Origin of the sequence: Streptomyces sp. NPDC050121 (assembly GCF_044460385.1) — a bacterium.
Lineage (GTDB): Bacteria > Actinomycetota > Actinomycetes > Streptomycetales > Streptomycetaceae > Streptomyces > Streptomyces soliscabiei.
The window spans coordinates 1-57671 of sequence record NZ_JBITJV010000019.1; the positions used below are offsets into that span (position 1 = coordinate 1).

At 71.8% G+C, this 57671-nt stretch carries 49 protein-coding genes (1 of these 49 running past the window's edge); 14 read left to right on the forward strand and 35 right to left on the reverse strand.

Translation table 11 applies throughout. The features are described 5' to 3' along the window. The 4 genes from ACIBTS_RS26685 to ACIBTS_RS26700 all read right to left on the reverse strand — a co-directional run. A partial coding sequence (locus ACIBTS_RS26685; RefSeq protein ID WP_399322678.1) for a hypothetical protein occupies positions 1-1396 on the reverse strand: 1396 nt, incomplete at its 3' end. A gap of 156 nt (positions 1397-1552) precedes the next feature. Further along, entirely contained in the window at positions 1553-2602 is a 1050-nt protein-coding gene (locus ACIBTS_RS26690) for a Zn-dependent alcohol dehydrogenase (protein ID WP_399322680.1), read from the reverse strand. Further along, on the reverse strand, positions 2602-3756 hold the full coding sequence (locus tag ACIBTS_RS26695) for an acyl-CoA dehydrogenase family protein (RefSeq protein ID WP_399322682.1): 1155 nt from the start codon (positions 3754-3756) through the stop codon (positions 2602-2604). Before ACIBTS_RS26695 ends, ACIBTS_RS26690 begins: the two co-directional genes overlap by 1 nt. Positions 3757-3846: 90 nt before the next feature. Further along, on the reverse strand, positions 3847-4758 hold the full coding sequence (locus ACIBTS_RS26700; protein WP_399322684.1) for an SDR family NAD(P)-dependent oxidoreductase: 912 nt from the start codon (positions 4756-4758) through the stop codon (positions 3847-3849). 102 nt (positions 4759-4860) lie between these two features. On the opposite strand from ACIBTS_RS26700, the gene ACIBTS_RS26705 reads away from it, so the two are divergent. Further along, positions 4861-5787 carry a cyclase family protein gene (locus ACIBTS_RS26705; RefSeq protein WP_399322686.1) on the forward strand — a complete coding sequence of 309 codons (927 nt, stop codon included), beginning with the start codon at positions 4861-4863 and terminating at the stop codon, positions 5785-5787. A 507-nt stretch (positions 5788-6294) separates the two neighbouring features. On the opposite strand, the gene ACIBTS_RS26710 is transcribed toward ACIBTS_RS26705, so the two are convergent. From ACIBTS_RS26710 to ACIBTS_RS26725, 4 genes are all read right to left on the reverse strand, one after another. Continuing rightward, complete coding sequence (locus ACIBTS_RS26710; RefSeq protein WP_399322883.1) at positions 6295-6843, reverse strand: ATP-binding protein; 549 nt, start codon at positions 6841-6843, stop codon at positions 6295-6297. Between the two features lie 561 nt (positions 6844-7404). Further along, positions 7405-8436 carry an acyl-CoA dehydrogenase family protein gene (locus ACIBTS_RS26715; protein WP_399322688.1) on the reverse strand — a complete coding sequence of 344 codons (1032 nt, stop codon included), beginning with the start codon at positions 8434-8436 and terminating at the stop codon, positions 7405-7407. 10 nt (positions 8437-8446) lie between these two features. Further along, positions 8447-9580 (reverse strand): acyl-CoA dehydrogenase family protein, encoded by a 1134-nt coding sequence (locus tag ACIBTS_RS26720; RefSeq protein ID WP_399322689.1) that lies wholly within the window; start codon positions 9578-9580, stop codon positions 8447-8449. Further along, positions 9580-10773 carry an amidohydrolase family protein gene (locus ACIBTS_RS26725; protein ID WP_319676788.1) on the reverse strand — a complete coding sequence of 398 codons (1194 nt, stop codon included), beginning with the start codon at positions 10771-10773 and terminating at the stop codon, positions 9580-9582. Before ACIBTS_RS26725 ends, ACIBTS_RS26720 begins: the two co-directional genes overlap by 1 nt. Positions 10774-10968: 195 nt before the next feature. Between ACIBTS_RS26725 and ACIBTS_RS26730 the strand changes: the two genes are divergently transcribed. Then, positions 10969-12474 (forward strand): class I adenylate-forming enzyme family protein, encoded by a 1506-nt coding sequence (locus ACIBTS_RS26730; RefSeq protein WP_399322691.1) that lies wholly within the window; start codon positions 10969-10971, stop codon positions 12472-12474. A 3-nt stretch (positions 12475-12477) separates the two neighbouring features. Here the strand turns inward: ACIBTS_RS26730 and ACIBTS_RS26735 are convergent, their stop codons facing one another. Both ACIBTS_RS26735 and ACIBTS_RS26740 read right to left on the reverse strand, forming a co-directional pair. Further along, positions 12478-12990 (reverse strand): EF-hand domain-containing protein, encoded by a 513-nt coding sequence (locus ACIBTS_RS26735; protein ID WP_079661579.1) that lies wholly within the window; start codon positions 12988-12990, stop codon positions 12478-12480. Between the two features lie 217 nt (positions 12991-13207). Beyond that, the gene (locus ACIBTS_RS26740; protein ID WP_079661578.1) at positions 13208-13588 is read right to left on the reverse strand and encodes an STAS domain-containing protein; all 381 of its coding nucleotides are present in this window, start codon (positions 13586-13588) and stop codon (positions 13208-13210) included. A gap of 319 nt (positions 13589-13907) precedes the next feature. Between ACIBTS_RS26740 and ACIBTS_RS26745 the strand changes: the two genes are divergently transcribed. Together ACIBTS_RS26745 and ACIBTS_RS26750 are read left to right on the forward strand one after the other, a co-directional pair. Next, entirely contained in the window at positions 13908-14498 is a 591-nt protein-coding gene (locus tag ACIBTS_RS26745; protein ID WP_319676790.1) for a sigma-70 family RNA polymerase sigma factor, read from the forward strand. A 143-nt stretch (positions 14499-14641) separates the two neighbouring features. Then, on the forward strand, positions 14642-15937 hold the full coding sequence (locus ACIBTS_RS26750) for a maleylpyruvate isomerase N-terminal domain-containing protein (RefSeq protein ID WP_399322884.1): 1296 nt from the start codon (positions 14642-14644) through the stop codon (positions 15935-15937). Between the two features lie 9 nt (positions 15938-15946). Here the strand turns inward: ACIBTS_RS26750 and purU are convergent, their stop codons facing one another. Next, complete coding sequence (purU, locus tag ACIBTS_RS26755; RefSeq protein ID WP_399322694.1) at positions 15947-16831, reverse strand: formyltetrahydrofolate deformylase; 885 nt, start codon at positions 16829-16831, stop codon at positions 15947-15949. A 105-nt stretch (positions 16832-16936) separates the two neighbouring features. Next, positions 16937-17437, reverse strand: coding sequence for a hypothetical protein (locus tag ACIBTS_RS26760; RefSeq protein WP_399322695.1), 501 nt, complete (start codon positions 17435-17437; stop codon positions 16937-16939). A gap of 118 nt (positions 17438-17555) precedes the next feature. Here ACIBTS_RS26760 and ACIBTS_RS26765 point away from each other — a divergent pair, with 118 nt between their 5' ends. Next, positions 17556-18887 (forward strand): ABC transporter substrate-binding protein, encoded by a 1332-nt coding sequence (locus tag ACIBTS_RS26765; RefSeq protein WP_399322697.1) that lies wholly within the window; start codon positions 17556-17558, stop codon positions 18885-18887. Positions 18888-18946: 59 nt separating this feature from the next. Here ACIBTS_RS26765 and ACIBTS_RS26770 read toward each other — a convergent pair whose 3' ends face one another. Together ACIBTS_RS26770 and ACIBTS_RS26775 are read right to left on the reverse strand one after the other, a co-directional pair. After that, a complete protein-coding gene (locus tag ACIBTS_RS26770) occupies positions 18947-20917 on the reverse strand; it encodes a hypothetical protein (protein WP_399322699.1) in 1971 nt (656 codons plus the stop codon). Positions 20918-21130: 213 nt separating this feature from the next. Continuing rightward, complete coding sequence (locus ACIBTS_RS26775) at positions 21131-22516, reverse strand: transcriptional regulator (protein WP_319675079.1); 1386 nt, start codon at positions 22514-22516, stop codon at positions 21131-21133. A gap of 265 nt (positions 22517-22781) precedes the next feature. On the opposite strand from ACIBTS_RS26775, the gene ACIBTS_RS26780 reads away from it, so the two are divergent. From ACIBTS_RS26780 to ACIBTS_RS26790, 3 genes are read left to right on the forward strand one after another with little or no spacing between them, the layout of a single operon-like run. Continuing rightward, on the forward strand, positions 22782-23444 hold the full coding sequence (locus ACIBTS_RS26780; protein ID WP_099936616.1) for a bifunctional DNA primase/polymerase: 663 nt from the start codon (positions 22782-22784) through the stop codon (positions 23442-23444). Between the two features lie 55 nt (positions 23445-23499). Next, a complete protein-coding gene (locus ACIBTS_RS26785) occupies positions 23500-24270 on the forward strand; it encodes an ABC transporter ATP-binding protein (protein WP_399322701.1) in 771 nt (256 codons plus the stop codon). Then, positions 24267-25856, forward strand: a complete 1590-nt coding sequence (locus tag ACIBTS_RS26790) for a transporter (protein WP_399322703.1) — start codon at positions 24267-24269, stop codon at positions 25854-25856. The genes ACIBTS_RS26785 and ACIBTS_RS26790 overlap by 4 nt, the downstream gene beginning before the upstream one ends. Positions 25857-25971: 115 nt before the next feature. On the opposite strand, the gene ACIBTS_RS26795 is transcribed toward ACIBTS_RS26790, so the two are convergent. Beyond that, a complete protein-coding gene (locus ACIBTS_RS26795) occupies positions 25972-26886 on the reverse strand; it encodes an alpha/beta hydrolase (RefSeq protein ID WP_319677071.1) in 915 nt (304 codons plus the stop codon). A gap of 449 nt (positions 26887-27335) precedes the next feature. Then, positions 27336-28028 carry a metal-dependent transcriptional regulator gene (locus ACIBTS_RS26800; protein ID WP_079661558.1) on the reverse strand — a complete coding sequence of 231 codons (693 nt, stop codon included), beginning with the start codon at positions 28026-28028 and terminating at the stop codon, positions 27336-27338. A 329-nt stretch (positions 28029-28357) separates the two neighbouring features. Here ACIBTS_RS26800 and ACIBTS_RS26805 point away from each other — a divergent pair, with 329 nt between their 5' ends. Continuing rightward, positions 28358-29113 (forward strand): SIS domain-containing protein, encoded by a 756-nt coding sequence (locus ACIBTS_RS26805; protein WP_399322706.1) that lies wholly within the window; start codon positions 28358-28360, stop codon positions 29111-29113. Between the two features lie 23 nt (positions 29114-29136). Here the strand turns inward: ACIBTS_RS26805 and ACIBTS_RS26810 are convergent, their stop codons facing one another. Beyond that, positions 29137-30606, reverse strand: coding sequence for a PAS domain-containing protein (locus ACIBTS_RS26810; protein ID WP_319677073.1), 1470 nt, complete (start codon positions 30604-30606; stop codon positions 29137-29139). Between the two features lie 103 nt (positions 30607-30709). Next, complete coding sequence (locus ACIBTS_RS26815; RefSeq protein ID WP_399322708.1) at positions 30710-31168, reverse strand: GNAT family N-acetyltransferase; 459 nt, start codon at positions 31166-31168, stop codon at positions 30710-30712. Positions 31169-31753: 585 nt separating this feature from the next. On the opposite strand from ACIBTS_RS26815, the gene ACIBTS_RS26820 reads away from it, so the two are divergent. Continuing rightward, positions 31754-32836: an isopenicillin N synthase family dioxygenase gene (locus ACIBTS_RS26820; protein ID WP_399322710.1), complete on the forward strand. Its 1083-nt coding sequence runs from the start codon at positions 31754-31756 to the stop codon at positions 32834-32836. A 103-nt stretch (positions 32837-32939) separates the two neighbouring features. Here ACIBTS_RS26820 and ACIBTS_RS26825 read toward each other — a convergent pair whose 3' ends face one another. Next, positions 32940-34040, reverse strand: coding sequence for a citrate synthase 2 (locus tag ACIBTS_RS26825; RefSeq protein ID WP_079661553.1), 1101 nt, complete (start codon positions 34038-34040; stop codon positions 32940-32942). A 283-nt stretch (positions 34041-34323) separates the two neighbouring features. Between ACIBTS_RS26825 and pdxH the strand changes: the two genes are divergently transcribed. Then, positions 34324-34953 (forward strand): pyridoxamine 5'-phosphate oxidase, encoded by a 630-nt coding sequence (gene pdxH / locus ACIBTS_RS26830; RefSeq protein WP_319674875.1) that lies wholly within the window; start codon positions 34324-34326, stop codon positions 34951-34953. Between the two features lie 21 nt (positions 34954-34974). Here the strand turns inward: pdxH and ACIBTS_RS26835 are convergent, their stop codons facing one another. From ACIBTS_RS26835 to ACIBTS_RS26890, 12 genes are all read right to left on the reverse strand, one after another. After that, positions 34975-35541, reverse strand: coding sequence for a hypothetical protein (locus tag ACIBTS_RS26835; protein WP_399322712.1), 567 nt, complete (start codon positions 35539-35541; stop codon positions 34975-34977). A gap of 56 nt (positions 35542-35597) precedes the next feature. Next, positions 35598-36245 carry a TetR/AcrR family transcriptional regulator gene (locus ACIBTS_RS26840; RefSeq protein WP_079661550.1) on the reverse strand — a complete coding sequence of 216 codons (648 nt, stop codon included), beginning with the start codon at positions 36243-36245 and terminating at the stop codon, positions 35598-35600. Continuing rightward, positions 36233-36991 carry an enoyl-CoA hydratase family protein gene (locus tag ACIBTS_RS26845; protein WP_399322714.1) on the reverse strand — a complete coding sequence of 253 codons (759 nt, stop codon included), beginning with the start codon at positions 36989-36991 and terminating at the stop codon, positions 36233-36235. The genes ACIBTS_RS26840 and ACIBTS_RS26845 overlap by 13 nt, the downstream gene beginning before the upstream one ends. Further along, complete coding sequence (locus tag ACIBTS_RS26850; protein ID WP_399322717.1) at positions 36988-38556, reverse strand: 4-coumarate--CoA ligase family protein; 1569 nt, start codon at positions 38554-38556, stop codon at positions 36988-36990. Before ACIBTS_RS26850 ends, ACIBTS_RS26845 begins: the two co-directional genes overlap by 4 nt. 33 nt (positions 38557-38589) lie before the next feature. Next, the gene (locus ACIBTS_RS26855) at positions 38590-39723 is read right to left on the reverse strand and encodes an acyl-CoA dehydrogenase family protein (protein ID WP_399322719.1); all 1134 of its coding nucleotides are present in this window, start codon (positions 39721-39723) and stop codon (positions 38590-38592) included. Between the two features lie 45 nt (positions 39724-39768). Next, positions 39769-41634: an acetyl/propionyl/methylcrotonyl-CoA carboxylase subunit alpha gene (locus tag ACIBTS_RS26860; protein WP_399322721.1), complete on the reverse strand. Its 1866-nt coding sequence runs from the start codon at positions 41632-41634 to the stop codon at positions 39769-39771. A gap of 13 nt (positions 41635-41647) precedes the next feature. Further along, the gene (locus ACIBTS_RS26865) at positions 41648-43246 is read right to left on the reverse strand and encodes an acyl-CoA carboxylase subunit beta (protein WP_399322723.1); all 1599 of its coding nucleotides are present in this window, start codon (positions 43244-43246) and stop codon (positions 41648-41650) included. Further along, complete coding sequence (locus ACIBTS_RS26870; RefSeq protein WP_399322724.1) at positions 43243-44958, reverse strand: acyclic terpene utilization AtuA family protein; 1716 nt, start codon at positions 44956-44958, stop codon at positions 43243-43245. The genes ACIBTS_RS26865 and ACIBTS_RS26870 overlap by 4 nt, the downstream gene beginning before the upstream one ends. Continuing rightward, a complete protein-coding gene (locus ACIBTS_RS26875; RefSeq protein ID WP_399322726.1) occupies positions 44955-45749 on the reverse strand; it encodes a TIGR03084 family metal-binding protein in 795 nt (264 codons plus the stop codon). The genes ACIBTS_RS26870 and ACIBTS_RS26875 overlap by 4 nt, the downstream gene beginning before the upstream one ends. A gap of 108 nt (positions 45750-45857) precedes the next feature. Continuing rightward, positions 45858-46868 (reverse strand): EamA family transporter, encoded by a 1011-nt coding sequence (locus ACIBTS_RS26880; RefSeq protein WP_399322728.1) that lies wholly within the window; start codon positions 46866-46868, stop codon positions 45858-45860. 188 nt (positions 46869-47056) lie between these two features. Further along, complete coding sequence (locus ACIBTS_RS26885) at positions 47057-48181, reverse strand: lipid II:glycine glycyltransferase FemX (protein ID WP_399322730.1); 1125 nt, start codon at positions 48179-48181, stop codon at positions 47057-47059. 162 nt (positions 48182-48343) lie between these two features. Beyond that, positions 48344-48571 (reverse strand): GntR family transcriptional regulator, encoded by a 228-nt coding sequence (locus ACIBTS_RS26890; protein ID WP_399322885.1) that lies wholly within the window; start codon positions 48569-48571, stop codon positions 48344-48346. A gap of 255 nt (positions 48572-48826) precedes the next feature. On the opposite strand from ACIBTS_RS26890, the gene ACIBTS_RS26895 reads away from it, so the two are divergent. Continuing rightward, positions 48827-49084, forward strand: a complete 258-nt coding sequence (locus tag ACIBTS_RS26895) for a hypothetical protein (protein ID WP_399322731.1) — start codon at positions 48827-48829, stop codon at positions 49082-49084. 76 nt (positions 49085-49160) lie between these two features. Here the strand turns inward: ACIBTS_RS26895 and ACIBTS_RS26900 are convergent, their stop codons facing one another. Further along, complete coding sequence (locus tag ACIBTS_RS26900) at positions 49161-52079, reverse strand: FAD-binding and (Fe-S)-binding domain-containing protein (RefSeq protein ID WP_399322733.1); 2919 nt, start codon at positions 52077-52079, stop codon at positions 49161-49163. An 81-nt stretch (positions 52080-52160) separates the two neighbouring features. On the opposite strand from ACIBTS_RS26900, the gene serC reads away from it, so the two are divergent. Continuing rightward, positions 52161-53279 carry a phosphoserine transaminase gene (gene serC / locus ACIBTS_RS26905; protein ID WP_399322735.1) on the forward strand — a complete coding sequence of 373 codons (1119 nt, stop codon included), beginning with the start codon at positions 52161-52163 and terminating at the stop codon, positions 53277-53279. Between the two features lie 71 nt (positions 53280-53350). Here serC and ACIBTS_RS26910 read toward each other — a convergent pair whose 3' ends face one another. Next, a complete protein-coding gene (locus tag ACIBTS_RS26910; protein ID WP_399322737.1) occupies positions 53351-54964 on the reverse strand; it encodes a cellulase family glycosylhydrolase in 1614 nt (537 codons plus the stop codon). A gap of 132 nt (positions 54965-55096) precedes the next feature. Beyond that, entirely contained in the window at positions 55097-56155 is a 1059-nt protein-coding gene (locus ACIBTS_RS26915; RefSeq protein WP_399322739.1) for a WD40 repeat domain-containing protein, read from the reverse strand. Positions 56156-56415: 260 nt separating this feature from the next. Between ACIBTS_RS26915 and ACIBTS_RS26920 the strand changes: the two genes are divergently transcribed. Continuing rightward, a complete protein-coding gene (locus ACIBTS_RS26920) occupies positions 56416-57096 on the forward strand; it encodes a GDSL-type esterase/lipase family protein (protein ID WP_399322740.1) in 681 nt (226 codons plus the stop codon). A 34-nt stretch (positions 57097-57130) separates the two neighbouring features. Here ACIBTS_RS26920 and ACIBTS_RS26925 read toward each other — a convergent pair whose 3' ends face one another. Beyond that, a protein-coding gene (locus ACIBTS_RS26925; RefSeq protein WP_399322742.1) for an RNA-guided endonuclease InsQ/TnpB family protein crosses the window boundary here: on the reverse strand, positions 57131-57671 show its 3' portion. The gene runs 692 nt beyond the window's last position; only the last 541 of its 1233 coding nucleotides appear in the window; its start codon lies off the right edge, out of view; the stop codon is at positions 57131-57133.

The following is a 57671-nucleotide window of genomic DNA, read 5'->3' on the forward strand; positions in this document are numbered from 1 at the left end:
GGGCGGCCCGGGAGCCAACGGCCCGGGACTCGGCGGCCCAAGACTCGGCACAACCGGGCGCAACTGGAGCAACGGAACCAGCGGAACCAGCGGAACCAGCGGAAACGGAAGCGGCAGAAGCGGCCGAGCCCTCGAAACCACCCGAGCCGTCAGAACCGGCGGGAGCGGCGGGAGCGGCGGAACCGGCGGAACCATCCGGGGCGGCGAAGGCCATGGCGCGATCGGCACCCTGCGCTGAGCGGTCGGCGTGCCGTATCTCGCCCCACCAGCCGAGCGCGGTCAGCGCCAGGGTCAGCACCACCCCGGCCAGGATCGCGGTCGACGGCGCCACCACCTGGAGCAGGGCGCCGGCGAGAGACCCCGTCGCCGCGTAACCCGCCCCCGCCGCCGCGTACATGACCGAGTAGCCCGCGGCCAGGGCACCCGCCGGCAGGGCCTCGCGCAGAGAGAGGTTGCGGGTGAGCATCGCGCCCGTCTGGAGCGTGCCGCCCACGGCCAGCGCCGCCGCGATCCCGACCGCGCCCGGTATCAGCGCGGCGAGGGTCACACAGACCGACGTCCCCACCATCAGCACCACGCTGCGGGTTCGCAACAGCCCCGGCCAGGTCCGCAACCCGTAGACGAACCCGCCGAGCCCCCCACCCACCGCCATCCCGGTCAGCAACGGCCCCGACCAGCCCACCCCGACGCCCCGCTGTTCGAGCAGCGCCGGCAGGACGAGCTCGGCCAGCCCGAGCAGGGCCAGACTCGCCGCGCCCGTGACATACACCGGCCAGGCCCCTGCCAGCACCCGCAGTCGCGCCCCGCCACCGCCGGTGTGATCCGCACCCCAGGCGGCCGGCAGAAGCCACAGGCCCGCGACCGACGACGCCATCAGGGCGGCGGCCAGCAGCAGCGGGACGCGCGGCGCGACGCCGAGGGCCAGCCCGGCGACCGCGGCCGGCGAGGCGGCCCACACGCCGGCCGTCAGCATCGACTCGACCGACAGCGCCTGCGCCGCCGACCGCTCCGGGACCAGCGTGGTGAGCAGCGTGCGCAGCCCGCCGGTGGCGGCGGCCGGAGCAGCCCCGGCCACGAGCGCGAACCCACCGAGAACGGCGGGCTGCGCGCCCGGTATGGCCCCCAGTCCCGCGAACCCGACGGCCCCGCACGCGAGCCCGACGGCCAGATGAACCCGGGCCCGCTCATGCCGCAGCCGCATCCCGAGAACCGGAGCGCCGACGATCTCACCGATGACATACGCCGCCGCGAGCATCGCGCCCAGCGAGTAGCCGCCGGGCCGCTCGCGCACCAGGAAAACCAGGGCCAACGGGGCCATGGCAACCGGCATACGAGCGCCGACAGCGGTGCAGGCCCAGACCAGCACCTGCTTGGACGCGACATCGCGGTAGCTCATGAAACGACCGTAGGCGCTGCCACTGACACCGCCCACGCGTTTTCCAGAGCCTGTGGACAACCCCGCCCGACCGACCGACCGCGTGTCACCCCCACCCGTCAGCCCACCCGTCACCCCACCCGTCAGCCCGCCCCGTCAGCCCGACGACCACGTCCGCTAGAACGTCAGTACCCCTCGCGCCACCCGCCCCGCCTCCGCGTCCGCCGTCGCCTTCTCGAAGTCCTCGACGGGATAGGTCTGCGTGACGAGTTCGTCGAGCAGCAGTCGGCCCTCGCGGTACAGCTCGGCGTACAGGGCCACGTCCCGCTGGGGCCGTGAGGCACCGTAGCGGCAGCCCAGGATCGACTTGTCCAGGAACAGCGAGGAGACGAGGAAGGACGCCTCGGCGGTCGCGGGCGGCACCCCGAGCAGCACCGCCTGCCCGCGCCGGTCGAGCAGGTCGATCGCCGCCCGGATCAACTCGACCCGCCCCACGCACTCGAAGACATGGTCCGCACCCGTCGGCAGCACGTCCCGCACGCCCGCCGCGGACGTCAGGAAGTCGGTCGCCCCGAACTGCCGCGCGACCGTCTCCTTCGCCGGATTGGAGTCCACCGCGACGATCCGCAGCGCCCCCGCGATCCGCGCCCCCTGCAGCACGTTGAGCCCGATCCCGCCCGTCCCGATGACGACGACGCTCTCCCCGTACCCCACCCGCGCGCGGTTGAGCACGGCCCCGACGCCGGTCAGCACCCCGCATCCGATGAGCGCGGCGGACGTCAGCGGGATGTCCTTCGGGATGCGCACCGCCTGCACGGCCTTGACGACGGTCCGCTCGGCGAACGCGGAGTTGGCCGCGAACTGGTACACCGGACTGCCCGCGCGCGTGAACGGCTTCTGCGGGCGTCCGATGGCCTGCCGGCACATGGTCGGCCGGCCGCGGTCGCACTCCGCGCAGGCACCGCAGTTGGCGAGCGTGGACAGCGCGACATGGTCCCCGGGGACGACATGTGTGACGCCCGCGCCGACCGCCTCCACCACGCCCGCGCCCTCATGCCCGAGGACGACAGGAGCCGGGAAGGGAATCGTCCCGTCGACGACCGACAGGTCGCTGTGGCACAGCCCCGCCGCCGAGATCGCGACCAGCACCTCGCCCGGCCCCGGATCCCGCACCTCCAGATCGTCGACGACCTCGGCCCGCTTCCCGTCGAACACCACGCCTCGCATCAGACGACCCCCTTGCGCTCTCTGGGCAGGCCGAGCACCCGCTCGGCGATGATCGTGCGCTGGATCTGGTCCGAGCCGCCGTAGATCGTGTCGGCCCGGGAGAACAGGAACAGGTACTGCTCGTCGTCGAGTTCGTACGGCGAGGACGGCGACCAGTCCACCGGTCCGACGCCCGCCGCCGCCCCCCGTACCTGCACCGCCACCTCCCCCAGTCGCTGATGCCAGCCCGCCCACAGCAGCTTGGCCACGCTCGGCGCGCCCGGCCCGCCGGAGCCCCCCAGGGTCCGCAACGCGTTCCACCGCATGGTGCGCAGCTCGGCCCACAGCCGCACCAGCCGATCGCCTACGACGGGATCGTCGGCGGCGCCCGTCTCGACGGCCGTACGCACCACCCGCCCCAACTCCTCGGCGAAGCCGATCTGCTGGGCGAGGGTCGACACCCCGCGCTCGAAGCCGAGGAGACCCATCGCGACCCGCCAGCCGTCACCCCGCGCACCCACGACGTGCTCCACGCGCGCGTGCGCCCCCTCGAAGAAGACCTCGTTGAACTCGCTGGTCCCGGTCAGCTGCCGAATGGGCCGCACCTCGATCCGCCCCGGCTGGTCCATGGGCACGAGAAGGAAACTCAGCCCGCGATGACGCGTGGACTCCGGATCGGTCCGCGCCAGCACGAAGCACCAGTCGGCCTCATGGGCGAGCGAGGTCCAGATCTTCTGCCCGGTGACGCGGTACGACCGCCCGTCGGGGGCGAGTTCGGCTCTCGTCCGGACTCCGGCAAGGTCCGACCCGGCACCCGGCTCGCTGTACCCCTGGCACCACAGCTCGGCGCCGGCGGCGATCGGCGGCAGGAAGCGCGCCTTCTGCTCCGCCGTGCCGTGCGCGAGGAGGGTCGGCGCGAGCAGGTTCTCCCCGATGTGCCCGGAGCGGGGCGGGGCCCCCGACCGCGCGTACTCCTCGGCCCAGGCGACCTGCTGCGTAAGACTGGCGACCCGGTTTCCGTATCCGTTTTCCGTCCACCCGATCCCGATCCAGCCGGCGGCCCCGAGGGTACGTTCCCACGAGCGCCGGTCGGCGGCATGCGGGGCGTGTGCAGCCAGCCAGTCCCGAACCTCGGCGCGGAACTCCTGATCCAGGGGACTGAACCCGAAATCCACGGTCACCTCCTTGAGTAACGGCGAGACACCCACCTGCACCTGCACCCGCACCCGCACCCGCACCCGCCTGACCACAGATCCTCGGAGCGCTCAGGCGTTGGGTCGGCTTCCGTCACCAGCAGCGCTCCGCATCTCGTCCAACCGCGCAAGCATCGGCATCGGATCCACTCCCACCGTCCCCGGCAAGAACTCCGCGATCGTCTCGGCCGTCCAACCGCCGGAGGCATACGCCGCACGGAGTTCCCGCGGCTGCGCCCACACCGCGATCTTCGGTCCGGCCACCGTGTAGACCTGCCCCGTCACGCCCGCGTCCCGAGCCCGGTCCGACAGCAGGTACACCACGAACGCGGCCACGTCCTCCGGCTCCCCGATCTCCGTCAACTCCATGGGCACCCCCGCGGACATCCGCGTCCGCGCGACCGGAGCGACCGCGTTCGCGGTCACCCCGTACCGGTGCAGGCCCAGCGCGGCGCTCCGCACGAGCGAGATGATCCCGCCCTTGGCCGCGCTGTAGTTGGCCTGGGACACCGAGCCCTGGTGGTTGCCGCTGGTGAACCCGATCAACGTGCCCGCGCGCTGCCCCCGCATCACCGCCGACGCCGCCCGGAACACGGTGAACGTGCCCTTCAGATGGGTGGCGACGACCGGGTCCCACTCCTCCTCGGACATGTTGAACAGCATCCGCTCACGCAGGATCCCGGCCACGCACACGACCCCGTCGAGTCGCCCGTACGATGCCAGCGCGGTGTCGACGACCCGCTGTCCGCCCGCCATCGTCGAGATGTCGTCGGCGACGGCGACCGCCTCGCCGCCCGCCGCCTCGATCTCCTTGACGACTGACTCGGCGACCTCGCTCGTGGGCGCGGCACCGTCCACGCCCACGCCGTAGTCGTTGACGACGACCCGCGCGCCCTGCGCTGCCGCCGCGAGCGCCACCGCTCGTCCGATGCCACGCCCTGCCCCCGTGACGGCGACGACCTTGCCGGCCAAGAAGTTCCCCACGCCCGGCCCCCTCCCAGAGTTTCTGACGGACCGTTAGATTTGGGTTGCGAGGTACAGGTTGACCCGTCAGTCGGTCGGGGACAAGCCCCGGGGAGGCATGGAATGACACTGCCGGTCGAGTTCCACGACATCGCGAAGCGCGTCAACAACTGGGGGCGCTGGGGGGCCGACGACGAGATCGGCACGCTGAACCTCGTCACCGACGACGTCGTCCGCGCGGCCGTCGCCGAGGTCCGCACCGGCCGCCGCGTCCCGCTCGCGCTGCCCCTGCGGGAGGACGGCGTGCAGAGCGGGCTGATCCCTGGCCGGGTCAACCCCCTGCACGCCATGGTGCAGATCAACCAGGAGATCTTCGGCCCGGGCACGGTGGCGTGCTCCGACGACGCCGTGACGATGGGCCTACAGGCGGGCACCCATTGGGACGCGCCGGCGCACGTCTCGCACTCGGGGAAGCTCTACAACGGCCGTCCGGCCGCCACCGTCACCGCACACGGCGGGGCCGAGTTCAGCGGCATCGACAAGGCGCGGCACGTCGTCTCGCGCGGGGTGCTGCTCGACGTGGCACGCGCGCGTGGCGTCGACCGGCTGGCGGGCGGGCACGCGGTCACCCCGGAGGACTTGGAGGCGGCCGAGGAACTGAGCGGTACGCGCGTGCGTGCGGGCGACGTCGTGCTCGTGCGGACCGGGCAGGTCCAGGTCTATCTGGCCGGGGACAAGCAGGGGTACGGGTTCCCCTCGCCGGGGTTGTCGGTCCGCACCCCGGAGTGGTTCCACGCGCGCGATGTGGCCGCCGTCGCCAACGACACCCTGACCTTCGAGATCTTCCCGCCCGAGATCGACGATCTGTGGCTGCCCGTGCACGCGCTCCACCTCGTGGAGATGGGCATGCTGCAGGGCCAGAACTGGAATCTCGAAGAGTTGTCCACAGCCTGTGGAGAAACGGGCCGGTACGCGTTCCTGCTGTCGGCGATGCCCGAACCGTTCGTCGGCGGGACGGGAACTCCGGTGGCCCCGGTAGCCGTTCTCTGACCACCACGAACACCCGAACACCCGAACCCCGCCCCTCACCAACCCCCGAACCTCACAGCCCCCGAAATCCACGTACAACGTCGGCTGGCGGCGCGCGGCTGCCCGCCCCGAGCACGGCACCGCGCACCGCCATCCGACTCGGCGTACCCCCCACCCTCGGCTTCCCTCGAGCGGGGGCTCCATCGACTCCCCTCGGCCCTGAGGGAACCGACGCCGAATCGCGACCCGCACTCGGCGAGGGCCTCCGTCACCGAAGCCCTCGTCGTCCCCTCACGGCGAATCGCTGACCACAAGCGTGATCAAACGGACACGTCACGTCAACACCCGAACGGAGATTTATTACTTACACCCCATTTGCGATGGCCGCGCACGGAAGCACAGCCAGGCGCACCGACCCCTGACCGGCCAAGGCCGACAGCGCTTTCTGCGCCCATGCTCCACAACCTGCCGAGCCTCCCGCGCCGTGCGCCCGTCAGGAGGGAGGACCCCGAGGAACACCCGGATCGCTCAGACCACCTCGAAGGCGAACCCTTCGCAGGCCGACTCCCGGCCGGCCGCGCTCCCGCACTCCGTCGCGTTCCCGTGGCCCACCGCGGCCGCGTGGCCCACCGCGGCCCCGTGGCCCACCGCGGCCGCGTCGGACCCGGCGCAGCGGTCCAGTTCGCACCAGATCCGCTTGCCCGCACCCTCGACGCTCCACCCCCAGCGGTCCGCGAGGCCGTCCACGAGGGCCAGGCCACGGCCGCCGGTCGCGTCGTCGCCGGCACACCGGGGCACGGGGGCCCGGTCGCTGGTGTCGGCCACCTCCAGGCGGACGATGGACGGTTCGCCCGGGTCGTCGGCCGCCTCACCCTCCGACACCGACGGCAGGGACAGCCGCAGCACGGCCGGACAGCCGGTGTGCACCACGGCGTTGGTGACCAGTTCGGAGACGAGCAGGATCAGCGTCTCGGCGAGCGGCTCCTCGTCCCCTATCCCGGACCCGGCAAGACGCGAACGGGCCCACCTCCGGGCGCGCCCCACCTCAGCGGGGTCGGGCCGGATCTCCAGCTGCACCTTAAGCACCTGCACCGCTCACACCATCCGAACCGGCGGACACATGGCCGTGCGCCACGCAAGCCACGCGAGCCGCGTGTGCACCATGACGACGGGGGCCACGATCGTAGCCATTTTCTGCATGGCCAGAACAACAGCCAGAGGCAGGGTGACGGAACGTGAATCCCTTACGAGACAGCTTGGTTGACGTACAGTCACCTCAACAAGCGCTTCGGGCATATTCCAGCGCGAAGGAGTACCCGTGCGGCATACTGTGCGACGCTCGTCGCGGGGAGTCGAACAGGCGGGGGTCAATTGCCCGTCCGCCCAGCAAATGGCGGCGCGCACCGCCGAATCCGGCACCGCCCCAGGGGCACCGCCGACATGGCTCATGCTCGGAACCACTCGCATCCCACAGAAGGTACCGGAGCGACGCGCCGACTCCGGGCCGTGACGGGTCACGCATCGGACACAACCCGATATCAACGCTCCGTGATTCCGGTATGCCACAATCCGCGACATCCGTACGATCGTCTGCCCGCCATCCTGGCCGTCACCGCAGGCAGCGGGCGTCGGGCACCGTCAATGGCCCACCTCTGACAGCAAGTCACCCGCGAGCAGTTCCTCACTATCCGTAGTCGCACCCGTACGTCGGGTGCGCGTCCAAGCCCTCTTGAGCAGCAGATGTACGTCCGATTCCCAGGTGAAACCCATGCCGCCGTGCACCTGGAGGCAGTCGCGCGCACCGCGCACGGCGGCCTCGTCGGCGAGGAGCCGGGCCGCCGCGATATCGGCCGGGGCGGCGGTGACGGCGGCCGCGTAGAGCGCCGCGCGGGCCATCTCGACCCGCACCAGCAGCTCCGCGCACAGATGCTTGACCGCCTGGAAGGCCCCGATGGGCTGTCCGAACTGCTCGCGCGCCCGGGCGTGTTGCACGGCCAGCTCGCACGCGCGCGTGGCCGTGCCGACCTGCTCTGCGGCGGTGAGGAGGACGGCGACGGGGTCCACGGCGACCGATGCGCCCGCGCCGCCCGCCTTGACCCGGTGCAGCGGCGTCAGCGGGTCCACCGAACGCACCCGCACGGCCCCCTCGAAGCCCTTCAAGCTCTCGAAGCCCTTGAGGCCCGGGAGGCCCGGGAGGCCCTCGAGATCCTTGAAGTCGCCGGCGTCCCCGGCACCCCCGCCACCCCCGCCACCCCGGCCACCCCGGCCACCCCGGCCACCCCGGCCACCCACGAGGACGACATCCGCCTCCGTCAGCCACTCCACCATTCCGCCGCCGTCCGCCGCCGCGACGACTGTCTCCCCCTCGGCCGCGCCGGGCACGTGTCCTGCCGCGAGGTGGGTGGCGATCAGCGGGCCGGGGAGCAGGGCTCGGCCCGCCTCCTCGAACGCCAACACCGCTTCGGGGAGCCCCAGCCCGACCCCGCCGTCCGCCTCGGGCAGCCGCAGTGCGAAGAACCCGGCCGCCCCCAGCTCCCGCCACAGCGCCCGGTCCAGCCGCCCCGGCCGGTCCACGGCGGCCCGCAGCGCCGTACGGTCGAAGCGGCGCGCCAGCAGCCCCCGTACGCCGTCCCGCAGCGCTCGCTGATCTTCCGTCAGTTGGAAACGCATGGGAGAGAGTTCACCGCCCCTTCGGTAGCCCCAGGATCCGTTCGGCCACGATGTTGCGCTGGATCTGCGAGGTGCCGGCCGCGATGGTGTACGACAGCGAGGAGAGCCGCTCGACGACCCAGGGGTGGTCGAGGTCGAGACAGGCGTCGCCCAGGACGTCGGCCGCGGTGTCGTAGAGGTCCTGGCGCGCCTGCGAGTACCTCAGTTTGAAAACCGAACCGCCGACGCCCGGCAGGCCCCCCGTGGCCTGCGCCTCGCTCACGTTCCACTGCGTCAGCCGCCACAGCGCCCTGAACTCGGCGTTGAGGCGGCCCAGCCGCCGCCGTAGCGCGGGATCGTCCCAGCGGCCATTGCTCCGTGCCTCGCGGGCGAGTTCGCCCAGCACCCGGCGGCAGGCGACGACCTCGCCGACGAAGGCGGTGCCGCGCTCGAAGGACAGCGTCACCATCGTCACCCGCCAGCCGTCGTTCTCCTCGCCCACCCTGTTGGCCCCCGGCACCCGCACCTCGTCGAGGAACACCTCGGCGAACTCGGCGGACCCGGCGAGGGTGCGCAGTGGCCGCACGGTGATGCCGGGCGCGTCCATGGGCATCGCCAGCCAGGTGATGCCCTTGTGCTTCGGCGCGCCCGGGTCGGTGCGGACCAACAGCTCGCACCAGTCGGCGACTTCCGCGTGCGAGGTCCAGATCTTGGAGCCGCTCACCACGTAGTCGTCGCCGTCGCGCCACGCGCGCGTGCGCAGCGCCGCGAGGTCGGAGCCGGCGTCGGGCTCGCTGAAGCCCTGGCACCACACCTCCTCGCCGCGCAGGATCGGCGGCAGCCAGCGCGCGCGCTGCCCGGCCGTCCCCTCGGCGGCGATGGTCGGCCCGGCGTGCAGGAGTCCGACGAACCCCGCCCCCACATAGGGTGCGCCCGCCTTCTCCGTCTCCTCCAGGAAGATCAGCCGGACGGTCGGGGAGGCGTCCCAGTGGACGTCGGCGTATCCCGCCTCGTACAGCCTGCGCTGCCAGCCGAGGTCGTAGGCGCGGCGGCCGGGCCAGTCGTCCGGGGACGGCTTCGGCGGGAGCGTCGGCAGCACCTTGCCGAGCCAGTCCCGCAGCCGGGCCCGGAACTCGGCGTCCTCGGGGCTGTCCGAGAGGTCCATCAGCTGTCGAGGTCCAGGTCCAGCATGCGGATCGCGTTGCCCCGCATCAGCTTGTAGACCGTCTCGTCGTCGAGGCCCTTGACGTGGTCGAGGGCGACCTCCTTGGTGTGCGGGAAGGTCGAGTCGACGTGCGGGTAGTCGGTCTCGAAGGTCGCGTTGTCGCGCCCCACGACGTCCAGCGAGGCGACGCCGTGCTTGTCGCGGAAGAAGCAGCAGAAGATCTGCCGGTAGTAGTACGTGGACGGCGGCTCGGGGATGAGGTCGCGGACCCCGCCCCACGCGCGGTGCTCCTCCCACACGTCGTCGGCGCGCTCCAGGGCGTACGGGATCCAGCCCATCTGGCCCTCGGAGTAGGCCAGTTTGAGGCGCGGGAAGCGGACCAGGACCCCGCTGAAGAGGTAGTCCATCATCGAGGCCATGGCGTTGTTGAAGGACAGGGACGCCTGGACGGCCGGGGGCGCGTCCGGTGAGGCGGCCGGCATCTGCGACGACGAACCGATGTGCATGTTGACGACCGTGCCCGTCTCCTCGCACACCGCGAAGAACGGGTCCCAGTACCCGGAGTGGATGGACGGCAGCCCCAGATGGCTGGGGATCTCCGAGAACGTCACCGCGCGCACCCCGCGGGCCGCGTTGCGCCGGATCTCCGCGACCGCCAGCCCGACGTCCCACAGCGGGATCAGACACAGCGGGATCAGCCGGCCGCCGCTGCCCCCGCACCACTCCTCGACCATCCAGTCGTTGTAGGCGCGCACACAAGCCAGCGCGACCTCCTTGTCGTGCGCCTCGGCGAACGTCTGCCCGCAGAAGCGCGGGAAGGACGGGAAGCAGAGGGAGGCCTCGACATGGTTGAGGTCCATGTCGGCCAGGCGTGCCTTCGGATCCCAGCAGCCGCGCCGCATCTCCTCGCGGGTGATCCCCTCCAGCGTCATCTCGTCCCGGTCGAATCCGACGGCGGCGATGTTGCGCTTGTACGGGAACTTCAGGTCCTCGTAGATCCACCAGTCGGTGGGCTGACCGTCCGGGTCCATCGTGATCTGGTACTTCCCGGCGACGTAGGCGAGCTCGCCGATCCCGGCGGTGAGGGGCTGCGGCCCCCGGTCCCGGTATCTGCGCGGCAGCCAGGTCGCGAAGAGGTGCGCGGGCTCGATCACGTGGTCGTCGACGCTGATGATGCGGGGCAGTTCGGTCATGGGACCCCCACTCATGAATCCACTCATGAATCCACTCACATCCGATCACATCCGGTGGACGTATCGGCGGTCGTATCTGATGGACCGTCAGATTCGGTGTACCAAGAAGGCTAGTGCGACCCCCCTGGACCAGCAAGGCGCCGGGCTCTACGCTCTGCCCACGATCTGACAGACCGTCAGCTTTAGGGGGCCGCCGTGACCGACACCGCCCGCGCGCTGAGCACGTCCCGCACCCTCTGGGAGCTCCTCGCCCGCCGCGCCGACCTCACCCCCGACCGCCGGGTCCTCCTCCAGGAGGACCGCGCGCTCACCTTCGGCGAGCTACGCGCGCGTGCCGAGCGGACGGCGGCCGGACTGCACGACCTGGGCGTGCGCCCCGGCACGGTCGTCGCCTGGCAGCTGCCCACCCGCCTCGAAACGGCCGTCCTGTCCTTCGCCCTGGCCCGCCTCGGGGCCGTGCAGTCACCCGTCATCCCCTTCTACCGCGACCGCGAGGTCGGCTTCGCGCTGCGCGAGTCGAAGGCGGAGTTCTTCGCGGTGCCGGGCGTGTGGCGGGGCTTCGACCACACCGAGATGGCGCGAAGGCTCGGCGCGAAGGGCGTCTTCGAGGCGTACGACGACCTCCCCGAGGGGGACCCGGCGGTCCTCCCCGCCCCGCCCGCCGACGGCGTCTCGGTGCGCTGGATCTACTGGACCTCGGGCACCACCTCCGACCCCAAGGGCGTGCTGCACACCGACCGCTCGCTGATCGCGGGCGGATCGTGTCTCGCGCACGCGCTGCACCTGTCGGCGGACGACGTCGGCTCCATGGCGTTCCCGTACGCCCACATCGCCGGCCCCGACTACACCGTCATGCTGCTGCTGTACGGCTTCCCGGCGGTGATGTTCGAGCACTTCGCGCTGCCGGACGCGCTGGAGGGCTACCGACGCCACGGGGTGACGGTCGCGGGCGGGTCGACGGCGTTCTACTCGATGTTCCTCGCCGAGCAGCGCAAGCAGCCGGGGGTTCCGGTGATTCCCACCCTGCGGCTGCTGGCGGGCGGCGGCGCGCCCAAACCGCCGGAGGTGTACCACTGCGTCGTGCGCGAGATGGGCGTGCAGCTCACGCACGGGTACGGGATGACCGAGGTACCGATGATCACCATGGGCGCGCCGGACGACACCGCGGAGAACCTCGCGACGACGGAGGGACGGCCACCCGAGGGCATGGAGATCCGGATCGCGCAGGGCGGGGAGGTGCGGCTGCGCGGAGAGGCCGTGTGCCGGGGCTATCTGGACCCCGCCCAGACCGCCGAGGCCTTCGACGCGGACGGGTTCCTGCGCACCGGCGACCTGGGGCACCTGACCGACAGCGGTCACCTGGTCCTCACCGGGCGGCTGAAGGACGTCATCATCCGCAAGGGGGAGAACGTGTCGGCCAAGGAGATCGAGGACCTGCTCGCCGCCCATCCGGCCGTCGGGGACGTGGCGGTGATCGGCCTGCCGGACGCGGAGCGCGGGGAACTGGTGTGCGCGGTGGTGGAGCGGTCGGCGGACGCCGGGGAGCCGCTGACTCTGGAAGCGGTCGCTTCCCATCTGCGTGCGGCCGGACTGTCCGTGCACAAGCTGCCGGAGCGGCTGGAGGTGGTGGACGCCCTTCCGCGCAACGACACGCTCAGGAAGGTGCTCAAGTACAAGCTGCGCGAGCGCTTCTCCGGGTGAGTGTCACTCGGGAACGGTGAAGTAGCGGGCGAAGGCGGGCACGATCTCCGCCTCGCCGACCTTGCCGTCCGCGTCGGCGTCGAGAACCGCGGCGGCCCCGCGGGCGACCTCGTCGGGGGCTCCGAGGGCCTTGAGGACCCGTACGGTGTCCGCGACCGTGGCCCGGCCGTCGCTGTCGGCGTCGGCGATGTCCAGGGCCGCGTGCAGGAAGGGGCGGGCGATCTCGGCGAACCGCTCCGGGTTGTCGCGCAGGCGCTTGACCGCGCCGTTCACGAACTCCTCCCGGGTGATGCGCTGGTCGCCGTCCCGGTCGGCGATGCCGGCCATGCCCTGCCAGAAGGCCTCGGCGCCGGCGTACAGGGCCTGTCCCTTGTCGGAGCGGGCCGCGACGTCGAACTCGGCGAGCAGCGCCTTGGCCGCCGCACCGAAGTCCGCCCGGTCGATGTAGCCGTTGCCGTCCTGGTCGAAGGTGGCGAACCGGGCGGCGATCCTGCGTTCGTACTCACTGCTGACCATGTCTTGTCGGCCGCCTTACGTCATCACGTGGGGATACTTCCGGCAGGAGCGTACGACGCCGGCGACGCCCCGACAGCGGGAAGCCGACGTCTGTACCAAGACCGGGGGAGTTCCGGTACGCGGGTGTGGCAGAGCGGACCCCGGACTCTCGCCGGTCCCCGGTGAGCGGGGTCCGGCTGCGCATGGAACGGTCGCGGCTACGCCGAGTGGGTTCCCGCTACGCCGAGAGCGGTTCCGTCCCGTCGTCCACGGCGTCGGCGAGGTCCCCGTAGACGTCGAAGAGGCGGCGGACGCCCAGCGCGCCCAGGACCCGGTTGACGTGCGAGTCCTCGGCCGCGCCCCGCGCGGGGAGGATCAGGCGCAGCCGTCCCCGGCAGGAGCGGATGAGACGGCGCGACGCGATGAGCACGCCGACGCCGCTGGAGTCGCAGAAGTACACCTCGGAGAGGTCCAGGACGAGATGGTGACGGCCCTCGGCCACCTCGTCGTGCACCCGCTGCCGCAGCACCGGCGACGTCACCAGATCCAGCTCGCCCGACACATGGAGCACGGCCCACCCGCCCTGCTCGCCGCCGGTCACTTTGAAGGCCACCACCACGCCCTTCGCTCGCTGTAGCTCGCTGTAAACGGAAGCTGTCCCTACGCTTCCTTGCAGCGCGGCTGCCCAGCGGCCGTGCCCCGAAACACCGAAGAAAAAACAGAAACCAAAGGAAAGAGGCTTGTTTCCGTCATATCCAGTCCGGTTCGATCCGTAATTGTCGGGTAGACGCGGCCCATACCAGGCGCTCGCCGACAGGGGGCGCACATTGAAACAAAGGGGCGTGCATAACCGGACGTGCCGACTACATTCGAGGTGACGGTGGACGCAGGCTGGACACAGGCACGGCCGACGACACGGGCATGGGTGAGGGGGCCGCATGGCGAAGAGGGACGCACCGCCCCGCTGGGACCGCAAGATGCAGCAGCGACTCGCACGCGGTGAGGCAGCCGCCCTCGGCGAGCTCTACGACCGTTTCGCTTCGCTCGTGCACGGTCTCGCCCACCGCGTGCTCGAAGACGAACGCGCGGCCGACGGCATCACTCGCGAGGTCTTCGCCCACGTCTGGGAACACCCCGACGCCTACGACCCCAAGCAGGGCCCCCTGCGCACCTGGGTCGCCGCACTGACCCACCGCCTCGCCGTACAGCGACTGCACGCCACCGAGACCGCCGCACTGGCCAAGACCGGCCACGGCTCCGCCGAAGCGACCGAGGAACTGGAGCGCAAGGTGCGGCACGCCTCGGTCGCCGCCCGCGCCGACTACATCGTCCAGGCCATGCCCGCCCCACTGCGCGCCGCCCTGGAACTGGCCTACTTCCAGCGCCGCGACTACCGCCAGACCGCGGCCGACCTCGGCGTCACCGAGGACGAGGCCCGCCGCCGGCTCCGCCTCGGCCTCCAACTCCTCTCCACCGCCCACGACGCCCCGTCCCCCGGCGCACCCCCCGGCTACGGGGGTGCGGCGTGAGCGGCACGAACGGTTTCGAGCCGTGCGACGGCGAGAACGAGGAGGACAGGAGGAACGGCGAGAACGGGGAGGGCGGAGCGAACAGGGAGGACGCGAAGCCCCGCGAGGAGACGGGGACGACAGAGGGAACGGACGAGGAGAGCGTGGACACGAACGCCAAGGGCGGCACCCCCGCGCCCGCACCCACGCCCCGCATCCCGCTCCCCCGCGCCTCCGTGGAGGACAGCGGCCTGCCGTTGCCCGTGCTGGAGGACCCGGCCTCCCCGGCACCGCCACCGCTCACCCTCGAACACCCGGTGCTCAAGTCCCTGCTCGGCGCCTGGGCGCTGGCCGCCTGCTCGGCCGAGGAGACGGCGGCCGTGGAGGACCACCTCGGCGGCTGCGGTGCCTGCGCCGACGAAGCACGGCGACTGCGTGAGGCGGTCGGCCTGCTCCAGCGCCCCGAGAGCCTCGACCTCGACCCCGGCCTGCGCACCCGCGTCCTCGACGGCTGCCTTGACCGACGCCCGCCCCGCATCCCGGTGCCGGCCTGGGCCGCGTCGTACGACGCCGAGACCGCGCGGCTCGACGCCCTGCTCCAGGACTTCGGGGACGCCGAGTGGCACGCGCCCGTACGGCTGCGCTGGTTCCGCGGCGACGGCGAGACATACCGCCGGACGACCGTCGCCGGCGTCATCGCCCACCTGCTCGCCGTCGACGGACTGGTCGCGGTGGCCCTGGGCCTGGACGACCCGCTGGACGCCGTCGAAAAACCCGAGGAGCGGGAAGAGCGGGAAGAGCGGGAGCGGCTCGCGGACGGACCGCCGGTCACGCCCGCCCGCCGCACCGAGGCGCTCTGGGCGGGCTCGCACTACCCGCCCACGCGTTCCGTGCGCGCCCCCTGGCGCGAACAGGCCCACGCCCTCGTCCGCACGGTCTCCTTCACCGGTGCCGACCCCGGCACCCTGCCCGTCTCGTACGGCGGCTTCGAACTGCCCCTGCGGGACGCGATGCTGGACCGCGCCTTCGAGTGCTGGGTGCACGCCGAGGACATCGCGGAAGCCGTCGACTACCCCTACGCACCGCCCGCCCCGCGCCACCTCCACGGCATGATCGACCTGGCCGCGCGGATGCTCCCGGAGACGCTTGCGGCCCGCCGCCGGGCCGGCCTCGCCGCCCCCTCGCACACCCGCCACCTGGTGCCCGCCGGCCGCCCCGGCCGCAGCCTCCGTCTGGAGATCGAGGGCTCGGGCGGCGGCCAGTGGCTGATCCCCCTGGACTCCCCCGGCGCGGTCGCCTCAGCCGACCACGAGGTGGCCCACGTGGCCCTGGACGACGTCGAGTTCTGCCGCCTGGCCGCAGGCCACGTATCCCCGGAGGAGGCGGCGGCCGGCCAGTTGGGCGACCGCGCCGCGATCAGGGACGTACTGTTCGCGGCGGCGGCGCTGAGCAGGATGTAGCTGTAGCACCTAGGCGAACACGACCGTCCGGCGGCCGTTCAGCAGGATTCGTCGTTCCGCGTGCCACTTGACCGCGCGGGCCAGTGCCTGGCACTCGACGTCGCGGCCGATGGCGACCAGCTGGTCGGGGGTGACGCCGTGGCCGACGCGTTCGACCTCCTGCTCGATGATCGGGCCCTCGTCGAGGTCGGCGGTGACGTAGTGCGCCGTCGCACCGATCAGCTTCACGCCCCGCGCGTGCGCCTGGTGGTACGGCTTCGCGCCCTTGAAGCTCGGCAGGAAGGAGTGGTGGATGTTGATGATCCGGCCGCTGAGCTGCTTGCACAGGTCGTCCGACAACACCTGCATGTAGCGGGCCAGGACGACCAGCTCGACGTCCTGCTCCCGGACCAGCTCCAGCAGCTCCGCCTCGGCCTGCGCCTTGTTCTCCTTCGTCACCGGGATATGGCGGAAGGGAATGTCGTACGAGCCCACGAGCTCGGCGAAGTCGGTGTGGTTGGACACCACGGCCGCGATCTCCACCGGCAGCGCGCCGATGCTGGCGCGGAACAGCAGGTCGTTCAGGCAGTGGCCGAACTTGCTGACCATGAGGACGATGCGCATCCTGTCGTCGGCCCGGTTGATCTGCCAGTCCATGTGGAAGGAGTCGCCGATCGCCGCGAAGCTCGCACGCAGCTTGTCCACGGTCACCGGCGGCTCGGCCGAGAAGTGGACGCGCAGGAAGAACAGGCCCGTGTCGCGGTCGCCGAACTGCTGACTGTCCTCGATGTTGCAGCCGGTCATGAAGAGGTAGCTCGACACGGCGTGCACGATGCCCTGCTTGTCGGGGCAGGAAAGTGTGAGGACGTACTGATCGGCGGGGGTTGCCTCGGCTCGGGTGGACTGCTCAGTCATGCGGGACAGGGTCTCATGCCCCTACCGGCCGAACAGAACCCTGTCCGCCACGCGGACCGGGCCCACCCGGACCGGACCGACCCGGACCCGGCATACGGACCCGGTCTACGCCGACCTGGTCATGATGTGCAGCACCTCGAGGGTCCGGGGCGGGGCGTCGGGTTCGTCGCCGTCGGCCGTCGCCATCCGGACATGCGCGTCACGCGCCGCCCGTACGGCGTCCGGCCAGCCCTGGTGCTCGACGTACGCGGAGACGGGGGCGTCCGGCCCTACCTGGTGCATGATCCGCAGCACGCGCAGCACGGCGGTGTCGACGAGCGCCGCCTCCTGCGAGTCGCGGAAGATCGTGCCGACGTACTTCTCGGCGGACCAGTTGTCGAGCCAGGTGTCCTCGACGAGGCGGTACACGGCGTCGGTGACGTCCCCGTACCCTTCGACGCCGGACAGCCAGACGTTCTGCTGGAACACCGGGTCGGAGAGCATGTGCAGCGCGGAGCGCACATTGCTGCGCCAGCGCCACCACGGCATGTCGTTGAGTGGCATGCCGCCCATGGTGGAGGAGCGACGGCCGCGACGGGAAGAGTTCTCCGAACCTTGCACGGTCATCGATCGTACGTTTCCCCGTCACAGGAGCCTCACGACCCCCTGCAATTCACCTCGACGTCACCACTCGTTGACCGTGAGTCACTCGCAGGTTGGCTATGTGACGGAATCGTGCGTGTCCATGACCGGCAAGCGACGCCCTTCCCTGCGAAGTACCTTCCTCCCCAGGTCCTTCCGCTTCACCAGGTCCCTCAGAGCGACCGCCCTCTCGGCGGGCGCCGTGGCCGTCTGCGCGTCACTCGCCGTCGGTTGCGGGGTCGTCCCCGGTACCACGGGGGGTTCCGGGGACGACCCGATCGTCGTCATGACCTGGGCGCCCGAGGGCACGTCGGCGACCAACAAGGCGGGCATGCCCGCCTTCGCCCGCGCCTACGCCCGCTGGATCAACGCGAACGGCGGCCTCAACGGCCGCAAGCTCAAGGTGCTGACCTGCAACGACCACAACGACACCGTGTCCGCCGCGAAGTGCGCCCGCCGGGCGGTCAAGGAGAACGCGGTCGCCGTCGTCGGCTCCTACAGCCAGCACTCCGACGCCTTCTTCCCCTACCTGGAGGGCGACGGCATCCCCTACATAGGCGGCTACGGCGTCACGAACGCGGAGTTCACCAGCCCGCTCTCCTACCCCGTCAACGGCGGCCAGCCCTCCCTCCTGGCCGGCCTCGGCAAGGAGCTGGCCGCGACCTGCGGTCCCGTCTCCCTGATCCGCCCCGACACCATCGCCGGCGACGCGCTGCCCACGATGCTCAACGCCGGGCTGACCGCGGGCGGCCACGACAAGGCCAAGGACCAGCGCGCGCCGGAGGACTCCACCGAGTACTCGGCACAGTCCGAGACCGCCCTGGAACACGTGACCGACGGCAAGAGCGCGAAGAACGAGAAGGGGTGCGTGGTGCCCGCCCTCGGGGACCGCACCAGCACCTTCATGGACTCCTTCCGGCGCGCCCGCACGGACTACACCGCCGTCAACACCGCCACCGTCCTCGGCAGCGTCGACCAGACGGTCATCGACGCGGCCGGCGGCGGCTCCGGGCCCTACGAGGGGTCCTACGTCACCGGCTGGTACCCCGTGGCGAGCGACCCCGCCTGGAACCCGATGAAGAAGGTCATCAGCGAGGAGGCGTTCTCCGACACCCGCATCGACGCCGGCGACACCGGAGTGCAGACCACCTGGATCGCCTACAACGTGTTCCGGCAGGCCGTGGAGTCGCTGGGCGACGGCGAGGTGACCTCCACCTCCGTGCGGGGCGCCCTGGACGACGGGCTGAAGATCACCACCGGCGGGCTCACGCCGACGCTCCGCTGGCAGTTCACCGACCGGCTCGCCTCCATCGGCTTCCCCCGCCTGGTCAACGCCGACGTGACCCTCCAGACCGTGCGGAAGGGCCGGCTGGTGGCCGCCAAGAAGGGCTTCACCGACATGACGAAGACCCTGGAGAAGGCGGACGTCGACTGACGAACCGCCCCCTCCCGCCGACTGGAGCTGGATGGGCCGGCTGGAGCTGGATGGGCCGGCTAGAGCTGGGTGGGCTGGCGCCGGGTCAGGCCGTACGTCTTCGCGATCTCGTTCCACAACGTCGCGGCCTGCGACTTCTGGGCGCTGGCGGTGCCGCTGTCGCGGTTGCCAGCCTGTGTCTCGGAGGTGGTGCGGGCCGAGCCCTTCTTGCAGCTCTTCTTCTTGCTGCCGGCGACCTGGTCGGCCCAGGCCGCGTAGTGGTCGTCGGCGGACGCGGACGCCTGCCACGCCTTGGTGAGGGCGGTGGTCAGCGCGTCGTGGTTCGGCAGCTGGTCGACCTTCAGCCCGGCCAGACTCGTCACCAGGTCGGTGCGCTGTTTCGCCGCGGCCCGCAGATCCGTGGCGGCCTGTGCGAGGTTGCCGCAGGCCTTCACCTCGGCCACCGCGCTGATCACGCTGGCCCGGCTGCTGCCGCTGTCCGCCAGCAGCTTGTCCAGCGCGACGGCCTGCTGCTCGGCCGCACCGGTCGCCTTTGACGTGGACCCGCCGGTCGCGGGAGCGGACGCGGCGACGGTCTTGTTGTCGTCGCCCTTGCCGCCGCCCCCGCCGGAGAGCAGCGCGCCCGCGCCGACCCCGACGACCGCGAGGGCCACCCCGATCGCCGCGAACAACGGCACCCGCGAGCCGCTACGGCCACCCCGGCCGCCGTCGTCGTCACGCGCCCCGCGCCGCCCGCCCGCCGCCGGCTCACCGGGCGGGGTGTAGGCGGGCTGCGGGGAGCGGGCGGCGGGCCCGGCGCCGTAGCCCTGCGGGCCGCCGTAGCCGCCATGGCCGCCGTATCCGGGGGGCTCCGGCTCGGAGAAGCGCGGAAGCTGCTGCGTGGACCCGGCCGGGCTCTCGCTGCCCGGGCCGCTGCGGAAGAGGTTCTCGAACTCGGCGGGCGGCTGCCGGTCCCCGCCGGCCTGTGCGGGGACGGGCGGGAGGTACTGGGTGGCCTCGGCGTCGGAGTGTGTGCCGGGCTGCGCGCCCGGCTGGGTGCCGTGGGTGGGCATCGGGCCGGGGCCCGGAGCGGGCCCGTTCTGCGGGGTGCGACCCAGGAAGTGGGTCGACTCGGCCTGGGTCTCGGGCGGCAGTGCGCCCGGCACGACCGGCGGCAGGTACTGCGTCGCGCCCTCGTCGACGGGTGCGGCGGCGGGGACGGGCGGCAGGTACTGGGTGGCGCCCTCGTCGACCGTGGAGGCCGGAGTCGGGGCCGCCGGTATCGGCGGTATGTACTGCGTCGCACCGTCGTCGAAAGCCGCGGTGGACGCCGAGGCGGCAGAGGCGGCGCGGGGAGCGGCCGGTGGCAGCGGAGTGCTCGGCGTGCCCTGGCCGTACGTCGGATGCGCCGGGGCCGGTGAGCCCTCCGTCGGGAGCGGGCCCGCGCCCGGCTGCGTGCCGCCGCTCCACGGGGCCGCCTGCGGGGCGTTCCAGTGGTCCAGCTGCTGGTGCTGCTGGTGTGCCTGGCCCCTCTGGTCCGACTGGCCCGTCTGGTCCGACTGGCCCGTCTGGTCCGACTGGCCCGTCTGGCCCGTCTGGCCCGTCTGGTCCGACTGGCCCGTCTGGTCCGCGGGGAGCGGCCAGCCCGGGGACGGGGGCTGCGGGGCGGGCGTCTGCGGGTCGGGACCCCAGGGCTGCCCCCAGGTCTGGCCGCCGGCCGGCGCCTGCTGCTGCCCGTACTCCGGTCGGCCGTACTGCTGCTGCCCGTACTCGGACTGCCCGTACTGCTGCTGGCCGCCGTACTGCTGCCGGCCGTGCTCCTGGTTGTGCTGCTGACCGTGCTGCCGGTCGTGCTGCGGGTCGTGCTGAGCGCCGTACTGGCCAAAATGGTCGTCCGACGGCGGTGCGGGCGGCTGTTCCGGACGGGGCGCCCGCCGTGGGGCGCTCGTCGTCATTCCCGGCAGCAGGGGTTCCCCACCGTCGGAGGGCAGCACGATGCCTTCGCGCGCGGGCTGCGCCGAGGGCTCCTCGCCCTGTCCACTCTGCGTCACCGGGACTCCTACGAATGGGGGACCTTCGGAATCGTCGGTTCACGCTACCGGGTCCCCGGAACCCCGTGCCACGCAGCTCAGAACGTGATCTCCCTCCCGGCGAGGCCGCCAGTGACTTCGGTAACAGATCCGGAGCGCCGTGCGCTGTATTCGTCGCCTGCTGTGCGGGACCTCACTGTCTCCCGCACGTTCACGCAGCGGCGCCCCGTCCGTTCACGCCGCGGTCTGCAACTCCAGCCGCGCCCCGAACTCCCTCACCACCGATTCGTCCCGGAACGGCTCCAGTCGCTGCTGGAGGTCCTCCAGGTACTCCGCGCCCCGGTTCGAGCGGAGCGTCTCCAGCAACTCGACCGCTTTCAGACCGGTGTTGCAGGCCTGTTCGATCTCGCGCTGCTGCACCTGCGCGGTGGCCAGCAGGACGTATCCGATCGCGCGCCGGCGCGCACGGCTCTCCGGATGCCCGGCCAGGGACTGCTGCGCGCAGCGCGCCGCCGACTCGGCCTGGCCCAGGTCGCGGTGGCAGTGCGCCAACTCGTCGGCCAGATAGGCGTCGTCGAAGTGTGCGATCCACACCGGGTCGTCCCCGGCGGACGGATCGGCCGCCTCCAGCGCCGACACCGCCCGCCCGGACGCCGCCTGCGCCCCGCGCGCGTCACCCATCAGGGCGTGCCCGCGCGCCTCCGCCGCGAGGAACATCGCCTCCGCGCGCGGCGTCACACGTCCACGCGCCCCCTCCTGTGCCGCGCGCGCCAACTGGGCGATCTCACGCGGGTTTCCGAGCTGGGCCGCGAGATGGCTCATGGAAGCGGCGAGGATGTATCCGCCGTATCCTCGGTCGCCCGCGGCCTGGGCGAGCCGCAGGGCCTGGATGTAGTAGCGCTGGGCGAGGCCCGGTTGGCCGGTGTCGACGGCCATGTACCCGGCGAGCTCCGTCAACCGGGCCACGGCCGCGAAGAGTTCCCGCCCGACCGCCTCCCGGTAGGAGCCGGCCAGCAGCCCCGAGACCACGCTGTTGAGGTAGTGCACGACGACGGGACGGACATGCCCGCTGCCGTACTGGTGGTCCAGGTCGACCAGCGCCTGCGTCATCGCCTTGACGGCCGCGACGTCGGACAGCCCCACCCGGGGTCCCGCCGAGCGCGCCACCTGCGCGTCGGGCGAGGAGATCAGCCAGTCACGGCTCGGCTCGACCAACGCCGAGGCGGCCACGGACGAACCGGAGAGGAAGTCCCGCCGGCCCACGTCGCTGCGCCACAGCTCGCAGACCTGCTCGATGGCCCCCAGTACCGTCGGCGAGAACTGGAGACCCACACCCGAGGCGAGGTTCTTGCCGTTGGCCATGCCGATCTCGTCGATCGTGACCGCACGGCCGAGTTTGCGGCCCAGCGCCTCCGCGATGATCGCCGGGGCGCGTCCGCGCGGCTGCTGTCCGCGCAGCCAACGGGCCACGGACGTCTTGTCGTAGCGCAGGTCGAGACCGTGCTCCGCACCACACATGTTGACGCGGCGGGCGAGCCCGGCGTTCGAGCACCCCGCCTCCTGGATGAGCGCCTGCAGCCGTTCGTTCGGCTGCCGCGCGACTAGCGGCCTTGCGGCCATTGGCACTACCCCCTGTGGAGTTCCGTACCGAAAAGTTCCGGCCGAGAAGATCAATGCCCCACGGACATGGTGAAAATGCGAGGCATGCGAGGATTGCCGAGTATTTCCGGGTTACCGACGGAAGCCCGCCCCTACCGTGACTACCCGCTCCCGCGCCCGTTCCTGCCGCGCGCCCCCGCACATGCACCCATGCGCCCCGGACGGGGAATCGATGCTCCTCCCCCGCGCAAACGGGCGGGCGTAACCCCCGGTGACCGCTAGAGTTGTGCTCATCGTGGAAGAGACCATCGCGGGCGCCGAAGCCACTCAAATCCCGAAGCAGCGCGGGGAATCGCTGCTCGAGACCGCTGTTCGCTATGCCGAGGAACGTCATTGGGACGTCTTTCCCGGCACCTGGCTGGAACCCGTCGACGGGGTGCAGCGCTGCTCCTGCGGGGAAGCGGCGTGCGACGCGCCGGGTGCGCACCCTGCGCGCCCCGACTGGGAGACGCAGGCCACCGGCAGTGCGACGGTGGCGCGCCGGATGTGGCAGAAGCAGCCGACCGCCTCGATCCTGCTGCCCACGGGGCGTACGTTCGACGCGATCTCCGTTCCGGAGACGGCGGGGTTCCTCGCGTTGGCGCGCATGGAGCGGATGGAGTTGACGCTCGGTCCTGTCACATTGACGCCCGACCGGCGGATGCAGTTCTTCGTGCTGCCGGGGGCGTCGGCGAAGGTGCCGGACCTGGTGCGCAAGCTGGGCTGGTCGCTGGGGGCCCTGGATCTGGTGACGTTGGGCGAGGGGACGTTCGTCGCCGCGCCGCCCACCCGGTTCGGGTCGCGGGGGGCCGTGCAGTGGGCCTGCCGGCCGACGGCCGCCAATCGGTGGTTGCCGGACGCGGAGGAACTGATCTCGCCGTTGGCCTACGCGTGCGGCAGGGATCGCTGACGTCGGATCATCAACGACGTCAACAGCGTCAACGCCGCGCCGTAGGGTTCCCTGTATGACGTCCGTACGCGTGCGTGGGCTCTGGAAGCGGTTCGGTCAGCAGGTCGCTGTCGCCGGGATCGATCTCGATCTGCCCGCAGGGAAGTTCATCGGGCTGGTCGGGCCCAACGGGGCCGGGAAGACGACCACGTTGTCGATGGTGACCGGGTTGCTGCGGCCCGATCAGGGGTCCGTCGAGGTCGTCGGGCACGACGTGTGGCGGGATCCCGTGGCGGTGAAGGCACGGATCGGGGTGCTGCCCGAGGGACTACGGCTGTTCGAGCGGCTGTCGGGGCGTGAACTGCTCGGATACAGCGGGCGGTTGCGGGGACTGCCCGGCGCCGAGGTCGACAAGCGGGCCACGCAGCTGCTCGACGTCCTCGACCTGGCCGGCGCCCAGCACAAGCTCGTGGTCGACTACTCGACCGGCATGCGGAAGAAGATCGGGCTCGCGGCCGCGCTGCTCCACAATCCCGAAGTCCTCTTCCTCGACGAGCCGTTCGAGGGCGTCGATCCGGTGTCCGCGCAGATCATCCGAGGGGTGCTGGAGCGCTACACGGCGTCCGGGGCGACGGTCGTCTTCTCGTCCCATGTGATGGAGCTCGTCGAGTCGCTGTGCGACTGGGTGGCGGTGATGGCGGCGGGACGGATCCGGGCGCACGGGACGCTGGCGGAGGTGCGGGGGTCGGCCCCCTCCTTGCAGCGGGCGTTCCTCGAACTCGTCGGGGCGCACAGGATGGACACGGGCTCCGACCTCGACTGGCTGGGCGGCGGGGCCGCCCGATGAGCGGCGTGACCGCCACCCTCGTCCGGCTGAAGCTGTCGCTGCTGCGTAACGGGTTGCGGCAGTCGGGTGGGCGGCGGGCCGCCTACGTCGCCTCCGCCGTCGTCACTCTGCTGTTCGCCGCGTTGCAGCTGATCGGGTTGATCGCGTTGCGCGGGCACGACCACGCCGTCTCGCTGGTGGTGCTGCTGGGGGCGGTGCTGGGGCTGGGGTGGGCGGTGATGCCGCTGTTCTTCCCCAGCGGCGACGAGACCCTGGACCCGACCCGGCTGGTGATGCTGCCGCTGCGACCCCGGCCGCTGGTGCGGGCGCTGCTGGCGGCCTCGCTGGTGGGCATCGGGCCACTGTTCACGCTGCTGATGCTGGTGGGGTCGGTGGTGGCCGTGGCGCACGGGGCGGCGGCCTGGACGGTGGCCGTCCTCGCCGTCGTGCTCGGGCTGCTGGTGTGCGTGGCGCTCGCGCGGGCCGTGGCCGCCGCCAACATCCGGCTGCTGTCCAGCCGCAAGGGCCGCGATCTGGCGGTGCTGAGCGGGCTGGTGATCGCGGTGGGGGCGCAGGTCGTCAACTTCGGGGCGCAGCGGCTCGGGACGTCCGGGCTGGGGCAGCTCGATCCGGTGGCGGACGTGCTGCGGTGGCTGCCGCCCGCCTCCGCGGTCGGCGCGGTGGACTCGGTGAGCGAGGGGGCGTACGGGGTCGCCGTCGCGCAGATCGCCGTCAGCGCGGCCGCGTTGGCACTGCTGGTGGGGGTGTGGGCGCGGACTCTGACGCGGCTGATGACCTCGCCCGACGGCTCCACTCTCCAGGCCGCCGAGCCGACCGCGCGGAAACGACGAAGCGCGGCGGGGCCGGCGCGGCTGCTGCCCGGCGGGCGCACCGGACCGGTGATGGAACGCAGCCTGCGCTACATCTGGCGCGACCCGAAGACGAAGGCGGCCTGGGTGACCTCGCTGGCCATCGGGCTGATCGTGCCCGTCTTCAACGCGGTGCAGGGCACCGGCTCGATCTACTTCGCCTGCTTCGCCGCCGGGATGCTCGGCATTCAGATGTACAACCAGTTCGGGCAGGACACGTCCGCGTTCTGGATGGTCGCGCTGACCATTTCCTCGTCCCGGGACGCCTACGAGGAGCTGCGGGCGCGGGCGCTGGCCCTGCTGGTGATCACCCTGCCGTACGCGACGCTGGTGACCGTGCTGACGACGGCGCTGCTGGGCGACTGGCCGAAGCTGCCCGAGGCGCTGGGGCTGTCGTTCGCGCTGCTCGGCGCGATGCTGGCGACGGGCGCCTGGACCTCGGCGCGCTTTCCCTACTCGATCCCGCAGGAGGGGCACAAGAACGTCGCTCCCGGCCAGGCCGGACTCGCCTGGATCGCGATCTTCGGCGGCATGGTCGCGGCGGCCCTGCTGTGTGCGCCCGTCATCGCGCTGACGATCTGGCTGAACGTCAGCGCGGGCGCAGACGCCTGGACCTGGCTGCTGCTGCCGACAGGCGCGGTGTACGGCGTGGGCGTCACTGTGCTGGGACTACGGCTGGCGGCGCCGAGGACGGCGAAACGGCTGCCGGAGATCCTGACGGCGGTCAGCAAGGGGTGAGGGAGCAGCGGCAGCGGCACACATGACCCTGGGTAGGGGGAGGAGACGGGGTTCTCAGAGAGTGGGTCGGGCTCTCAGGGAGTGGGTCGGGCTCTCAGGGAGTGGGTCGGGGTTCTCAGGGAGTGTGGGGGGTGAGTACGGCGTCGAGGAACGGCTCGATCGCCGAGCGCCAGGCCTCCGGCTGGTCGTAGTACACGAGGTGCCCCGCGTCGGAGACCTCCGCGTACTCGCCGCGGGGCAGCACCCGCACCATCTCCTGGGCCTCGGCCCGCCCGAGCTCACCGTCGAGGCCCCGCACGACCAGCGCCGGGCACTGCACCTGGGTGAGCTCCTCCCAGTGCGCGTCGTAGACCCAGGTCTCGCGGGACTTCAGCATCTGGTCGGGCTCGAAGACGGGCCGCCAGCCGTCGGGCGACTCGTGCATGACCTCGGCGTAGAACTCGCCCCGGGAGGGGTTCGGGCGCTCCACCCAGGGGTCGTCCTCGCCGAACCACTTGCGGACGTCGGCGAGGGTGGCGAAGGGGACCGGCCAGGACTTGAACCAGTCGCCCCACTCGCGCTGCGAGGCCGCGCCGAGCGCGGAGGCCCGCATGTCGCAGACGATCAGGCCGCGCACCAGGTCGGGACGCTTGGCGGCGAGCTGCCAGGCCGTCAGCGCGCCCATGGCGTGGCCGATGAGGACGGCCGGGGCGAGGCCCAGCTGCTCCAGGGCGGCCTCCGCGTCCTCGACGTAGGCCTCGCGGGTGAAGGCGGCCTCCGGCGGCTTCTCGCTCTGGCCGTGGCCGCGCTGGTCGAGGGCGACCGCGCGGTGTCGCTCGGAGAGCCAGCGGGCGGTGGACGCCCAGTGCGAGGCCCGGCCCATCAGGCCGTGCAGTAACAGGACGCCCGAGGAACCGTCCTCCCCCGCTTCCGCTTCCGCGGCGCTCGGGGCTCCTGCGGACTGTGCCGGGATCACCTTGGGCGGGTCCCCGAACTCCCAGGCCGCCAGGCGTACGCCGCCCGCCCCGGTCACGTCGATGCGTCGCGCCACAGTTCCTGGCACCCCCCTGGCCCTCGTACCGTTGTGCTGTCGTCAGACTTCGGATCACACGCAGGCTATCGAATGCCCTTTCGAGATGGGCACTCTCCGCAAGCAACACCCCTCGTTCGAGTGACCTGTTTCAAGGAATGATCGGCGCCGCCGAGGGGAGACCTTCAGCGGGAGGCGGACCGGTCGGGGAAACCGGCCCGAGGGGAACGACCTTGAGAGCTCGGGGCTCCAGGTCGAAAAAGGGGAGGACAGGCCCCGGTGCCACACGGCACCGGGGCCCTCCGCTCGTCTGCGGCAGACCATCCCCGCCCCCCTCAGGTCATATGCCTCACGCGACAGCGTGGCACGGGAAGCGCGTGCGCGCTGCCATTCGACACAGGGAATCTGCGATTCGACGAGATCGACAGGACGCCACAACTGCCCCACACGCCCCATGAGTTGAACAATGCTCAGCGCTTCGCCACGAACACGTGGGACGCCACGTCCGACTGCAGCTCGGCCGCCTCGCCGCCGCTGCCGACCAGCACACCGCCCGCCGACTCCGTCACACTCACCACCGAGCCGGGCTGCACGCCCGCGCGGCGCAGCGTGTACATCAGCTGCGCGTCCGTCTGGATCGGCTCGCCGATACGGCGCACCACGACCGTCTTGCCGTCGGCGCCCGGATCGAGGTCCGCCAGCGACACCATGCCCTCGTCCAGGAACGGGTCCGCGCCGTCCTTCTCGCCCAGCTCCTCCAGACCCGGGATCGGGTTGCCGTACGGCGACTCGGTCGGGTGCCGCAGCAGCTCCAGCACACGCCGCTCCACGGCCTCGCTCATCACGTGCTCCCAGCGACACGCCTCCGCGTGCACCTGCTCCCACTCCAGGCCGATCACGTCGACGAGGAGACACTCGGCCAGCCGGTGCTTGCGCATCACGCGCGTGGCCAGCCGGCGACCCTCGTCGGTGAGCTCCAGGTGCCGGTCGCTGGCCACGGAGACCAGGCCGTCGCGCTCCATCCGCGCGACCGTCTGGCTGACCGTCGGACCACTCTGGTCGAGCCGCTCCGCGATCCGGGCGCGCATGGGGACCACACCTTCCTCCTCGAGCTCGAGGATGGTGCGGAGATACATCTCCGTGGTGTCGATCAGTCCGGACATTCGTAGCCCCTCGATTAGCTCTGCCGAAGGCTGGACGGCTCTCCGGCGCGTGCGCTGGCCCTGTAGTCAATTCTGCCGGATACCACTGACAAGCGTGCCGCGCCGCTGAAACGAGGCGGTTACATCAGGGTGCGGACACGGGGCGCGGCATGTGCGCGGCGACGGAGCGAGGACGGTCGCCCACTCCGCTTCCCCGCCGTACCCGGCCGCCTCTGCGTCCTCGTCCCCATCTCCGTCCCCGTCGTATTGACAGGGTGCTGGTCCAGACCGCACGGTGATCCGCGACCCGGGAACGGACCCGGACCCGACACGGCAAAGGGGCCCCTCGGATGAGCGACCGCAAGCTCGCCGCCCAGTTCTTCGACGCCGCGATCACGCTGCTGCAGCGGGCCCGCGACGAGGAGGCCGAGGCCGTCGAGGCCGCCGGAACGCTCCTCGCCGACACCGTGGCCGACGGCGGCCGCCTCTTCGCCTTCGGCGCCGGCCACTCCTCCCTCGCCGCCCAGGACATCGTCTACCGCGCGGGCGGCCTCGCCCTGATGAACCTGCTCGCGGTGCCGGGCGTCGTCGGCGTCGACGTCACACCCGCCACCCTCGGCTCCGCCCTGGAGTGCGTCGACGGCCTCGCGAGCGCCGTCCTGGACACCTCGCCCCTGCGCGCGGGCGACGCCCTCGTCATCGTCTCGCTCTCCGGCCGCAACGCCCTGCCCGTGGAGATGGCCCAGAACGCCCGCACCCTGGGCGTGAAGGTCATCGGCGTGACGTCGGTGGCGTACGCCTCACAGACGACGTCCCGGCACACCTCCGGAACGTTCCTCAAGGACCACTGCGACATCGTCCTGGACTCGAAGATCGCCGTCGGCGACGCCGAGCTCACCCTCGACGCCGTCCCCGCGCCGTTCGCCCCCGCCTCCACGGTCGTCACCGCCGCGCTCCTCCAGGCCGTCATGGCCACCGCGGCCGGCGCCCTCGCCGACCGCGGCATCGAGCCCCCGCTCCTGCGCTCCGGCAACGTCGACGGCGGCCACGACTGGAACGGACGGATCATGGAGGAGTACCGGGACCGGATCTTCTACCGCCGCTGAACGCGCCGTGGCACGCGCGCGTGTCAGCCGCGGTCGGCCGGGGCGGCCAGGTCGGCCAGGTCCAGGGCCGTCGCTATGCGGACGGCGACATCCTCGGCGTAGTTCGCGTCGGAGCGTTCGAAGGCGGTGCGGCCGGCGCCGCGCAGGAACGTCACGACGCCCATGGTGCGGCCGCGGCTGCGCAGCACCGCGCACAGCGCGTACACCGTGTCCTCGGGCCACTGACGCGCCCGCGCCCACTCCCGGGCCTCGTCCGCCGGGACGGAGCCGACGCCCGCCCGCACGGAACCGGCCCGTGCGACGCACTGCAGCGCCGGATGCCCGTCGCCGTAGCGGACGGGCAGGCCCGCGTGTCCGGTGAGCGCGCTGGGGCCCGGACCGCCCGACGGCGTGGCCGCGACCCGCATCAGCCGCGCCGGCCCCGCCCCCTCCACATCGGCCGACGCCTCGCCCATCACCCGGTCGACCAGGGCGTGGTCGGCGAACCCGGCGAGCGCGAAGTCGAGGTGGACGGTGGCGGCCTCGGCCGGGTCCTCGCACTCGGCCGCCGCGCGGGCCGCCCGGTGCAGCTGGTTGGAGCGGAAGCGCAGCATGGCGGCCTCCTGCTCGCCCTGCTTGGCCTCCGTGACGTCCTGGAAGAGCCAGCCGACCCCGAGCGGCACCGGCTCCTCGGCGAGCGGCGAGGCCAGCCGCAGGAAGCCACTGCGCCAGCAGCGCCGCTTCTCTCCGTCCGGGGTGCGCACTCCGACCCACAGCTCGGCGGGCGCGGGCGGGGCGCCCTCGGCGAGGACGTGCGTCAGCGCGTTCTCCAGCTCCTCGGCGCCCCGGGTGAGCAGTTCCCCCAGCGGACGGCCCAGCACGGCCGTACGGCCCGTGCCGAGCGCGCGGGCGGCGTGCGCGTTGACGACGGCGGGGCGCAGGTCGGCGTCGACCAGGACCACCCCCCAGGAGGCGTCGTCGAAGAGGGCCTCGCTGAGCGCGATGGAACGTTCCAGGTCGATCTGCGCATGCACCTCGCTGAAGGCGCAGTACAGTCCGGCGGGCTTGCCGTCCGGGCCGCGCACGGCGGCGGACTGCGTCCGTACGAGCACCCGGCCGCCGTCCTTCGTCAGCAGCGCGAACTCGTGCACCTGACGGCCCGGCGCGTGCATGGCGGCCATCAGCCGCCCCTCGATGTCCTCGGCGTCCGCCTCGCGCACGGCCCAGCCGGCGAAGCCGTGCCGTCCGACGGCCTCGGCCGCGCTCCAGCCGAGGATGCGCTCGGCCTCACGGTTCCAGTGGGTGACCACTCCGTCACCGTCGAAGGCGCACAGGGCCGCGTCCATGCCGTCGAGCAGCGCGGCGAGCAGGTCCGCGCCGTCCGGTCCGACCGGTCCGGTCCCGGGGTGCGCGCCCTCCGGGGTCTCCGGGCCGTCCTCGCCCGACCGCTCGGGCTGCTCGGGCTCGTCCGGCCCCAGCTCGTCGGTGGTCCCACTACGCCGGGAAGCACTCACCTGGACCCCCTGCAGGTTCGCTCTCTTGCCCTCATTCAACTCGAACGTGACGCAGCCCACATATGATTCCCGCAAGATTGCCGAGGAATCGTTGCACCGGGCTCTAGTCAGGGTGGGGCATGAGCCGCAGGTCGACCCATTCCGCCGTCTCGCCGTCGAGCACATACCGCTCGACCTCGACGAACCCACGCGTCCGCGCGAACCGCAGCCCGCCCTCGTTGACGGCCAGCACGCACGTCTCGACCACCCGGGCGCCCAGCACGCGCGCGTGGGCGAGCGCGTGCTCGTACAGCGCAGTCCCGTACCCGCGGCCCCGATACTCGGGCAGCACGCGCGCGATGACGGTCGCCACCGCCTCCTCGCCCTCGGGCGGCCGCACGGTCGAGCACCCGACGAGGACGTCACCGACGTAGGCGTTCTCCAGGCGGTACCGCCCCGCGCGCTCACGCACCTCGCCCAGGGACATCGCAGCCGGCGGCACGATCGTGTTGTGGACGTGCCGCCACTGCTCCAGTGCGGCCTCCCCGGCGGCGAACTCGATATGCAGACGAAGATCACTCACGCAAGCAGGGAATCGCCTCCCGGTCCCCCGGGTCAACATCTCAGAAAAAACACTTGAGCGACCGGCGAGGGGTTCTTAGGGTGTGGCGTACCGAATGAAGGGAGGTGGTCCGAAGCATGTATGCACACCGGACGTCGGAGGTGGCTGCGGGCTAATGGCCCGTCGCCCACTGAGTGCGGTGCCGGACCAGCGCGTGTGAGTCGCGTGCAACCGGCCAATTCAACGCAGTCACCCGACCCGCGAGTCGCCGGTACGTCCGGCCGGCCCTCCTGAGGGAGGACCCGACTCGCGGGTCGTCTGCTTTTCCGGACCTCCGTCCGCAAGGTTTGCGGGGCGTGAGGCGGGACACGTGCGAATTTTTTGGCAAGCAGTACTCTGGCCGCATGCTTTCGCTTGTTCGACGCCGCCATGTGGACTACGTCCGCGTCACGAGCATGGGCTGTCGACGCTCCATCTGAGCCCGTCCAGCCCCTTCGCGGTTCACCGCCGCCCGCGTTTTCGCGCTTTCCCTTTCTCTGACCGCCCGGCACCCGCGCGCCGCCCCACCCACGGCGGCCACGGGCCCCGCACACCCACGGACGCATCATGACGAACGTGACACCCCTCGCGACGAACCCATCGAATCAGCACCCGCCGAATCAGCACCCGTCGTATCAGCAACTGCCGTATCAGCAACTGCCGATCATCGATCTCTCCGCCGCCGACCGCGGGCCCCAGGCGCGGGCGCTGCTGCATGCGCAGTTGCACAGTGCCGCGCACGACGTGGGGTTCTTCCAGCTGGTCGGGCATGGGGTGAGCCCCGAGGAGACGGAGGAGCTGCTCTCCGCCATGCGGCGGTTCTTCGCGCTGCCCGAGGAGCAGCGGCTCGCGATCGACAATGTGAACTCGCCGCACTTCCGTGGGTACACGCGGACCGGTGACGAGCGGACCGGCGGTCGGCAGGACTGGCGGGATCAGCTCGACATCGGGGCGGAGCGGCCCGCGCGGATACCGGGGCCGGGTGAGCCCGCGTACTGGTGGCTTCAGGGGCCCAATCAGTGGCCCGACGGGTTGCCCGAGCTGCGGAGCGCCGCGCTCGCCTGGGTCGAGCGGCTCAGCGGTGTCGCGGAGCGGCTGCTGCACGAGCTGCTCGCCGCGATCGGCGCGCCGGTCGACTTCTACGACGCGGTGTTCGGGGAACGGGCGCATCCGCATCTGAAGCTCGTGCGGTATCCGGGGAGTGCGGGGGACGGGGGCGGTCAGGGGGTGGGGGCTCACAAGGACTACGGCTTCCTGACGCTGCTGCTTCAGGACCGGGTGGGCGGGCTCCAGGTGCAGCGGGAGGACGGGCTGTTCCATGATGTGCCGCCGCTGGAGGGGGCCTTCGTGGTGAATCTCGGGGAGCTGCTGGAGGTGGCGACCAACGGGTATCTGCTCGCCACCAACCATCGGGTCGTGTCGCCGCCGAGTGCGGTGGAGCGGTTCTCGGTGCCGTTCTTCTACAACCCGCGGCTGGACGCCCGGGTCGAGCCACTGCCCTTCCCGCACGCCGCCGCCGCGCGCGGTGTGACCGACGATCCGGCCAACCCGCTGTTCGCGGAGTACGGCTTCAACGAACTGAAGGGCAAGTTGCGGGCGCACCCGCTGGTGGCCGAGCGGCATCACGCGGAGCTGCTCAGCCCCGCGTGATCACCGGCTGCGTGATCACCGGCTGCGTGATCACCGGCACGGCACGTGGCACGGCCCGCGGTATGGCCCGCGGTATGGCCCGCGGTATGGCCCGCGGTACGGCTCAGCTCGCGATGTCGTCGTAGCCCTCGATCTCCTGGGGGTTGCGGGTGCCGGGGCCGATGTAGCGGGCCGACGGGCGGACCAGGCGGCCGGTGCGCTTCTGTTCCAGGATGTGCGCGGACCAGCCGGCGGTGCGGGCGCAGGTGAACATCGAGGTGAACATGTGTGCCGGGACTTCGGCGAAGTCCAGGACGATGGCCGCCCAGAACTCGACGTTCGTCGCCAGGACGCGGTCCGGGCGGCGGGCGTGGAGTTCGGCGAGGGCGGCCTTCTCGAGGGCTTCGGCGATCTCGAAGCGGGGTGCGCCCAGTTCGCGGGCGGTGCGGCGCAGTACGCGCGCGCGTGGGTCCTCGGCGCGGTAGACGCGGTGGCCGAAGCCCATGAGGCGCTCGCCCTTGTCGAGGGCCTGCTTGACGTAGGCCTCCGCGTCGCCGGTGCGTTCGATCTCCTCGATCATGCCGAGGACGCGGGAGGGGGCTCCGCCGTGCAGCGGGCCCGACATGGCTCCCACGGCGCCGGAGAGGGCCGCGGCGACGTCGGCGCCGGTGGAAGCGATGACGCGTGCGGTGAAGGTGGAGGCGTTCATGCCGTGTTCGGCGGCCGAGGTCCAGTAGGCGTCGACGGCCGCCACATGCTTGGGGTCCGGTTCGCCGCGCCAGCGGATCATGAAGCGTTCGACGACGGACTGGGCTTTGTCGATCTCCCGCTGCGGGACCATGGGGCGGCCTTGGCCGCGGGCGGACTGGGCGACGTAGGAGAGGGCCATGACGGCGGCGCGGGCGAGGTCCTCGCGGGCGTGCTCGGCGTCGATGTCGAGGAGGGGTTTGAGGCCCCAGACGGGCGCGAGCATGGCGAGCGCGGACTGGACGTCGACACGGATGTCGCCGGAGTGGACGGGGATCGGGAAGGGTTCGGCGGGCGGCAGGCCGGGGTTGAAGGCCCCGTCGACGAGCAGCCCCCAGACATTGCCGAAGGAGACATGGCCGACCAGGTCCTCGATGTCGACGCCCCGGTATCGCAGGGCGCCGCCCTCCTTGTCCGGTTCGGCGATCTCCGTCTCGAACGCGACGACTCCTTCGAGCCCGGGTACGAAGTCGGACATCAGGCGGCTCCTCGTGATGTGTGCGACGGACGGCACCGGTGGATCCGCGGTCCTGGAGGACTCGCGGTCGTGGGCGGTCACCCCAGTGATGCCCCGTGGGGCGGGCGGTCACCCCACTGGGATGGCATCTGCACCATATCCCCGAGTGCCACCTTTGGGGAGTGGTTGCGGCACTCAGTGCCACCTTCAGTGGTGTGGGGTGCGGTGGTGGGCCATACGGCAGGATGACCTCGTGACCGACGCAGACCCCGTCTCTCCAGGCCCCGTTCCCGACCCCGCCGCGATGCGCAAGCAGTACCGGGCCGAGGGGTTCACCGAGGCCGAGCTGGCCGCCACGCCGGTGGAGCAGTTCGCCCGCTGGTTCAAGGACGCGGCCGTCGAGGCCCAGCTCTTCGAGCCGAACGCCATGGTCGTCTCCACCGCGGACGCCGAAGGGCGGCCCAGCTCCCGTACGGTGCTGTTGAAGCAGTTCGACGAGCAGGGTTTCGTCTTCTACACCAACTACGACTCCCGCAAGGCCCTCGATCTCGCCGAGAATCCGTACGTCTCGCTGCTCTTTCCGTGGCATCCGATGGCCCGGCAGGTCATCGTGCGGGGCGTGGCGCGGCGTACCGGGCGGGACGAGACCGCCGCGTACTTCCGGACCCGGCCGCACGGCTCGCAGCTCGGTGCGTGGGCCAGCGCCCAGTCGTCGGTGATCGCCACCCGGGCCGACCTCGACGCCTCGTACGCCGAGCTGGCGGCCCGCTATCCGGAGGGCGAGCAGGTGCCGGTGCCGCCGCACTGGGGTGGTTTCCGGGTGGCGCCGGAGTCGGTGGAGTTCTGGCAGGGCCGGCTGAACCGGCTGCACGACCGGCTGCGGTATGTGGCGGAGGCGGACGGGAGCTGGCGGGTGGAGCGGCTCAGTCCCTGAGGCGGTGGGCCCCTCGGGGCGTCAGACCTTGCCCGGCAGGAACGCCGTACGGCGCCCGCCCAACAGCTCGCCCATGCGGGCGCGGAAGTCCTCGCTGAGCGTGGGCCAGTTCCAGAACTGGAAGCCGAGGTGGACGAAGGCCAGGTGGTCGTCGGTCCAGTCCCACTCGGGCAGCGGGGCGGACTCGGCGCAGGAGGCGCAGTCGGCGTCGGCCGTGCCCGTTTCGTACCAGAGGTCCATCACGGTGGACATGTGCGACGACCAGACCGGGTCGTCGGGATCGGCGGCCGTCCCGCAGCGCGGGCAGATCGCCGTCGCGCCCTTGCTGGTGTTGAAGTTGCTGTAGAAGACGTGCCGTTCGGTGTGGACGGCGACGCCTTCCGGAGCGCCCCAGCGGGCGTGGGTGACCGCCTTGTGCCAGTTGGGGCCGGGTGGGTGGGCCGGGTGGTCCCCCAGGGCCCAGCCGGGCGCCGCCTCGGCGAGCACGATGCCCTCGGCCACGAGCCACTCCACCACGGGCCGGGCGAGGCTCGGTGCGTCCTGTGGACCCGCGTAACGGTCGACGATCGTCTGGTAGGTGTCCCCCATGCCCGAACCGTAAGCCGTGCCACTGACAACGGGCCCGGCACGGCCGACCCGGGCGATCAGCCCAGGGTCTGCTCCAGCAGCCCCGCCCACTGCGCCACCACCCGGTCGCGGCGGGCCGCGTCGTCGGTGAGGAGGTTGGCGAGGCCGAGGCCGCGGGCCATGTCCAGCAGGCCCTGGACGGTCTCGCGGACGCCGGGCGCGGTCTCGTCGGCGCCGAGCAGTTCCACGGCTATGCGGTGGGTTTCGCGGCCTACGCGGGCTTCCAGTTCGGTCACGCGCGGGCGTAGTGGTTCCTCGTTGGAGGCGGCCACCCACAGGTGCAGGGCGGCGCGGAAGAGGGGGCCGGTGTAGAGGTCGACGAGGGCGGTGACGACCGCGCGGCGATCGCCGGTGGCGCCTTGTGGGAACAGTGCGCGCAACGCGCAGGAGCGTTCCTCGGCGACGTACTCGACGGCCGCGGTGAACAGGTCCTCGCGGGTGGGGAAATGGTGCTGGGCGGCGCCCCGGGAGACGCCCGCGCGTTCGGCGACGACCAAAACCGTGGAGCCTGCCCAGCCGTGTTCGGCGAGGCAGGCGACGGCGGCTTCCAGGAGCCGCTGCCGGGTGGCGCGGCTGCGGTCCTGCTTGGGGGCGCGGTCGGCCGGGCCGCGGTCGCCGGGGCCGCGGTCGCCGGGTAGATGTGCGGCTGTGGTCACAGCACCCATGGGGGATCCCGTCGTTCGAGGAAGGCCGCCATTCCCTCGCGGGCGTCGCGGCCGGCGAACAACGAGGCCGAGAGCCAGGTCATCGAGCCCACGTCCTCGACGAACGCCTCCAGCACCTTAGCCGTGAGCAGCTTCTTCGTCCTGGCCAGGGCTTTGGGTGAGGCCCGCCGCAGGCCGTCGAGGACGGGTGCGAGGGCCTCGTCGAGGTCGGTGTGGCCGGCGGACTGGGTGACGAGGCCGATCCGGGCCGCTTCGGCGGCGCCGAAGGTCTCTCCGGTGAGGCAGTAGCGGGTGAGGGCGCGTGGGTCGACGCGGGGCAGCAGGGGCAGCGAGATGACGGCGGGCGCGACTCCGATGCGTACCTCGGTGAACGCGAACGTCGACGTCTCGGAGGCGATCGCGATGTCGCAGGCGCCGAGCAGTCCCAGGCCGCCCGCCCTGACGTGCCCGGCGACCCGGGCCACCACGGGCTTGCGCAGCTCGAGGATCTGCTGGAGCAGTCCGGGCACCGCCTTGGGGCGCGGCGGGTCCTTGAGGTCGGCGCCGGCGCTGAAGGTGTTGCCGGTGTGGGTGAGGACGACGGCGCGTATGTCGTCGTCCTTGTGGCAGTTGGTGAGCGCGTCGGTCAGTTCGGTGACGAGGGCGTGCGAGAGGGCGTTGCGGGTGGCGGGCGAGTCGAGGCTGAGGGTCTCGATGCCCCGTTCGCGGGTGCGGCCGACCAGGGGGGTTGTGCTGGGTGTCGTCATGCGCGTTCCCTCAGCCGGCGGCGGAGTATCTTCCCGGAGACGGCGCGCGGCACGGTGTCGATGAAGGTGACCTCGCGGACGCGCTTGTAGGGGGCGACGCGTTCGGCGACGTACATGGCGATCTCTCCTTCGGAGAGGTCGGGGGATGTCGGCCGGCGGACCACGTAGGCGTGCGGGACTTCGTTGCCGTCGTCGTTGTAGACGCCGATGACGGCGGCGTCCGCTATGCCGGGGTGGGTGAGCAGGAGCGCTTCGAGTTCGGCGGGGGCGACCTGGAAGCCCTTGTACTTGATCAGTTCCTTGACGCGGTCGACGACGAACAGCCAGCCGTCGGCGTCGATGTGCCCGACGTCGCCGGTGTGCAGCCAGCCGTCGGCGTCGATCATGGCGGCGGTGGCGTCGGGGCGGCCCAGGTAGCCCTTCATGATCTGGGGTCCCCGGATGAGGATCTCGCCGGGTTCGCCGACGCCGAGGTCCTTGCCGGGGTCGTCGAGGGAGACGATGCGCATCTCGGTGCCGGCGATGAGTTTGCCGACGGTGCCGGCGGGGGCTTCGCGCATGGCGCCGAGCGGGACGACGTGGGTGCCGGGGGACAGTTCCGTCATGCCGTAGGCCTGGCCGAGGGGCGGCAGGTCGAGGCGTTCGGCGCAGGCCGCGGCGAGTTCGGCGTCCAGGGGTGCGGCGGAGCAGATGACGTACCGCAGCGACGACAGGTCGTACTGGGCGACCGCCGGGTGTTTGGCGAGGGCGAGGACGATCGGCGGGGCCACGTAGAGGGCGGTGATGCGGTGGTTCTGGATGGCCGCGAGGAACGTCTCCAGGTCGAAGCGGGGCAGCACGACGACGGTGGCGCCCTGGCGCAGGGGTGCGTTCATCAGGGCGGTGAGGCCGTAGATGTGAAAGAAGGGCAGTACGGCGAGGATGCGTTCGCCGGGGCCCGCGGAGATCGCCGCCCGTAGCTGGTCGAGGTTGGTGGCGATCTGCCGGTGGGTGAGCATGACGCCCTTGGGGGTGCCGGTGGTGCCGGAGGAGTACGGCAGGGCCGCGACGTCATCCATCGGGTCGATGTCCACCTGTGGCTCGGGGGCTGTGGAGCCGAGCATGTCGATCAGTGAGCGGTGTCCGCTCGCGTTGTCGCAGACGAAGATCTCCTCGATGCCGCCGGCGAGTTCGGCAGCGCGCCGGGCGGTCTGGAGCAGGGGTGAGACGGTGACGATCCAGCGGGCGGCCGAGTCGCCGAGCTGCCCCGCGAACTCCTCGGCGGTGGCGAGCGGGTGCACGGTGGTGACGGTGGCGCCCGCGCGGGTGGCGGCGTAGAACGCGATCGGGAACGCGACGGTGTTGGGGCTGTGCAGGGCGAGGACGTCGCCCTTGCGGACGCCGGCGTCGGCGAGGGCGGCGGCGACCCTGCGGTGGAAGCGGTCCAGCTGATCGTAGGTGAGGGTGGTGCCGTCCGTGCCGTCGACGAGCGCGGGCAGTTCGCCGAACTCGGCGGCGCGGCCCAGCACGGCGTCGTGGATGGGGAGTTCTACGTGTGGGACGTCTGCGTACTCGCTGCGGAACACGGTTCCTCCAAGGCGGGTCGGTACCCAGGCGGGTCAGTACGACTTGGGCAGGCCCAGGGTCTGGTGGGAGACGTAGTTGAGAATCATCTCCCGGCTCACCGGGGCGATACGAGCCACCCGGGAGGCCGTTATCAGCCGGGCGAGGCCGAACTCGTGGGTGAGGCCGTTGCCGCCGAGGGTGTGCACGGCCTGGTCGACCGCTTTCACACAGGCCTCCCCGGCCGCGTACTTGGCCATGTTGGCGGCCTCGCCGGCGCCGGTGTCGTCCCCCGCGTCGTACAGGTGGGCTGCCTTCTGCATCATCAGGCGGGCCAGTTCGAGGTCGATGTGGGCCTGCGCGAGGGGGTGTGCGATGGCCTGGTGGGCGCCGATCGGGGTTTTCCAGACGGTGCGGTCGCGCGCGTACTGGATCGCTTTGGCGAGTGCGTGGCGGCCCATGCCGATCGCGAAGGCGGCCGTCATGATGCGTTCGGGGTTGAGGCCGGCGAAGAGCTGCTGCAGGCCGGCGTCCTCGTCGCCGACGAGTGCGTCGGCGGGGAGCCGTACGTCGTCCAGGGTCAGTTCGAACTGTTTCTCCGTGCCGTGCAGTTCCATGTCGATTCGGCGGCGGGTGAAGCCGGGAGCGTCGCGCGGGACGATGAACAGGCAGGGCTTGAGGCTGCCCGTGCGGGCGTCTTCCGTGCGGCCGACGATCAGGGTGGCGTCGGCCATGTCCACGCCGGAGACGAAGACCTTGCGGCCGGTGAGCAGCCAGTCGCCGCTCGCGCTGTCGCGGCGGGCCGTGGTGGTGATGCGGTGGCTGTTGGAGCCGGCGTCGGGTTCGGTGATGCCGAAGGCCATGAGGCGGGAGCCGTCCGCCAGCGCGGGGAGCCACTGCTGTTTCTGGGATTGCGTGCCGAAGCGGGCGATCACGGTGCCGCAGATCGCCGGGGAGACGATCATCATGAGGAGGGGGTTGCCCGCGGCGCCCAGCTCTTCCAGGACGAGGGAGAGTTCGGCGATGCCGCCACCACCGCCGCCGTATTCCTCCGGCAGGTTGACGCCGATGTAGCCGAGCCCCGCGGCTTCCTGCCAGAGGGTTCTGGTGTCGTGGTCGTGGCTTTTCGCGAAGGCCGATACCGCTGCTCGGAGTGCCTTGTGTTCGTCGGTTTCGATGAGGGTGGTCATGGTGGCTCCTTCGGGTGCGGGTCCGCTGTGGCAGAGCGCGCAGTGCTACGCGTCCCTTTCAGGCACGGCTTGCTGCACTACCGCCAGCAGAGTGCCTGGCTCCACTTGCTGTCCTGTCGTCACCGGTAGAGCCGTCAGCGTCCCCGTCACCGGTGCCGAAATGACGTGTTGCATCTTCATCGCTTCGAGCCAGACGATCGGTTCGCCCGCCTGGACACTCGATCCGGTGATGAGACCTTGCGCGAGCTTGACGATCGTTCCCGGCATGGGTGCCAGGAGGGAGCCGGGGGCGTGCTGGATCGCCGGGGCGGGGAAGCGGGGCAGGGCCGTGAGGGTGGTGGCGTTGACGTGGACCTGGTCGCCGTAGCGGGCGACGTCGAAGCGGCGTCGTACGCCGTCGATCTCCAGGACGACCAGTGTCGGGTCCGCGTGCACGACCTGGACGCCCTCCGCCGTGAGGCCCCTCCGTGTGTGCCGGTAGGCGATCTCTATCTCCTCGCCGCCCCTCGCATACCGCTTGGTCTGCGGCTGGGACGGCAGGTTGCGCCAGCCGCCGAACCGGGATCCGGTGCGCGCTTCGGCGAGCGCTGCGGCGAGCGGGGCGTGCGGGTCGGCGGGCACGGCCGTCAGTTCGGGCAGGTGGCGGTCGTAGAAGCCGGTGTTCATGCGGGCGGACGTGAACTCCTCGTGGCGCAGGGAGCGGACGAGGAGGTCGCGGTTGGTGGCCGGGCCGTGCAGGACGGTGCGTTCCAGGGCGCCCGCGAGCTTGCGGACGGCCTCCGCGCGCGTGGGGGCGTGAGCGACGATCTTGGCGAGCATGGCGTCGTAGTGCACGCCGATCGGGTCGCCGTCCCCGTAGCCCGTGTCCAGGCGGACGCCCGCGGGGACGGCCAGGCGGTGCAGGGTGCCGGTCTGGGGGGTCCAGTCGTGCGCCGGGTCCTCGGCGTAGAGGCGGGCCTCGACGGCGTGGCCACGCGCGCGTGGGGGCTCGGGGGCCAGCGCGGCGCCCTCCGCGAGCCGGATCTGCTCCGCCACCAGGTCGAGGCCGAAGACGGCCTCGGTGACAGGGTGTTCGACCTGGAGGCGGGTGTTCATCTCCAGGAAGTGCGCCCGGCCGTCGGCGACGAGGAACTCGACCGTGCCCGCGCCCACGTAGTCCACGGCGCGTGCGGCGCGGACGGCGAGCGCGTGCAGTTCCTCCGTGAGGTCCTGCGGCAGTCCGGGCGCCGGCGCCTCCTCGACGACCTTCTGGTGCCGTCGCTGGAGGGAGCAGTCGCGGGTGCCCAGCGCCCACACCGTGCCGTGGGTGTCGGCGAGGATCTGCACCTCGACGTGGCGGCCGTTGTCGACGTAGGGCTCGACGAACACCTCGCCGTCGCCGAAGGCGCTCGCGGCCTCCGCGCGGGCGCCCTCCAGTGCGGCGCTGAGCTCCTCCAGGCGGCGCACGACGCGCATTCCGCGCCCTCCGCCGCCCGCGGCGGCCTTCACCAGCACCGGCAGGTCGGCGTCGGTCACCTCGTCCGGGGACAGCGGCGCGAGCCCCATGAGCTGCTTCGCGCGGGTCTTGGAGGCCATCGCCTCGATCGCCTGCGGCGGCGGGCCGATCCAGACCAGGCCCGCGTCCAGGACGGCGCGCGCGAAGTCGGCGTTCTCGGAGAGGAAGCCGTAGCCGGGGTGGACGGCGTCCGCGCCCGCGGCGACGGCAGCCTTCACGATGAGGTCGGCGCGCAGATAGGTCTCCGCGGGCGCCGCTCCCGGCAGTCGTACCGCCGTGTCGGCCACGCGCGCGTGGAGCGCGTTCTCGTCGGCGTCCGAGTGCACGGCGACCGTCCGGATTCCCAACTCACCGCAGGTCCGGACGATGCGGCAGGCGATCTCGCCGCGGTTGGCCACAAGTACAGTCCCGATCACGTGATCTGATCCCTCACATCCGGAAGACGCCGAAGCCGCCGCGCGCACCCTCGTACGGCGCCGTGTGGATGGCCGACAGGCACAGGCCCAGGACCGTGCGGGTGTCGCGCGGGTCGATGACGCCGTCGTCGTACAGCCGCCCCGACAGGAACATCGGCAGCGACTCCGCCTCGATCTGCTGCTCGACCATGGCGCGCAGGGCGGCGTCGGCGTCCTCGTCGTAGGGCCGGCCCTTGGCGGCCGCGGACTGGCGGGCGACGATCGACAGCACGCCCGCGAGCTGCTGCGGGCCCATCACCGCCGACTTGGCGCTGGGCCAGGCGAACAGGAAGCGGGGGTCGTAGGCGCGCCCGCACATGCCGTAGTGGCCGGCGCCGTAGGACGCGCCCATGAGGACGGACAGGTGCGGGACCTTCGAGTTGGAGACCGCGTTGATCATCATCGCGCCGTGCTTGACGATGCCGCCCTGCTCATACTCGCGGCCGACCATGTAGCCGGTGGTGTTGTGCAGGAAGAGCAGCGGGATGTCGCGCTGGTTGGCTAGCTGGATGAACTGGGCGGCCTTCTGGGACTCCGCGCTGAACAGGACCCCTTGGGCGTTCGCCAGGATGCCGACGGGATAGCCGTGCAGGGTCGCCCAGCCGGTGACGAGGCTCGTCCCGTACAGGGGCTTGAACTCGTCGAAGTCGGAGGCGTCGACGATCCGGGCGATCACCTCGCGCGGGTCGAAGGGGGTGCGCAGATCGTCCGGGACGATCCCCAGGAGCTCTTCCTCGTCATACTTGGGGGGTACGGCCGGGCCGGGATCCTCGTACGCCTTGCGGTGGTTGAGGCGGGCCACCACGCGGCGGGCCTGCCGCAGCGCGTCCCGCTCGTCGACGGCGAAGTGGTCGGCGAGACCCGACACGCGCGCGTGCATCTCCGCGCCGCCCAGGGACTCGTCGTCGCTCTCCTCCCCGGTGGCCATCTTCACCAGGGGCGGCCCGCCGAGGAACACCTTCGCCCGCTCCTTGACCATGATCACGTGGTCGGACATGCCGGGGATGTAGGCGCCGCCGGCCGTGGAGTTGCCGAAGACGACCGCGACGGTCGGAATCCCGGCCGCCGACAGCCGCGTCAGGTCCCGGAAGACGGCGCCTCCGGGGATGAAGATCTCCTTCTGCGACGGCAGGTCGGCGCCGCCCGACTCGACCAGGCTGATGCAGGGCAGCCGGTTGGCGAGGGCGATGTCATTGGCGCGCAGGGCCTTCTTCAGCGACCAGGGGTTGCTGGCGCCGCCGCGCACGGTCGGATCGTTGGCGGTGATCAGGCACTCCACGCCCTCGACGACCCCGATGCCGGTGACGAGCGACGCGCCGACCGTGTAGTCGCTCCCCCAGGCTGCCAGCGGCGACAGCTCCAGAAAGGGCGTGTCGGGGTCGAGGAGCAGTTCGATGCGCTCGCGGACGAGGAGTTTGCCGCGCGCGCGGTGCCTGGCGACGTACTTCTCGCCGCCCCCGGCCAGCGCCTTCGCGTGCTCGGCGTGGAGGTCGGCGAGCTTGCCGAGCATGGCCTCGCGATGGGCGTGATGGACGGGGCCGTGGGTGTCCAGGGCGGACGTGATGACCGTCAAAGGAGGGCCTCCGGGATGTCCAGGCGGCGGGAGCGCAGCCATTCGCCGAGCGCCTTGGCCTGCGGGTCGAAGCGGTGCTGTGCGGCGACGCCGGCGCCGAGGATGTCCTCGACGACGAAGTTCAGGGCACGGAGCGAGGGCAGGACGTGCCGGGTGACCGTCAGCTCGCGGCTCTCGGGTACGAGCTCGCGGAACCGGTCGACGGTCAGCGTGTGGGCGAGCCATCGCCACGCCTCGTCCGTGCGCGCCCACACCCCGACGTTGGCGTCCCCGCCCTTGTCGCCGCTGCGGGCGCCCGCGACCAGCCCGAGGGGGGCGCGCCGTACGGGTCCGTCCGGCAGCGGATCGGGAAGCGGGGGTTCCGGTACGCCGTCGAGTACGAGGGTGTCGGCGGCCGGGGCCACGGCGACACGGCGCCCGTCGGCGAGGACGGCCAGGTGCGCGACCTCGCCCTGAGGGACGTACGCGGCCTCGAAGACGCCGTAGGGGGAGCCCTTCCCCGGCGGGGCGAGGACATGGAAGCCGGGGTAGCTCGCCAGCGCCAGTTCCACGGCCGCGCCGCTCAACGCCCGTCCCGCGACGGCCTGTTCGGGATCGCGTACGACGAGCCGCAGCAGCGCGCTCGCCGTCTCCTCGGTGTCGGCGTCGGGCCGGTCGGTGCGGACCAGCTCCCAACGGACGTCCTCGGGTGGGGACTTGGTGAGGACGTCCGTCATCTGCTCGCGCACCAGCGCCGCCTTGGCCTCGATGTCGAGGCCGGTGAGCACGAAGACGACCTCGTTGCGGAAGCCGCCGATGCGGGTGCGGCCGACCTTGAGCGTCGGGGGCGGGGCCTCGCCGCGCACGCCGTCGATCCGTACCCGGTCGGGGCCGTCCTGGGTGAGCCGTACGGTGTCCAGGCGGGCGGTGACGTCGGGTCCCGCGTACCGGGCGGGGCCGGTCTCGTACAGCAGTTGGGCGGTGACCGTGCCGACGTCGACGAGGCCGCCGGTGCCGGGGTGCTTGGTGATGACGCAGCTGCCGTCGGCGTGGATCTCGGCGACGGGGAAGCCGGGGCGGCGCAGGTCACGGCCGGCCCGGCTCGCGTCCCGGAAGAAGGCGTAGTTGCCGCCGGTGGCCTGCGTCCCGCACTCCAGGACGTGTCCGGCGACGACGGCGCCCGCGAGCCGGTCGTACTCCCCCGGCTGCCAGCCGAAGTGGGCGGCGGCGGGGCCGGTGACAAGGGCCGCGTCGGTGACCCGTCCGGTGACGACGACGTCCGCGCCCGCCCGCAGACAGGCGGCGATGCCGAAGCCGCCGAGGTAGGCGTGGGCGGTGAGGCTGCCGGGGTGGCCGGGGGTGAGGTCGTCGCCCTCGACGTGCGCGACCCGAACGGGGATGTCGAGCCGGTCGGCCAACTGCCTTACGGCGTCGGCGAGTCCGGCCGGATTGAGGCCGCCGGCGTTGGTGACGATCCGGACGCCGCGCTCGCGGGCGAGGCCGAGGGACTCCTCCAACTGCCGCAGGAACGTACGGGCGTATCCGGCGGACGGGTCCTTCAACCGGTCCCGGCCGAGGATCAGCATGGTGAGCTCGGCGAGGTAGTCGCCGGTGAGGACGTCGAGTTCGCCGCCGGTGAGCATCTCGCGCATCGCGTCGAAGCGGTCGCCGTAGAAGCCGGAGGCGTTGCCTATCCGCAGGACGTTCGGCGGGACGTTCGGCAGGACGCTCACGAGGCCGTCCCCTTCGGCGGGCGGCCCTTGCCGGGCGGGCCCGCGAAGGCCTGGGCGACGTCCAGCCAGCGGTCGGCGTCGGGGCCTTCGGCGTGCAGGGCGAGGTCGGCGCGGTGGGCGCGCTGGGTGACCAGGCGGCAGAAGTCGAGGGCGGCGCCGGTGACTCGATCGTCGGCGTCCGGCGGCCCGTATGTCCACAACTCGCCCGAGGGGCCGGTGAGTTCGACGCGGAACTCCTCGAACGGCGTGGGCAGTCCGTGCACGCCGAAGGCGAAGTCCCGGGTGCGGACGCCGAGGCGGACGATGTGCCGGAGCCGGTCGGTGGGCGCGGGCGTCGCGCCCAGCGCGTCCGCCACGTCCAGGCCGTGCGCCCAGGTCTCCATCAGCCGGGCGGTGGCCATGGAAGCGGCGGACATGGGCGGCCCGTACCAGGGGAAACGCGCGCCCGCGGGCGCTGCCCGCAGGGCTTCCGCCAGGGCCTCGCGGCCGGCCCGCCAGTCCGCGAGCAACCGCGCGGGCGGCTTCTCGGCCCCCTCCTGCGCACCGTTGTCGACGAAGTCCCCGGGTTCGGCCAGCGCCTTCTCCACCTCACGGGCGAATGCGTCCTGATCGGTCACGGCCAGCACGGAGGAGCGGTCGGTCCAGGCGAGGTGCGCGATCTGATGGGCGACGGTCCAGCCGACGGCGGGCGTCGGCAGCGTCCACTGCTCCGGCCCCAACTCGGCTACCAGCCGGTCGAGTTCGTCGCTTTCGGCACGGAGATCGTCGAGCACGGGGGTCGGGTCGGCCATGGGGTGGAGCATGGCAGCGTCCCCAAAAACAATCAAGCGTGCTTGCATTGATTTGTGCGGAACGGCGGACCGGACCGGACAGCCGGGAGGCGCCGGCCCCGCCCCGGGTCAGGAAGCGGGGCGCTTCCTCCCTCGTGCCACCTGCGTCCGCACCGCGCCCATGCTCGCCCCGACGACCAGGGCGATCGCGGCCGCCTGGACGGTGGTGAGGGACTGGTCGAGGACGAGGAAGCCGGCCGTGGCGGCGAGGGCCGGTTCCAGGCTCATCAGGACGGCGAAGGTGGAGGCGGGCAGGCGGCGCAGGGCGAGGAGTTCGAGGGTATAGGGGAGGACCGAGGAGAGCATGGCCACCGCCGCGCCCAGGCCGAGCGTCACCGGGTCGGCCAGTTTCGTGCCGGACTCCGCGAGGCCCAGCGGGAGGAAGAGCAGCGCGCCCACCGCCATGGCCAGGGCCAGGCCGTCCGCCTGCGCGAAACGGCGGCCGGTGCGGGCGCTGAAGACGATGTACGCCGCCCACATCGCTCCCGCGCCGAGCGCGAACGCGACGCCCACCAGGTCGACGCCGCCACCGAAGCCACCACCGCCGCCCCCGCCGTGTCCGCCGCTTCCCGCGTCGCCCGCGTCTCCGCCGCCGCTGAGCAGGAAGACGCCGGCGAGGGCGAGGCCGGCCCAGAGGAGGTTCAGCGCGCGGCGCGAGGCGGCGACCGAGAGGGTCAGCGGGCCGAGGACCTCCAGCGTCACCGCCAGGCCCAGCGGGATACGGTCCAGCGCCTGGTAGAACAGGCCGTTCATCGCGGCCAGCGTGACGCCGAAGGCGACGACCGTGCCCCAGTCCGCGCGCGAGTGGCCGCGCAGCCGCGGCCGACAGACGACCAGCAGCACCACCGCCGCCACGAGCAGCCGCAGCGCCACCACGCCCAGCGCGCCCGCCCTCGGCATCAGCGTCACCGCCAGCGCGCCGCCGAACTGCACCGAGACCCCGCCGGCGAGCACCAGTCCGACCGGACCGAGGGAGCCGAAGCGGCCCGGAGCGGCGGCGGGGGCGGCGGCCGGGGCGCCTGCGGCCGGGGCCGAGGTCGCCGAGATCTGCGGTGAGGCGGCGGTGTCGGAGGTCGTCACGGGCGGTCCAGGTGCTCGGCGTGGTCGGCATGGTCGGGTTCGATCCAGGCCGTTCATCGCGATGTACTGACCAGTCCAGGCTAATGGACCATGTCAGGTGTGTGAACCCATTTAGCCGCTGTCTCGGGCTGTGAGACGTGCGACGACGCCCACAACAACAGGTGCGACGACGACAGGTGTGACGACTCCTACCTGCGCGACATGTACAGATCCAACGCCTTGTGCAGCAGCTTGTTGAGCGGGAAGTCCCACTCCCCCAGGTACTCCACGGCCTCGCCGCCCGTGCCCACCTTGAAGCGGAGCAGGCCGAGCAGGTGGTTGGACTCCTCCAGGGTGTCGGTGATGCCGCGCAGGTCGTAGACGGCGGCGCCGAGTTCGTGGGCGTCGGCCATCATCCGCCACTGCATGGCGTTGTTGGGCTGGACCTCGCGCCTGCGGCTGGTGGAGGCGCCGTACGAGTACCAGACGTGCTCGCCGACGGTCAGCATGGTGGCCGCCGCGAGGACCTCGCCGTCGTGGTGGGCGAGGTAGAGCCGCATACGGTCGGGGTGTTCGGTGTTCAGCGCGCTCCACATGCGCTGGAAGTAGGGCAGCGGACGCGGGAGGAAACGGTCGCGCTCGGCGGTCTCGGTATAGAGGGTGTAGAAGGCCGGGAGGTCCTCGTAGCCACCCCGGACGACCTTCACGCCCGCCTTCTCCGCCTTCTTGATGTTGCGCCGCCACTGCTGGTTGAGGCCGCCGTGGACCTCCTCCAGCGTCCGCCCGGCGAACGGGACCTGGAAGACGTAGCGGGGCTGACCGGCCGCGAAGCCGTCCTCGCCGCCCGGCTCGGTCTGCTGCCAGCCCGCGCGGCGCAGCCGCTCGGCGACGTCGAGGGCGCCCGGCTCCTGCGAGCTCGCCTCGGCGTCCCCCAGCCGGTGGGCGCCCGGGTCGGCGATGGCCGCCTTGACGGCGTCGGCGCTCCAGCGGCGTACGACGACGGGCGGGCCCATCTTCACCGAGAACGCGTCCCGCGCCTTCAGGTGCCCGAGCATCGGCGTCAGCCAGCGTTCCACCAGGTCGGGTGCGTGCCAGTCGAGGAGCGGGCCCTCGGGCAGATAGGCCAGGTACTTCTTCAGCCTGGGCAGCGGCCGCAACAGCGCCAGCCCCGCTCCGACGAGCCGCCCGTCCTCGTCGAACCAGCCCAGGCTCTCCGCCCGCCAGTCCGGCTTCACATCCCCCCACGAGGGGACCTGCATATGGCTCGCGGAGGCGCGGGCCGCGACGAACGCCAGATGCTCGTCGCGACTGATGGACTGGACACGCAGGCTCATGCCGAGGGCTCCTTCGAACGATCGCCGATTGGCCGTTTCGGGCCAACCTAGGAGGTCAACAGCCCCGGCCCCGGGGCCCAAAGCCTCCAACCGCCCCCATGTCCATCACACGGGTGCGCAGATGGACGTCCGCGTGCTGGGCGATCGCGGTACTCGAATCTCCTACGCGGGGGCTTCGGGGGCTTCGGGGGAGGGCGGCAGGGAGTCGGCTACGAACGTCCCCAGCCCGACTTCGCCCCGCGTCCAGCCCTGTACCCGTACATGCTGCATGGCCTTCGCCGCCGTTGCGTTCACCACGCCGAACTCCTGGGCGATTTCCAACGTGGAGGGCACGCGGGTGCCCGGCGGATACGTGCCGTCCTTGATGCGCCGGATGATCTCCGCTGCGATCTGCCGTTACAGCGGGCGGGTGCGATCAAGCTCCATGATCTCAGCGTGGGTGACTACGGCATTCTGCGCATCCGTGGTTATCTACGGTTATCCACGGGTCACGGCGACGACGTCATCGCCGCCGACGGCCTGCCTCCGGTCCGGCCGTACGTCGTCCTAGCCGTACGTCGTCCTATGGGAACGCGAGCGGGACGAACGCCGGGCAGCCGTCCTCGCCTCCCTGGGACAGGACCACGCGTGGTCGGAGGTCGCCGCATGAGCGGGAGGCGTTTCCGCAGCGTCGGCGTCGACCCGGCGACCGGCAAGGAGGGGTTCGTGCTCGCGCGACCCGGCGGTTTCCTTGAGGAACTGGCCGACGTGCACGCCCTCAAGGCCGCCGCCGTCCTGGTGACGGTCGTCGGCGCCGTACTGGAGGGAGGCAGGTCGTCGGACGCGGAACTCGCCGCCTTCGTACCGTCGTTGCACGCGGCGCTCGAAGAATGCGTCGGCATCGTGGCGGCGGACAGGGAGTGACGGTGTGGAGGGAGTGACGGTGTGGAGGGAGTGACGGTGTAGAGGGAGTGACGGCGGAGAGGGAGGCCTGCGGCCGTCAGGCTCCCTCTTCCGCCAGCCCCTCCGCCAGCACCTCCGCCAGATGCCTCCCCCGCACGCCCGCCAGTTGCTCCAGCTGGGTCCGGCAGGAGTAGCCGTCCGCCAGGATCACCGCCCCCTCGGGGGCTTTCCGGACGGCCGGGAGGAGCTGTTCCTCCGCGCAGGCCGTGGACACCTCGAAGTGGCCTTTTTCGAAGCCGAAGTTGCCGGCGAGGCCGCAGCACCCGCCCCTCAGGTCCCCGGTGAGCCCCGCGGCCTCGCGCAGCCGCCGCTCGGCCGCGTCGCCCAGGACCGCATGCTGGTGGCAGTGGGTCTGGCCGACCGCCGGACGGTCCAGGCGGGGCGGCCTCCAGTCGGGGGCGCGCCGCTCCAGGGCTTCCGCGAAGGTGACGACGCGGGCGGCGAGGCGGCCCGCGCGCGGGTCGTCGGACAGCAGCTCGGGCAGATCGGTGCGCAGGGCGGCCGCACAGCTCGGCTCCAGGACTACGACCGGGGCGGACGTCTCCAGCACGGGCTCCATCAGGTCGAGCGTGCGACGCAGCACCACGCGCGCGTGGTCGAGCTGGCCGGTGGAGACGTACGTCAGTCCGCAGCAGACCCGCCCCCGGCGGGCCGTCAGCAGCGCGGCCAGTGCGCCGGCGCCCCTCGACCGGCCGTCGCCGACCGGCCGGCCCCGCATCCGCAGGCTCGGCGGCAGCGCCACCCGCAGCCCCGCCGCCTCCAGGACCCGGACGGCCGCCCGCCCCACGGACGGCGACAGATGCTCGGTGAAGGTGTCGGGCCACAGGACGACCAACTCGCCGCCGCCGGAGGTCGACCGTGCGCGTTTGCGCCACCACCCGCTGAACGTCTCGCGCGCCAGCCGGGGAATCGCCCGCTCGGGTGCGATCCCGCCGACCCGTTTCGCCGCCCATGCGAGGGGCCGTACACGCGCGAGGGCGTTGACGAGCCCCGCCCCGCGCGTGCGGGACGCCCACCGCAGCCACACCGGCAGCCGGCCCATGCTGTAGTGCGCGGCCGGACGCCGTCGCCCCTCGTAGTGGTGGTGCAGGAACTCCGCCTTGTAGGTGGCCATGTCGACCTCGACCGGGCAGTCGGAGCGGCAGCCCTTGCAGGACAGGCACAGATCCAGCGCGTCCCGGACCTCCGTGGAGCGCCAGCCGTCGGTCACCAGCTCACCGGCCAGCATCTCGTGCAGCAGCCGGGCACGCCCGCGCGTGGAGTGCTCCTCCCGGCCCGTGACACGGAACGACGGGCACATCACGGACTCGCCGGCCGCCGACGTCGTACGGCACTTCGCGACGCCCACGCAGCGGCGGACGGCCGCCGAGAAGTCGCCGCCGTCGGCCGGGTAGCCGAAGGCCACCGGGACGGGCTCGCGCGGCAGCACCGAGAAACGCAGACCGGCGTCCAGCGGGGCGGGGCGCACGAGCATCCCGGGGTTGAGCAGGTCGTCGGGGTCCCATACGCCCTTCGCCCGTTCGAACAGCGCGACGAGCTCATCCCCGTACATCCTGGGCAGCAGCTCGGCCCGTGCCTGGCCGTCGCCGTGCTCGCCGGAGAGCGAGCCGCCGTGGGCGACCACCAGGTCGGCGAGTTCCTCGGAGAAGCGGCGGAAGCGGCCGACCCCGGCCGCCGTCAGCAGGTCGAAGTCGATACGGACGTGGATGCAGCCGTCCCCGAAATGGCCGTACGGCGTGCCGCGCAGGCCGTGCGCGGCGAGCAGCGCGCGGAAGTCCCGCAGATACGCGCCGAGCCGGGCCGGCGGCACCGCGCAGTCCTCCCAGCCGGGCCAGGCCTCGGAGCCTCCCGGCTGGGAGGGGCCCCCAGGCATCCGGGTCGCCGTCCCGCTCGCGTCCTCCCGGATCCGCCACAGCGCCCGCTGCCCGGCGGGGTCGGTCACCACCCGCGCGTCGACGACGTCCGCCGCGCGGACGATCGTCTGCGCACGCGCGCGTGCCTCGTCGCCCGTCTCCCCTCCGGTCTCCACGAACAGCCAGGCCGCACCCCTGGGCAGCCCGGCCGCCGCCGACACCGGCACCAGGTCGGCCGCCATCCCCTCCACCGTCAGCGGGCCGTACGGCAGCAGCCCGGCCGCGGCCTCGGCGGCCGCGCTCTCGTCGGCGTAGCCGAGCACCGCGAGCGCACGCGCGCGTGGGGCCTCGACAAGCCCCACGACGGCCTCGGTGAGCACGCCCAGGGTGCCTTCGGAGCCGCAGAAGGACCGGGCGACGTCGGCGCCGTGCTCGGGCAGCAGCGCGTCCAGCGCGTACCCGGAGATTCGGCGCGGCAGGTCGGGAAAGCCGGTCCGCAGCCGTGCCAGTTCCCCCTCGACCAGCCCCCGCAGCCCGTCCGGCGCCCCCGCCCACCCCTGTCCGAGCCGTAGCCGTCGCCCGCGCGCGGTGACCACGTCCAGCTCGCGCACGCTGTCCGCGGTCGTCCCCCAGGCGACCGAGTGGGAGCCGCACGCGTTGTTGCCGATCATCCCGCCGAGCGTGCAGCGGCTGTGCGTGGACGGGTCGGGCCCGAAGCGCAGGCCGTGCGGGGCGGCGGCCTCCTGGAGCCGGTCGAGGACGAGCCCCGGCTGCACGACTGCCGTCCGCGCCTCCGGATCCAGGGCGAGAAGCCGGTTCATGTACCGCGTGAAGTCCAGCACCACCCCGACGCCGGTGGCCTGCCCTGCGATGGACGTCCCGCCGCCCCGCGCGACCACCGGCACCCCGGCCTCCCGGCACACCGCGAGCGTGGCGGCCACGTCGTCCGCGTCCCTGGGCGCGACGACCCCGACGGGGACACGCCGGTAGTTGGACGCGTCCATGGTGACCAGGGCCCGGGAGGTGACGTCGAAGCCGACGTCCCCCCGCACGGCCCGGCGCAGCTCACCCTCAAGACCCTGAAGACTCTCCGGAACTGTCACCTGTCCAGGAAACCAAAAACCTCGTCTCACCCGACGGACGACGTTTCGCCCACGTTTCCCCCAACGGCTACGCTCCCTTCCGTGGCTGAGATCCAGATTCCTGCTGACATCAAGCCCGCCGACGGTCGATTCGGCGCGGGCCCCTCCAAGGTGCGGGTGGAGGCGCTGGACGCCCTGGCCGCCACCGGTACGTCCCTCCTCGGCACCTCCCACCGCCAGGCCCCGGTCAAGAACCTGGTCGGCCAGGTGCGCGAGGGCATCTCCGAGCTGTTCTCCCTCCCCGAGGGCTACGAGGTCGTCCTCGGCAACGGCGGCTCCACCGCGTTCTGGGACATCGCGACCCACGGCCTGATCGAGAACAAGTCGCAGCACCTCACGTTCGGCGAGTTCAGCTCCAAGTTCGCCAAGGCCGCGAGGCTCGCCCCGTGGCTGGCCGAGCCCACCGTCGTCTCCTCCGACCCGGGCACGCACCCCGAGCCCGCCGCCGAGGCCGGCGTCGACGTCTACGCCTTCACGCACAACGAGACGTCGACCGGTGTCGCCGCCCCGATCAAGCGCGTGCCGGGCGCCGACGAGGGCGCGCTCGTCCTCGTGGACGCCACCTCGGGCGCCGGCGGCCTCCCGGTCGACGTCGCCGAGACGGACGTCTACTACTTCGCCCCGCAGAAGTCCTTCGCCTCCGACGGCGGCCTGTGGATCGGCGTGTTCTCCCCGGCGGCGATCGAGCGCGCCGAGCGGATCCACGCCTCCGGCCGCCACATCCCGGAGTTCTTCTCGCTGCCCACGGCCATCGACAACTCCCGCAAGAACCAGACGTACAACACCCCGGCCCTGGCCACGCTCTTCCTGCTCAACCAGCAGCTGGAGTGGATCAACGGGCAGGGCGGCCTCGCGTGGTCGACGGCCCGCACGAAGGACTCCTCGACCCGCCTGTACGGCTGGGCGGAGGAGTCCAAGCACGCGACCCCGTTCGTCACCGACCCGGCCAAGCGCTCCCAGGTCATCGGCACGATCGACTTCTCGGACGAGATCGACGCCGCCGCGGTCGCCAAGGTCCTGCGCGCCAACGGCATCGTCGACACCGAGCCCTACCGCAAGCTCGGCCGCAACCAGCTCCGGGTCGCGATGTTCCCGGCGATCGACCCGGCGGACGTCGAGGCTCTCACGAAGTGCATCGACTACGTGATCGACAAGCTCTGATCACCCCGGCACGACGCTGAAGGGCGCCCGGTACGGCGGTTGCCGTACCGGGCGCCCTTCGTCATGCGCGTTCAGCTCGCCGTGCAGCTCACGCTCGGCGCACCCCCGCCCCCGGGCGCGCCCCCGAACCCGAAGCTCGCCGAACCGCCCGCCGGCACCGAACCGTTGTGCGCGGCGTTCACCGCCGTCACGGTCGAGCCCGTCTGCGTGTACGACGCGTTCCAGATGTTGGTGATCTGCTGGGCACCGCTCCAGGTCCAGGCGACCTTCCACGAACTGAGCGCGGTGGTACCCGTGTTGGTCACCTTCACCTCGGCGTTGAAGCCGCCGCCCCAGTCGCTGCTGACGGTGTACGCGGCGGAGCAGGAGGCCGTACTCCCGCCGCCGCCGCCTCCGCCGCCGCCTCCTCCGCCGCCGCCGCCGTTGCTCGGGAAGCCCGGCGCCTTGATGCTCGCCAGGTAGCCGTCCTTCACCGTGTCGACCGTCTGCCAGTCGTCCTTCAGGATCCCGCCCGTGTCACCGGAGTTGGGGTTCCAGGACCAGAACGTCCAGTGGAAGGAGTCGGCGCCGTACGTCGACGTCGGGCGGAGGTAACTCACCAGCGCCGCAAGCCACTTCTGGTCGACGGTGGCCTGGAGGGTGGTGCCGAACTCGCCCACCCACACGGGCGCGATGTTCTGCTTGAAGAGGTAGCCCCAGTACTTGTCCCAGATTCCCGGCATGTTCGCGGGGAACGTCGGGTCGTTGAACCAGCTCTGCTGGGCGACGCTCGTGGCGTAGTCGTGGGCCGAGTACACCACCCGGTTGGCCACGTTCAGTTGCACCGGGTACTGCCCGGCGCCCATCAGGTTGCCGCCCCACCAGCCGGAGACGCCGTTGAAGGACTGCACGCCCTCGACGAAGATCAGCAGGTCCGGGTTGACGGACAAAACCGCGTTCCCGGCCCGCTGCGCGGCCAGCCGCCAGTCCGTCGCCGTGTCCCCGCAGCCCCAACAGGCTGGATCGTGGGGCTCGTTGTGGAGGTCGATGCCTACGACGGTGTCCTGGCCCTTGTAACGGGTCGCGAGGGACTTGAGGTTGGCGATCCACGTCGACTCGGGGACGGCGGAGGTGTACCAGAGCGCCGACTGCCCGCCCGCGTCCGGGCGGTGCCGGTCCAGGATGACCTTCAGGCCGTCCTGACCGGCGTACGCGACCAGCTTGTCCAGCACGCCCAGCGAACCGAGCCCCTGTAGATCGGCGTTCTTGCCGCTGCTGAAGTCGATGCTGTTGGGGACGGTCGTGCTCTTGAAGATGTCGTCGCTGTACGGGATGCGGATCGTGTTGTAGCCGAGCGACTTCATCTGGTCGATCATGCTCTTGTAGTCGCGGGACCAGAGGCCGTGGACGACGTAGTTGCCGGTCTCGAAGCCGAACCAGTTGATTCCGGCGATCCGGACCGGCTGCCCCGCGGCGTCCAGGATCTGGCGGCCACTGGTGTGCCAGTACCCCGCACCGGCATCCGCCGCGACGGCGGCCCCGGCGGGATCGGCCACGGCGGCGGCCCTGGCGGCAGCGGCCACGGAGGCCCTGGCGGCATCGGCCGCGTGGGCCTCCGCCGCGTCGGCCGTCTGCACTAAGGATCCCAGCGGTATCAGAAGCGCGGCGGCGCCGGCGCACAGCGCTCTTCGCAAGTTGCGGAACATCTCGCTGCTTCCTCTCGGGAGGCGCGGGCCCGGAAATTATGGGAGCGCTCCCATGCGCCGCGCTCCCCCCAGGAAACTGACACCCCATGACCACGTCAAGAAGTTCGACGGGAGAAGCCGGAGGACGCCGACTCAGTTCCGGCGCAGGAGACGGCGGAAGCCGAAGACGCCGGCGGCGACCACGGCGACGGCGAGCGCGCCGAACTTGACGCCGCTGCCGGCGGCCGAGGACCCGCCACCGTCCCCCGAAGCGCTCGAACTCCCGCCCCCGGACGACGACTTGGCACCTGAGGACCCCGCGCCGTCGGGTGCGTCCTCCGCGACGACCGAACTCCCGGCGCCCTCACTGCCGTACATGAGCCTGGTGCCGTCGGCGGAGTAGCTGACGGACTCCCCCTGCCGTTGCAGCGGCACGTCGAGCCGCCCCTTGCGCTCGATCTTGCCGCCGTTCCAGGCGTAGTAGATGCCACCGAAGTAGCCGCGCACGGCGAGTTGGGAGCCGTCCGGGGAGAAGGCGGCGTCGGTGGCCCACAGGTCGACGGCGGCGACGGGCTTGAAGATGTTCGTCCCCGAGGCGGAGAGCTTCGCCGGACCCTCGTAGAGGTGCCCGCCGTCCTCCTTCTTGTCGATGATGTAGACACGGCCGGTCTTGGGGTGCACGAGGAGCGCCTCGGCGTCGCGGGCGCCGTCGGAGTACTTCACGACGTACTGCGTGGCCTTGACCGTCCGGTCGACGAGCTTCGCCGGCTCGGGCAGCCGGTAGATCCACACGTACTTCCAGGTGCCGCCGAGGTTGTCGCCGATGTCGCCGACCCAGATCTCGTTGCCGGGCCCGATGGAGATCGCCTCGACGTCGCGCGGGGAGCCGATGCCGGTGAGGGTGAGCCGGGCGACGGTCTTTCCGGACGCGCTGTCGACGGCGTAGAGGTAGGGGCCGTCGTCGCTGTCGTTGTGGGTCCAGTAGACGCCGGGGTGCTGACGCGAGGCGGCGAGGCCGCTGGACTCGGTGACGCGCGGGTCCTCGATGGTGAACCCCTTGTCGCCGTCGGCGGCGAAGGCGGCGGGCACGGCGAAGCCACCCGCGAGGAGGACCCCGAGGAACCCCAGAACTCCGAGAACCCTGAGGGCTCCGAGGGCCCTGAGGACTCCGGTGCGGAGGGCTCCGGCTCGGACGGCGAAAGGTCGGCGCATGCGAACAAGCCTGCCATCCCGCCCGGCCGTTCACGGGCTCCCATGGGCCGTCACCGTCTTGCACACCTCTGGCGCAGCGTCTTGCACACCTCTGGCGCAGCGTCTTGTGCACCTCTGGCGCAGCGTCTTGCACACCTCTGGCGCAGCGTCTTGCACACCTCTGGCGCAGCGTCTTGTGCACCCTCTTGTGCACCGTCTCGTGGCCGGTGTCACATGCCCCCGGCCGCGGTGATCCTTCTCCGATCCCGCATCATGAGCGGATGCTCAGGTTCATGCCCGTAGGCGACTCGATGACGATCGGCAGCACGGGCGACCACACCTGGCGCTACCGCCTGTGGCGCCACCTGTGCGGGACGTACGGGGGCCCGTTCACCCTCGTCGGACCTCGCGAGACGCTCTACGACAAGGCGACGGACACCCCGACGTCGTACGCGTACGCCGAACCCGACTTCCCCCGCGGCCACCTGGCCGGCTGGGGCGAGGGCTGGCAGCACATGGTCCCGCTGATCGGCGAGGCGGTACACAGGTCGAAGGCGGACGTCCTGCTGGTGTCGCTGGGCCTGATCGACCTGGGCTTCTACACGAACGCCGAACAGACCGCGGCCAACGCCCGCGCCTTCGTGGCCGAGGCGCGGGCGGCGAGGCCCCGGATACGGATGGTGTGGCTCCCGGTGATCCCGAACATCCGCGCCGCGAACGACGAACCCTTCGCCACCGAGGTCACCCTCTTCAACGAACTCCTGGCGAAGACGGCCGCCGACCTGGACGAGCCGGCCTCCCCGATCCTCCTGGCGTCGATCCCGGAAACCTGGGACATCGACACCGACACCTACGACGGCACCCATCCCAACGCAGCCGGCGAACACCAACTGGCGTCCGCCTTCGCGGAGGCGATGTACCAGGGGTGGGAACTGGGCGGGGAGTACGAGCGCTCTGCTTGAATCCTCCCCCTCGTGAATGAGGGGGATTCCTGGCTCAGGCCGCCTCCGGGAGCAGCGCTCCCGGAGGTCTTGCGCCTTCAGCGCCAGCCGGGTTGAGACCAGCCCGGATGAGCATCACGCGGGCGGAGTTCTTGTCCCGGGGGGAGACGGTTCCGCACGCGGTGCAGGTGTAGGTGCGTTCGGACAGCGGCAGGGCGTGCTTGGCTCTCGCTCCGCAGTTGGCGCAGTCCATGGTGGTGTGGGCCGGGTGCACCAGGTGCACGATCCGGCCGTGTTTGCGGGCCATCTCCAGCAGGGCCCGTTTGGTGGCGCCGATCGCCGCGTCGGCGGCCTTGCGGGCCATCGTCGACTTCGCGAGGAACCTGGACTTGAAGTCCTCCACGGCGATCGCATCGTGGTCGCGCACGATGCGCTTGGCCCACTTACGCGCATGGTCCTGACGCTGCCGGGCGATCTTCGCGTACGTCTGCGCCCGCCCCCGCTTCGCCTGCCGGTAGCCCTTCGTTCCGGCCTGCCCCTTCTTCGGCTTGCGGCGGGCCATCATGCGGTCGTACCGGCCCAGCTTGGCCTGGGCC

Bases quoted from the DNA above. Each gene is read 5' to 3' on its own strand.
- ACIBTS_RS26690 (WP_399322680.1), bottom strand. From the start codon at position 2,602: ATGCGAGGCGTGGTGTTCGACGGGAAGCGGGCCGAGGTCGTCGACGAT.
- ACIBTS_RS26705 (WP_399322686.1), top strand. From the start codon at position 4,861: ATGACACTGCCGGTCGAGTTCCACGACATCGCGAAGCGCGTCAACAAC.
- ACIBTS_RS26715 (WP_399322688.1), bottom strand. From the start codon at position 8,436: ATGCGTTTCCAACTGACGGAAGATCAGCGAGCGCTGCGGGACGGCGTA.
- ACIBTS_RS26720 (WP_399322689.1), bottom strand. From the start codon at position 9,580: ATGGACCTCTCGGACAGCCCCGAGGACGCCGAGTTCCGGGCCCGGCTG.
- ACIBTS_RS26725 (WP_319676788.1), bottom strand. From the start codon at position 10,773: ATGACCGAACTGCCCCGCATCATCAGCGTCGACGACCACGTGATCGAG.
- ACIBTS_RS26735 (WP_079661579.1), bottom strand. From the start codon at position 12,990: ATGGTCAGCAGTGAGTACGAACGCAGGATCGCCGCCCGGTTCGCCACC.
- ACIBTS_RS26745 (WP_319676790.1), top strand. From the start codon at position 13,908: ATGGCGAAGAGGGACGCACCGCCCCGCTGGGACCGCAAGATGCAGCAG.
- purU (WP_399322694.1), bottom strand. From the start codon at position 16,831: ATGACTGAGCAGTCCACCCGAGCCGAGGCAACCCCCGCCGATCAGTAC.
- ACIBTS_RS26760 (WP_399322695.1), bottom strand. From the start codon at position 17,437: ATGACCGTGCAAGGTTCGGAGAACTCTTCCCGTCGCGGCCGTCGCTCC.
- ACIBTS_RS26765 (WP_399322697.1), top strand. From the start codon at position 17,556: ATGACCGGCAAGCGACGCCCTTCCCTGCGAAGTACCTTCCTCCCCAGG.
- ACIBTS_RS26775 (WP_319675079.1), bottom strand. From the start codon at position 22,516: ATGGCCGCAAGGCCGCTAGTCGCGCGGCAGCCGAACGAACGGCTGCAG.
- ACIBTS_RS26785 (WP_399322701.1), top strand. From the start codon at position 23,500: ATGACGTCCGTACGCGTGCGTGGGCTCTGGAAGCGGTTCGGTCAGCAG.
- ACIBTS_RS26790 (WP_399322703.1), top strand. From the start codon at position 24,267: ATGAGCGGCGTGACCGCCACCCTCGTCCGGCTGAAGCTGTCGCTGCTG.
- ACIBTS_RS26800 (WP_079661558.1), bottom strand. From the start codon at position 28,028: ATGTCCGGACTGATCGACACCACGGAGATGTATCTCCGCACCATCCTC.
- ACIBTS_RS26805 (WP_399322706.1), top strand. From the start codon at position 28,358: ATGAGCGACCGCAAGCTCGCCGCCCAGTTCTTCGACGCCGCGATCACG.
- ACIBTS_RS26820 (WP_399322710.1), top strand. From the start codon at position 31,754: ATGACGAACGTGACACCCCTCGCGACGAACCCATCGAATCAGCACCCG.
- ACIBTS_RS26825 (WP_079661553.1), bottom strand. From the start codon at position 34,040: ATGTCCGACTTCGTACCCGGGCTCGAAGGAGTCGTCGCGTTCGAGACG.
- pdxH (WP_319674875.1), top strand. From the start codon at position 34,324: ATGCGCAAGCAGTACCGGGCCGAGGGGTTCACCGAGGCCGAGCTGGCC.
- ACIBTS_RS26835 (WP_399322712.1), bottom strand. From the start codon at position 35,541: ATGGGGGACACCTACCAGACGATCGTCGACCGTTACGCGGGTCCACAG.
- ACIBTS_RS26840 (WP_079661550.1), bottom strand. From the start codon at position 36,245: ATGGGTGCTGTGACCACAGCCGCACATCTACCCGGCGACCGCGGCCCC.
- ACIBTS_RS26845 (WP_399322714.1), bottom strand. From the start codon at position 36,991: ATGACGACACCCAGCACAACCCCCCTGGTCGGCCGCACCCGCGAACGG.
- ACIBTS_RS26855 (WP_399322719.1), bottom strand. From the start codon at position 39,723: ATGACCACCCTCATCGAAACCGACGAACACAAGGCACTCCGAGCAGCG.
- ACIBTS_RS26875 (WP_399322726.1), bottom strand. From the start codon at position 45,749: ATGGCCGACCCGACCCCCGTGCTCGACGATCTCCGTGCCGAAAGCGAC.
- ACIBTS_RS26885 (WP_399322730.1), bottom strand. From the start codon at position 48,181: ATGAGCCTGCGTGTCCAGTCCATCAGTCGCGACGAGCATCTGGCGTTC.
- ACIBTS_RS26895 (WP_399322731.1), top strand. From the start codon at position 48,827: ATGAGCGGGAGGCGTTTCCGCAGCGTCGGCGTCGACCCGGCGACCGGC.
- ACIBTS_RS26910 (WP_399322737.1), bottom strand. From the start codon at position 54,964: ATGTTCCGCAACTTGCGAAGAGCGCTGTGCGCCGGCGCCGCCGCGCTT.
- ACIBTS_RS26915 (WP_399322739.1), bottom strand. From the start codon at position 56,155: ATGCGCCGACCTTTCGCCGTCCGAGCCGGAGCCCTCCGCACCGGAGTC.
- ACIBTS_RS26920 (WP_399322740.1), top strand. From the start codon at position 56,416: ATGCTCAGGTTCATGCCCGTAGGCGACTCGATGACGATCGGCAGCACG.